Source organism: Nocardiopsis sp. LDBS0036, assembly GCF_041228755.1.
GTDB classification, from domain to species: domain Bacteria; phylum Actinomycetota; class Actinomycetes; order Streptosporangiales; family Streptosporangiaceae; genus Nocardiopsis; species Nocardiopsis dassonvillei.
The window spans coordinates 863221-916703 of record NZ_CP141103.1; the positions used below are offsets into that span (position 1 = coordinate 863221).

The 53483-nt window shown below is 73.3% G+C and carries 57 protein-coding genes (2 of these 57 only partly in view); 28 read left to right on the top strand and 29 right to left on the bottom strand.

The annotated features are described in order from the left end of the window. A protein-coding gene (locus UIS43_RS03450) for a MoxR family ATPase (RefSeq protein ID WP_013152988.1) crosses the window boundary here: on the bottom strand, positions 1–1050 show its 5' portion. It extends 12 nt beyond the left edge of the window; the window shows 1050 of its 1062 coding nt (coding positions 1–1050); the start codon lies at positions 1048–1050; its stop codon lies beyond the left edge, outside the window. 150 nt (positions 1051–1200) lie between these two features. Here UIS43_RS03450 and UIS43_RS03455 point away from each other — a divergent pair, with 150 nt between their 5' ends. The 5 genes from UIS43_RS03455 (at position 1201) to UIS43_RS03475 (ending at position 7294) form a co-directional block, all read left to right on the top strand. Next, entirely contained in the window at positions 1201–1920 is a 720-nt protein-coding gene (locus UIS43_RS03455; RefSeq protein WP_013152989.1) for a hypothetical protein, read from the top strand. 361 nt (positions 1921–2281) lie between these two features. Next, on the top strand, positions 2282–3049 hold the full coding sequence (locus UIS43_RS03460) for a HipA family kinase (protein ID WP_013152990.1): 768 nt from the start codon (positions 2282–2284) through the stop codon (positions 3047–3049). Next, positions 3046–3483, top strand: coding sequence for a DUF3037 domain-containing protein (locus UIS43_RS03465; RefSeq protein WP_013152991.1), 438 nt, complete (start codon positions 3046–3048; stop codon positions 3481–3483). The genes UIS43_RS03460 and UIS43_RS03465 overlap by 4 nt, the downstream gene beginning before the upstream one ends. 144 nt (positions 3484–3627) lie before the next feature. Further along, entirely contained in the window at positions 3628–4941 is a 1314-nt protein-coding gene (locus UIS43_RS03470) for a multidrug effflux MFS transporter (RefSeq protein ID WP_013152992.1), read from the top strand. 247 nt (positions 4942–5188) lie between these two features. Beyond that, positions 5189–7294, top strand: a complete 2106-nt coding sequence (locus tag UIS43_RS03475) for an AMP-binding protein (RefSeq protein ID WP_370013223.1) — start codon at positions 5189–5191, stop codon at positions 7292–7294. Positions 7295–7532: 238 nt separating this feature from the next. Here UIS43_RS03475 and UIS43_RS03480 read toward each other — a convergent pair whose 3' ends face one another. The 3 genes from UIS43_RS03480 to UIS43_RS03490 all read right to left on the bottom strand — a co-directional run bounded on the left by UIS43_RS03480 (position 7533) and on the right by UIS43_RS03490 (position 10580). Then, entirely contained in the window at positions 7533–8180 is a 648-nt protein-coding gene (locus UIS43_RS03480) for a response regulator transcription factor (protein WP_013152994.1), read from the bottom strand. Continuing rightward, positions 8132–9466 (bottom strand): sensor histidine kinase, encoded by a 1335-nt coding sequence (locus UIS43_RS03485; RefSeq protein WP_013152995.1) that lies wholly within the window; start codon positions 9464–9466, stop codon positions 8132–8134. Before UIS43_RS03485 ends, UIS43_RS03480 begins: the two co-directional genes overlap by 49 nt. A 175-nt stretch (positions 9467–9641) precedes the next feature. Then, positions 9642–10580: a hypothetical protein gene (locus UIS43_RS03490; RefSeq protein WP_013152996.1), complete on the bottom strand. Its 939-nt coding sequence runs from the start codon at positions 10578–10580 to the stop codon at positions 9642–9644. A 165-nt stretch (positions 10581–10745) separates the two neighbouring features. On the opposite strand from UIS43_RS03490, the gene UIS43_RS03495 reads away from it, so the two are divergent. From UIS43_RS03495 to rnhA, 3 genes are all read left to right on the top strand, one after another. Continuing rightward, positions 10746–11189 (top strand): SMI1/KNR4 family protein, encoded by a 444-nt coding sequence (locus UIS43_RS03495; protein ID WP_013152997.1) that lies wholly within the window; start codon positions 10746–10748, stop codon positions 11187–11189. A gap of 20 nt (positions 11190–11209) precedes the next feature. Continuing rightward, positions 11210–11869, top strand: a complete 660-nt coding sequence (def, locus tag UIS43_RS03500; protein WP_013152998.1) for a peptide deformylase — start codon at positions 11210–11212, stop codon at positions 11867–11869. 217 nt (positions 11870–12086) lie between these two features. After that, positions 12087–12560 (top strand): ribonuclease HI, encoded by a 474-nt coding sequence (gene rnhA, locus UIS43_RS03505; protein WP_019607377.1) that lies wholly within the window; start codon positions 12087–12089, stop codon positions 12558–12560. Positions 12561–12613: 53 nt separating this feature from the next. Here the strand turns inward: rnhA and soxR are convergent, their stop codons facing one another. After that, on the bottom strand, positions 12614–13081 hold the full coding sequence (soxR, locus tag UIS43_RS03510; protein WP_013153000.1) for a redox-sensitive transcriptional activator SoxR: 468 nt from the start codon (positions 13079–13081) through the stop codon (positions 12614–12616). Positions 13082–13085: 4 nt separating this feature from the next. Continuing rightward, positions 13086–13796 carry an ABC transporter ATP-binding protein/permease gene (locus tag UIS43_RS03515; protein WP_013153001.1) on the bottom strand — a complete coding sequence of 237 codons (711 nt, stop codon included), beginning with the start codon at positions 13794–13796 and terminating at the stop codon, positions 13086–13088. A gap of 255 nt (positions 13797–14051) precedes the next feature. Here UIS43_RS03515 and UIS43_RS03520 point away from each other — a divergent pair, with 255 nt between their 5' ends. Continuing rightward, positions 14052–15038, top strand: a complete 987-nt coding sequence (locus UIS43_RS03520) for a DUF2332 domain-containing protein (RefSeq protein ID WP_370012441.1) — start codon at positions 14052–14054, stop codon at positions 15036–15038. Positions 15039–15157: 119 nt separating this feature from the next. Here UIS43_RS03520 and UIS43_RS03525 read toward each other — a convergent pair whose 3' ends face one another. Next, the gene (locus tag UIS43_RS03525) at positions 15158–16147 is read right to left on the bottom strand and encodes an adenosine deaminase (protein ID WP_013153003.1); all 990 of its coding nucleotides are present in this window, start codon (positions 16145–16147) and stop codon (positions 15158–15160) included. A gap of 150 nt (positions 16148–16297) precedes the next feature. Then, positions 16298–16612, bottom strand: a complete 315-nt coding sequence (locus tag UIS43_RS03530) for an SHOCT domain-containing protein (protein ID WP_232051662.1) — start codon at positions 16610–16612, stop codon at positions 16298–16300. Positions 16613–16744: 132 nt separating this feature from the next. On the opposite strand from UIS43_RS03530, the gene UIS43_RS03535 reads away from it, so the two are divergent. From UIS43_RS03535 to UIS43_RS03555, 5 genes are all read left to right on the top strand, one after another. Next, positions 16745–17953, top strand: a complete 1209-nt coding sequence (locus UIS43_RS03535) for a sensor histidine kinase (RefSeq protein WP_370012442.1) — start codon at positions 16745–16747, stop codon at positions 17951–17953. Next, a complete protein-coding gene (locus UIS43_RS03540; protein WP_013153006.1) occupies positions 17950–18603 on the top strand; it encodes a response regulator transcription factor in 654 nt (217 codons plus the stop codon). The genes UIS43_RS03535 and UIS43_RS03540 overlap by 4 nt, the downstream gene beginning before the upstream one ends. A gap of 60 nt (positions 18604–18663) precedes the next feature. Further along, positions 18664–19830, top strand: a complete 1167-nt coding sequence (locus UIS43_RS03545; protein ID WP_370012443.1) for an aminotransferase class V-fold PLP-dependent enzyme — start codon at positions 18664–18666, stop codon at positions 19828–19830. 140 nt (positions 19831–19970) lie between these two features. Then, complete coding sequence (locus UIS43_RS03550) at positions 19971–20822, top strand: MerR family transcriptional regulator (RefSeq protein WP_013153008.1); 852 nt, start codon at positions 19971–19973, stop codon at positions 20820–20822. Beyond that, a complete protein-coding gene (locus tag UIS43_RS03555) occupies positions 20819–21712 on the top strand; it encodes a transglutaminase domain-containing protein (protein WP_013153009.1) in 894 nt (297 codons plus the stop codon). Before UIS43_RS03550 ends, UIS43_RS03555 begins: the two co-directional genes overlap by 4 nt. A 35-nt stretch (positions 21713–21747) precedes the next feature. Here the strand turns inward: UIS43_RS03555 and UIS43_RS03560 are convergent, their stop codons facing one another. The 6 genes from UIS43_RS03560 to UIS43_RS03585 all read right to left on the bottom strand — a co-directional run bounded on the left by UIS43_RS03560 (position 21748) and on the right by UIS43_RS03585 (position 26593). Continuing rightward, positions 21748–21987: a hypothetical protein gene (locus UIS43_RS03560; RefSeq protein ID WP_013153010.1), complete on the bottom strand. Its 240-nt coding sequence runs from the start codon at positions 21985–21987 to the stop codon at positions 21748–21750. A 297-nt stretch (positions 21988–22284) separates the two neighbouring features. After that, a complete protein-coding gene (locus UIS43_RS03565; RefSeq protein WP_071622044.1) occupies positions 22285–23466 on the bottom strand; it encodes an FAD-dependent oxidoreductase in 1182 nt (393 codons plus the stop codon). Beyond that, positions 23463–24035 carry a TetR/AcrR family transcriptional regulator gene (locus UIS43_RS03570; protein WP_013153012.1) on the bottom strand — a complete coding sequence of 191 codons (573 nt, stop codon included), beginning with the start codon at positions 24033–24035 and terminating at the stop codon, positions 23463–23465. The genes UIS43_RS03565 and UIS43_RS03570 overlap by 4 nt, the downstream gene beginning before the upstream one ends. Before the next feature lie 172 nt (positions 24036–24207). Continuing rightward, positions 24208–24597 carry an Hsp20/alpha crystallin family protein gene (locus UIS43_RS03575; protein ID WP_013153013.1) on the bottom strand — a complete coding sequence of 130 codons (390 nt, stop codon included), beginning with the start codon at positions 24595–24597 and terminating at the stop codon, positions 24208–24210. A gap of 145 nt (positions 24598–24742) precedes the next feature. Further along, positions 24743–25480, bottom strand: coding sequence for a trans-aconitate 2-methyltransferase (locus tag UIS43_RS03580; protein WP_071622045.1), 738 nt, complete (start codon positions 25478–25480; stop codon positions 24743–24745). Positions 25481–25720: 240 nt separating this feature from the next. Further along, complete coding sequence (locus tag UIS43_RS03585) at positions 25721–26593, bottom strand: ketopantoate reductase family protein (RefSeq protein WP_370012447.1); 873 nt, start codon at positions 26591–26593, stop codon at positions 25721–25723. 70 nt (positions 26594–26663) lie between these two features. Between UIS43_RS03585 and UIS43_RS03590 the strand changes: the two genes are divergently transcribed. Together UIS43_RS03590 and UIS43_RS03595 are read left to right on the top strand one after the other, a co-directional pair. Beyond that, positions 26664–27293 carry a TetR/AcrR family transcriptional regulator gene (locus tag UIS43_RS03590; protein WP_013153015.1) on the top strand — a complete coding sequence of 210 codons (630 nt, stop codon included), beginning with the start codon at positions 26664–26666 and terminating at the stop codon, positions 27291–27293. A 217-nt stretch (positions 27294–27510) separates the two neighbouring features. Then, positions 27511–27663, top strand: coding sequence for a hypothetical protein (locus UIS43_RS03595; protein ID WP_156910836.1), 153 nt, complete (start codon positions 27511–27513; stop codon positions 27661–27663). 93 nt (positions 27664–27756) lie between these two features. Here the strand turns inward: UIS43_RS03595 and UIS43_RS03600 are convergent, their stop codons facing one another. From UIS43_RS03600 to UIS43_RS03610, 3 genes are all read right to left on the bottom strand, one after another. Continuing rightward, complete coding sequence (locus UIS43_RS03600; RefSeq protein ID WP_370012450.1) at positions 27757–28794, bottom strand: aminotransferase class V-fold PLP-dependent enzyme; 1038 nt, start codon at positions 28792–28794, stop codon at positions 27757–27759. A gap of 14 nt (positions 28795–28808) precedes the next feature. After that, positions 28809–29783 (bottom strand): phosphotransferase family protein, encoded by a 975-nt coding sequence (locus tag UIS43_RS03605; protein ID WP_013153018.1) that lies wholly within the window; start codon positions 29781–29783, stop codon positions 28809–28811. Between the two features lie 183 nt (positions 29784–29966). Continuing rightward, a complete protein-coding gene (locus UIS43_RS03610) occupies positions 29967–30452 on the bottom strand; it encodes a MarR family winged helix-turn-helix transcriptional regulator (protein ID WP_013153019.1) in 486 nt (161 codons plus the stop codon). Positions 30453–30592: 140 nt separating this feature from the next. Here UIS43_RS03610 and UIS43_RS03615 point away from each other — a divergent pair, with 140 nt between their 5' ends. Then, on the top strand, positions 30593–32251 hold the full coding sequence (locus tag UIS43_RS03615) for an FUSC family protein (RefSeq protein ID WP_370012454.1): 1659 nt from the start codon (positions 30593–30595) through the stop codon (positions 32249–32251). Positions 32252–32369: 118 nt separating this feature from the next. On the opposite strand, the gene UIS43_RS03620 is transcribed toward UIS43_RS03615, so the two are convergent. After that, complete coding sequence (locus UIS43_RS03620; RefSeq protein ID WP_013153021.1) at positions 32370–33077, bottom strand: helix-turn-helix transcriptional regulator; 708 nt, start codon at positions 33075–33077, stop codon at positions 32370–32372. 250 nt (positions 33078–33327) lie between these two features. On the opposite strand from UIS43_RS03620, the gene UIS43_RS03625 reads away from it, so the two are divergent. After that, positions 33328–33576 carry a hypothetical protein gene (locus tag UIS43_RS03625; RefSeq protein ID WP_013153022.1) on the top strand — a complete coding sequence of 83 codons (249 nt, stop codon included), beginning with the start codon at positions 33328–33330 and terminating at the stop codon, positions 33574–33576. A 66-nt stretch (positions 33577–33642) separates the two neighbouring features. Here the strand turns inward: UIS43_RS03625 and UIS43_RS03630 are convergent, their stop codons facing one another. The 4 genes from UIS43_RS03630 to UIS43_RS03645 all read right to left on the bottom strand — a co-directional run bounded on the left by UIS43_RS03630 (position 33643) and on the right by UIS43_RS03645 (position 37588). Then, on the bottom strand, positions 33643–34419 hold the full coding sequence (locus UIS43_RS03630) for a putative protein N(5)-glutamine methyltransferase (RefSeq protein WP_013153023.1): 777 nt from the start codon (positions 34417–34419) through the stop codon (positions 33643–33645). A 151-nt stretch (positions 34420–34570) separates the two neighbouring features. Beyond that, positions 34571–35500 carry a ribonuclease Z gene (locus tag UIS43_RS03635; protein ID WP_013153024.1) on the bottom strand — a complete coding sequence of 310 codons (930 nt, stop codon included), beginning with the start codon at positions 35498–35500 and terminating at the stop codon, positions 34571–34573. Between the two features lie 809 nt (positions 35501–36309). Then, positions 36310–36519 carry a 4-oxalocrotonate tautomerase family protein gene (locus UIS43_RS03640; RefSeq protein ID WP_013153026.1) on the bottom strand — a complete coding sequence of 70 codons (210 nt, stop codon included), beginning with the start codon at positions 36517–36519 and terminating at the stop codon, positions 36310–36312. Positions 36520–36823: 304 nt separating this feature from the next. Then, positions 36824–37588, bottom strand: coding sequence for an SDR family oxidoreductase (locus UIS43_RS03645; RefSeq protein ID WP_013153027.1), 765 nt, complete (start codon positions 37586–37588; stop codon positions 36824–36826). 87 nt (positions 37589–37675) lie between these two features. Here UIS43_RS03645 and UIS43_RS03650 point away from each other — a divergent pair, with 87 nt between their 5' ends. Next, a complete protein-coding gene (locus UIS43_RS03650) occupies positions 37676–38536 on the top strand; it encodes a helix-turn-helix transcriptional regulator (RefSeq protein ID WP_210745396.1) in 861 nt (286 codons plus the stop codon). Between the two features lie 258 nt (positions 38537–38794). Then, a complete protein-coding gene (locus tag UIS43_RS03655; protein ID WP_013153029.1) occupies positions 38795–39700 on the top strand; it encodes an aminoglycoside phosphotransferase family protein in 906 nt (301 codons plus the stop codon). Positions 39701–39773: 73 nt separating this feature from the next. Here UIS43_RS03655 and UIS43_RS03660 read toward each other — a convergent pair whose 3' ends face one another. Then, a complete protein-coding gene (locus UIS43_RS03660) occupies positions 39774–40196 on the bottom strand; it encodes a VOC family protein (protein ID WP_013153030.1) in 423 nt (140 codons plus the stop codon). Positions 40197–40415: 219 nt separating this feature from the next. Between UIS43_RS03660 and UIS43_RS03665 the strand changes: the two genes are divergently transcribed. The 4 genes from UIS43_RS03665 to UIS43_RS03680 all read left to right on the top strand — a co-directional run bounded on the left by UIS43_RS03665 (position 40416) and on the right by UIS43_RS03680 (position 44552). Next, the gene (locus tag UIS43_RS03665) at positions 40416–41420 is read left to right on the top strand and encodes a YafY family protein (RefSeq protein WP_071622051.1); all 1005 of its coding nucleotides are present in this window, start codon (positions 40416–40418) and stop codon (positions 41418–41420) included. A 153-nt stretch (positions 41421–41573) separates the two neighbouring features. Next, entirely contained in the window at positions 41574–42548 is a 975-nt protein-coding gene (gene corA / locus UIS43_RS03670) for a magnesium/cobalt transporter CorA (protein ID WP_013153032.1), read from the top strand. A gap of 161 nt (positions 42549–42709) precedes the next feature. Beyond that, positions 42710–43279, top strand: coding sequence for a TetR/AcrR family transcriptional regulator (locus UIS43_RS03675; RefSeq protein WP_013153033.1), 570 nt, complete (start codon positions 42710–42712; stop codon positions 43277–43279). Between the two features lie 88 nt (positions 43280–43367). Continuing rightward, positions 43368–44552, top strand: a complete 1185-nt coding sequence (locus UIS43_RS03680; RefSeq protein ID WP_370012461.1) for a GDSL-type esterase/lipase family protein — start codon at positions 43368–43370, stop codon at positions 44550–44552. Between the two features lie 31 nt (positions 44553–44583). Here the strand turns inward: UIS43_RS03680 and UIS43_RS03685 are convergent, their stop codons facing one another. From UIS43_RS03685 to UIS43_RS03695, 3 genes are all read right to left on the bottom strand, one after another. Further along, a complete protein-coding gene (locus UIS43_RS03685) occupies positions 44584–45309 on the bottom strand; it encodes a Mut7-C RNAse domain-containing protein (protein WP_370012463.1) in 726 nt (241 codons plus the stop codon). A gap of 104 nt (positions 45310–45413) precedes the next feature. Beyond that, positions 45414–46280: an LLM class flavin-dependent oxidoreductase gene (locus UIS43_RS03690; protein WP_013153036.1), complete on the bottom strand. Its 867-nt coding sequence runs from the start codon at positions 46278–46280 to the stop codon at positions 45414–45416. A 109-nt stretch (positions 46281–46389) separates the two neighbouring features. Beyond that, positions 46390–46857 carry a hypothetical protein gene (locus UIS43_RS03695; protein WP_013153037.1) on the bottom strand — a complete coding sequence of 156 codons (468 nt, stop codon included), beginning with the start codon at positions 46855–46857 and terminating at the stop codon, positions 46390–46392. A gap of 235 nt (positions 46858–47092) precedes the next feature. Between UIS43_RS03695 and UIS43_RS03700 the strand changes: the two genes are divergently transcribed. Beyond that, a complete protein-coding gene (locus tag UIS43_RS03700) occupies positions 47093–47635 on the top strand; it encodes an MOSC domain-containing protein (RefSeq protein ID WP_071622055.1) in 543 nt (180 codons plus the stop codon). A 205-nt stretch (positions 47636–47840) separates the two neighbouring features. On the opposite strand, the gene UIS43_RS03705 is transcribed toward UIS43_RS03700, so the two are convergent. Both UIS43_RS03705 and UIS43_RS03710 read right to left on the bottom strand, forming a co-directional pair. Next, the gene (locus UIS43_RS03705) at positions 47841–48266 is read right to left on the bottom strand and encodes a hypothetical protein (protein ID WP_013153039.1); all 426 of its coding nucleotides are present in this window, start codon (positions 48264–48266) and stop codon (positions 47841–47843) included. 58 nt (positions 48267–48324) lie between these two features. Next, positions 48325–49077 (bottom strand): SDR family oxidoreductase, encoded by a 753-nt coding sequence (locus tag UIS43_RS03710; protein WP_013153040.1) that lies wholly within the window; start codon positions 49075–49077, stop codon positions 48325–48327. A gap of 214 nt (positions 49078–49291) precedes the next feature. Here UIS43_RS03710 and UIS43_RS03715 point away from each other — a divergent pair, with 214 nt between their 5' ends. Beyond that, entirely contained in the window at positions 49292–50674 is a 1383-nt protein-coding gene (locus tag UIS43_RS03715) for an FAD-binding oxidoreductase (protein WP_013153041.1), read from the top strand. Between the two features lie 140 nt (positions 50675–50814). Next, positions 50815–51519: a hypothetical protein gene (locus tag UIS43_RS03720; protein WP_370012468.1), complete on the top strand. Its 705-nt coding sequence runs from the start codon at positions 50815–50817 to the stop codon at positions 51517–51519. Between the two features lie 7 nt (positions 51520–51526). On the opposite strand, the gene UIS43_RS03725 is transcribed toward UIS43_RS03720, so the two are convergent. After that, positions 51527–52978, bottom strand: coding sequence for a PLP-dependent aminotransferase family protein (locus UIS43_RS03725; protein WP_370012470.1), 1452 nt, complete (start codon positions 52976–52978; stop codon positions 51527–51529). Between the two features lie 40 nt (positions 52979–53018). Here UIS43_RS03725 and UIS43_RS03730 point away from each other — a divergent pair, with 40 nt between their 5' ends. Next, positions 53019–53483, top strand: partial view of a DMT family transporter gene (locus tag UIS43_RS03730; protein ID WP_013153044.1) — the 5' portion only. It continues 390 nt past the right edge of the window; 465 of the gene's 855 nt are visible here — the first part of the coding sequence; it begins with the start codon at positions 53019–53021; the stop codon falls past the right edge of the window.

The following is a 53483-nucleotide window of genomic DNA, read 5'->3' on the forward strand; positions in this document are numbered from 1 at the left end:
GGCGAAGGAGGCGGTCTCCCCGCTGGGCGGCTCGTCCCAGATCACCCGCGGCGCCAGCACGGTCGACAGGATGCGGTCCACCACCTGTTCGGCGGTGATCCCGTCGGCCAGGGCGTCGAAGGTCAGCACCAGGCGGTGGGCGATGACGTCGTGGGCGAGCACCCGCACGTCGTCGGGGAGCACGTAGTCGCGCCCGCGCAGCAGGGCCAGGGCCCGGGCGGCCGAGACCAGCCCCAGGGTGGCACGGGGGCTGGCCCCCATCTCCAGCACCTGGCGCAGGTCCGGCATCTGGTGGTTCTCCGGCTCGCGCGTGGCCATGACCAGCCGCACCACGTAGTCGGCGATGAGCTGGTGGACGTGGACGCGCTGGGCGTCGGACTGCAGCTCGCTCAGGGTGACGGGGTCGAGCACCTGGTGCGCGGTGGGCGGGGTGGTCGACATCCGGCGCAGGATCTCCATCTCCTCGTGCGCGCGCGGATGGCGGACGTTGACCTTCATCAGGAACCGGTCGCGCTGGGCCTCCGGCAGCGGGTACACGCCCTCGGACTCCACCGGGTTCTGTGTGGCGATGACGATGAACGGGGAGGGGAGCGGGTGGGTGGTCCCGCCGAGGGACACCTGCCGCTCGGCCATGACCTCCAGCAGGGCCGACTGCACCTTGGCCGGGGCCCGGTTGATCTCGTCGGCGAGCACGAAGTTGGCGAAGACCGGCCCCAGCTCCACGTCGAACTGCTCGGTGGAGGGATGGTAGATGCGCGTGCCGACGATGTCGGAGGGCACCAGGTCCGGGGTGAACTGCACACGGGCGAACGAACCCCCGGTGACCTTGGCCAGGGTGGACACCGCCAGGGTCTTGGCGATTCCGGGTACGCCCTCGATCAGGCAGTGCCCTCCCGCGACCAGGGCGATCAGGGAGCGCTCCACCATGCGCTCCTGGCCCACGATCACCCTGGACACCTCGTGCAGCGCGGCGCGCAGCAGCCGGGTCGGTTCACCCGGAGCGCTGTCCGGGCCCGCGGAGGGCGCTGAGCCGTTTCCGCTCTCTGCCATGTGCCGCCTTCCTAGCAGGGAGCCCCGACGCGGGGGCACCGGATAGGTTGTGGATCACTCACCTGTGGTGACACTACCCGTTTCGCGGGCACCAGTCCGGTACACAACGCGGCGAAGCGGACGGCCGGAGTGGAGGGCAAGGGGGATGACATGGCGGTTCCCACGATGGGGCTGAACGAGGGTGATCCACGTCAACTGGGCGGTTACCGCCTGCTGGGGCGGGTGCGCGACTCCTCCCTCGGCGTGGTCTACCTGGGCAGGGACGGGTCCGGGAACCAGGTGAGCGTCGCCGTGCTCGACTCCGGCGCCGCGGGTGACGGCGGCGCGCGGGAGCGGTTCGCCGAGGCGGTGCGCCGCAGCCCCGACGTGGTCGCGGCCCGCACGGACGGGCGCTCGGCGCTGTGGGTGGCCCTCGCCCACGACGGGACGGGCGCGGCGGCGGAGGACTTCCTCAAGGTGGCGGCGCGCTCGGGCAGGGCGGCCGCGCGCGGCCCGGTCGTGATGCCGCACTGGGCGGGTTCACGCGGCCCCGTCTCGGTGCGGTGGGCGCCCTGGGCCGGGCGCAGGGACAGCGCCGTGGCGGCGGGGGAGAGCAACTGGTGGCTGATCGGCGGACTGGGCCTGGTGCTGGTGCTCATCCTGCTGCTGGTGTCGCTGCTGTACTGGTGGATGCTCCAGTTCCCGCCGCCGGAGATGCCCAGCCCGGCGCAGCCCCCCGAGGCGCAGGAGAGCCCGGAGAGCCCGCAGGGGCCGGGGACGCTCCCGGGGGAGGGGGACGGTGAGGACGGGGGAGCGGAGCCGACGCCGGTCATGCCCACGCCGGGGGAGGGCGGAGGCGAGTGGGGCGACGACCCCGAGGACAACCTCTAGCGGGGGAAGCGTGCGGCTCGGAAAACGCGTGAGGGGTCCGGTTTCGGCGCCGGGCCCCTTCCTTGTTCCTGTTAAAAATCTACGTCGTAAAGGTGGTGGTTCTTTTCTTGAAAAAGAAAAAAGAAGAGAAAGACGAGATCGCGCGGCTACGCCGCACCCTCCTCACAGGTCTCCCTTTTGAAAGCCGCTCGGCGTGTCGCGGCGGACGGGGACGTTGCCTAGAACGTGTTCAGCGTCCTTTAGCGGCGATGGCGGGAGGCGGTTCCGGTGCGGTGGAGGGGCGGCGGGCCGCGGCCCCGTGCGTCCGGCTCAGCGACGGACCCGTCGAGGCGGCGGTGCGCGAGCGCTCCGTGCGCTGCCTATGCTGGTCCGCGTGCTGAGAAAGGTGGTCGCGACGCGGTACGTGCTGCCGCTGCGCGAAGGAGGTTCGCTCCCGGGGTTGGTCGAGGCCGACGACCTGGGGATGTACGTGGTCAAGTTCCTCGGGGCGGGGCAGGGGCGCAAGACGCTCGTGGCCGAGGTCGTCGCGGGGGAGCTGGGCCGCGCCCTGGGGCTGCCCGTTCCGGAGCTGGTCACGGCGGAGTTCGACGCGGTGATCGGCCGCAGCGAGCCCGATCCCGAGGTGCAGGAGCTGCTCAAGGCCAGCGGCGGGCTCAACCTGGGGATGGACTTCCTCCCCGGTTCGCTGGGCTTCGATCCGCTGACCTTCGAGGTGGACCGGGGGTTCGCCGGGCGGGTGCTGTGGTTCGACGCGCTGACCGGCAACGTGGACCGGTCCTGGCGCAACCCGAACATGCTGCTGTGGCACGGGCGCCCCTACCTGATCGACCACGGTGCGACGCTGATCTTCCACCACAACTGGGCCAACGCCGACCGGTTCGTGCACCGCCCCTACGACGCCTCCGACCACGTGCTGTCGGGTGCGTCGCCGGACCTGGCCGCCGCGGACGCGGACCTGGCGCCCTTGGTGGACGAGGGTCTGCTGCGCCGTGTGGTGGAGTTGGTGCCGGACGAGTGGCTGGTGGACGAGCCCGGGTTCGACGGTCCCGGGGATGTGCGTGCGGCGTATGTGCGGTACCTGCTGGCCCGGGTGGCCGAGCGTTCCTGGCTGCCGGAGGTGACGGGATGAGCGCCCCGAGGCGTTACAGCGACGCGGTGACGACCGGTCGTGTGGGTGAGCGGCGTGAGCGTGCGGTGTTCGAGTACGCGCTGTTGCGGGTGGTGCCGCGGTTGGAGCGCGGTGAGTGTGTGAACGCCGGGGTGATCGTGTACTGCCAGGAGCGGGGGTTCCTGGGCGCTCGTTCGGCGTTGGACGAGCGGCGGTTGCTGGCGGTGGACGCTGAGGCGGACGTGGCGGGTGTGCGGCGTGCGCTGGAGGCGGTGGAGGTGATGTGCCGTGGTGGCGCGGGGGCGGGTGCGGCCGGTCGTGAGCGCCCCGGTCAGCGGTTCCGGTGGTTGACGGCTCCGCGGAGCACGATCGTGCAGCCGGGGCCGATCCACGGTGGTCTGACGGAGGATCCGGAGGGCGAGGTCGTGCGGTTGCTGGACCGGCTCGTAAGGTAACCGTTCGGGTCGTAACGGACATCACAGGCGTTCTGGGGGATAAAGAGGAGGCGATCCGCGGGGTCGGGATGTTGGGATGGAAGTGTCCGTCGTCGGCGGGGTTCTTCCTTCCGGCGCTTTTCCCGTTCCTGAACTGGAGTGCCTGTGCAGTCCCCGAACTCCCCCTCCGCGGTCCCTGACCGGGAGGCGGTCGAGAGGTCCTCTTCCCCTGTCCCGGTTTCTTCCCCCGCCCCCGAGCCGGAGGCGGGTGAGCGCTGGACGCCCTCGCGCAAGTCGGTGGCGCTGCTGGTGCTGGTGCTGGGTGTGCTGACGGCGACCGGGCCGTTGGCGACCGACATGTACCTTCCGGCCTTCCCCCAGATCACGCGGGATCTGGGGACGAGTGAGGCGCAGATCCAGCTGACGCTGACGGCGATGATGCTGGGCCTGGCCGTGGGTCAGCTGGTGATCGGGCCGTTGAGCGACGCCGTGGGGCGTCGTGGTCCGCTGTTGGTGGGCGTGGCCCTGTTCACGGTGACGTCGGTGCTGTGCGTGTTCGTGCCGGACGTGACGTTGTTCATCGTGCTGCGGTTCGTGCAGGGTGTGGCCGGTGCCGCGGGTGCGGTGATCGGTCGTGCGGTGGTGCGTGACCTGTTCGCGGGTGATGACGCGGTGCGGTTCTTCTCGCGTCTGGCGCTGGTGATGATGCTGGCTCCGCTGTTGGCTCCGTTGGCGGGTGCGCAGTTGCTGCTGGTGGGTCCGTGGCAGTTGAGTTTTTGGGTGCTGGCGGTGATGTCGGCGCTGAGCTTTGTGCTGGTGTTGGTGTGGCTGCCGGAGAGTCTGCCGGTGCAGGACCGTCGTCGGCAGGGTCCGCGTCAGTTGGTGGTGACGGTGGGTGGTCTGCTGCGTCAGCCGCGTTTTGTGGGTCCGGTGCTGACGATGGGGCTCAGTTTCGGGATGTTGTTCACGTACGTGTCGGCGTTCTCGTTCGTGTCGCAGACGGAGTTCGGTGTCTCGCCGCAGTTGTACGCGGGGCTGTTCGCGGTGAACGCGCTGGGGATGATGGCGGGTACGCAGCTGAACGGTTTCCTGGTGGGTCGTGTGGAGACGCTGCGGCGGCTGGGGATGGGTCTGGTGCTGGCTCTTGCCTCGGTGGGTGTGTTGGCGGCGCTGGCGGTGCTGGGTGTGGCCCAGTTGTGGATGGTCGTGGCGCTGCTCGCGCTGATGATGCTCAGTGTCGGTTTCATCATGCCGAACGCGACGGTGACGGCTCTGGACGGGCAGCCGGCCGCGGTGGCGGGTACGGCTTCGGCGTTGATGGGTGCGTTGCAGTTCGCGCTGGGCGGTGGTGTGGCGTCGCTGGCGGGGCTGACGGAGACGGGTGAGCCGTCGTTGGTGAGTATGGCGGTGGTGATGGTGTCGGTGGCGGTGCTGTCGCTGCTGGCGTATGTGTGGTCGGTGCGCACGAAGGTGCGGTGAGTGTTTTTCGGTGGTGTGGGCCCGGGCGCTGTGGGTGGGGTGTGCCGGGGCCCTGGGGGTGCCGGGCCGGGTGGGTCGTGGCCGTGGTGTGTGCTGGGGCGTTGCGGGTCTGCGTTCCGGGTTGCCGTGTGGTGGGGAAATGGGCACAGTAGGTCGCAATCCCCCGATTGAGGTGGGCCTGTTCGGCCTGTCTTCCGATGCGGCAAGAGGATGAGTGGGTATGGGCGGTCCGAGTGTCACTCCTGGTATGTGGGCCCGGGGTCTTTCCGGGCTGAGCGACCTGGTGTACGGGGTGGCCACGGAGGAGGCCCATGCGGAGGTGTTCTCCGTGCGCGGTGAGCGCGGCCGGTGGGAGCGGGTGAAGGCCGGCGGGTTCGCCACGGAGGTGACGGCGGTCGCCAAGGGTCTGGTGGCGGCCGGTGTGGGTGAGGGCGACCGGATCGTGGTGGTGTCGGGGTCGCATCAGGACTGGGTGCGGTTGGCGTTCGCCGTGTGGTCGGTGCGTGCGGTGTTGGTGCCGTTGCCGGAGTCGGTGTCGGCGGAGCGTTTGACGCATGTGGTGCGGCAGACGCGTCCGGCGGCTGCGGTGGTGCAGGGTGAGCGGTTGTTGCGCACGGTGTCGGGTTTGCAGCGTGAGTTGCCGGACCTGGGTCGGGTGTGGCGGATGGACGCGGGTCTGGCGGGTGTGGTGTCGCTGGGTGCGTATATGGACGCGTCGTCGGTGCGGTTTCGTCGGGACGGGGCGGTGGCCGAGGATGTGGCGGTGGTGCTGTATCCGGTGAGTACGGTGTCGCGGTTGACGCGGGGTGTGGTGTTGTCGCACGGGGCGTTGTTGTCGGCTGCGGCGGATGTGGTGGACCGGATGTGGCCGCGGTTGTCGGAGTTGCCTGAGGGCCGGGCGAGCACGTTGTTGGATCTGCCGTTGTCGCAGATCTCGGGGTTGGCTTCGTTGGTGGCGTGCATGGTGGGGCGTGTGCGTGTGGGGTTGGCGGGCCCGACGGGTTTGGTGCGGCAGATGGAGGCGTTCAAGCCGACGGTGCTGGTGTGTTCGGCCCAGGTGTTGCAGGGTGTCTTCGATGCGGAGCGGGGGAGTGCGCGTTCGACGGGGTGGGACTCGTTGGGCACGTTCAACGCGGCGGTGGAGTCGGCGGTGCAGTTCGACCGGTCGCCGCGCAGGAGTGCGTGGCAGCGGTTGTCGCGGACGATGTATGACTGGCAGTTCTCCCGGGTGCGGGAGTTGTTCGGTGGCCGGGTGCATCTGGCGGTGTGCTGGGGCGGTGGGCTGTCGGACCGGTTGGACTCCTTCTTCGGCGGTGTGGGGATTCCGGTGGTGCAGGCGTTCGGTACGGCCGAGGCGGGGGGTGTGTTCGCGGCCGGTGCTGTGGGGGACCGGGTTCCGGGGACGGTGGGGCGTGCCCTGGAGGGTCGTGAGGTGTGGGTGTCGCGTGAGGGCGAGATCCATGTGCGCGGCGGTGCGGTGTTCTCGGGGTACTGGGGTGAGGGTGAGGCCTCGCGGAGTGCGTTTCGTGAGGGGTGGTTGGCGACGGGGTACGCGGGTGAGGTGGACGCGGACGGGGTCGTGAGTGTGGCGGGCCGGTTGCGGGTGCAGGCGGCGACGGAGGAGTTGGTGGGGCGGTTCGTGGCGCGCGGGGCGGATGAGGCGCCTGCGTTGGAGGGCCGTGTGCTGCCGGAGTCTGAGGGGCGTGTGCTGGAGGGTCGTCCGGTGCAGGAGCAGCGGCGTGACTCCGAGGAGGGTGTGCGTCGGCGGGATGCGCGTGCGTTGGAGGGCCGCGCGTTGGAGGCTTCGGTGGAGCAGGAGCCCGGTGCGGCCTCGGATGGGGGTTCGGGGGAGATGCTGGCGGTGACGGCGGCGTTCGCCGCGGTGGATCCGGCTGGGGGCGGGGAGCCCGCCGTGGTGGAGCCGCAGGACCAGCGTGTGGAGCGGGGGGACGCGGAGCTGGTGGCGGAGTTCGAGGCGCGGTTGCGTGCCCATCCGTTGATCAGTCAGGTGTTGGTGATCGTGGAGGGGCGGCCGTTCGCGAGTGCGTTGGTGACGTTGGTGCGTGACCAGTTGGAGTACTGGCGGTTGGTGAACGGTCGGCCGTTGGCGATGGCTCCGGAGGAGATCGCGGGGGACCGTGAGCTGCTGCGTGAGGTGCAGGGGTTGGTGTACGAGGCCAATCGGAGTGTGCCTCGTCATCTGGCGGTGCGGTCGTTTCATGTGTTGGCGGAGGAGTTCACGGTGCAGTCGGGGTTGGTGCACGCGTCGGGGGAGTTGCGGCGTGAGGCGGTGTTGCGGGCGTTCGCGGAGGAGATCGACGGGTTGTACCGGGTGCGGCGTGAGCAGCAGTAGGGGGTAGTAGGCGGCGGTGTCGGTGGCCGCGGTCCGGGCCGGGTGGTCTGGGCCGCGGCCTTTGGTGTGTGTATGGCGGTCGGTGCGGCCGTGCCGGTGTGTCCGTGGAGTGCCTGGGCCGGGGGTCGGGTGCGGTGACCGCCGTGCTGGTGGCGCGGTAGCCGGTGTTGGACGCTGTGGGTGCACACGTGTGGTCCGGCCGGGGGTGTTGGGCGCCGAACCGGTGTGAGGGGGATGGTTACTGGCCGTTGAGGAAGGCCAGGACGGCCAGGACGCGGCGGCTGTCGTCGGAGGAGGGCGGCAGGTCGAGTTTGGTGAAGATGTTGTTGATGTGCTTGCTGACGGCTTTTTCGGTGATGTAGAGGCGTGCGGCGATGGCGGAGTTGGAGCGTCCTTCGGCCATTTCGGACAGGACCTCGCGTTCGCGGGGGGTGAGTTGGGCGAGGGGGCCGCTCTGGTCCTGGCGGGCGAGGAGTTGGGAGATGACGGCGGGGTCCATGGCGGTGCCGCCGTCGGCGACGCGGCGGACGGCTTCGATGAACTGGCCGATGTCGAAGACGCGGTCCTTGAGGAGGTAGCCGACGCCGCCGGTGTCGTCGGAGAGCAGTTCGCGGGCGTAGAGCTGTTCGACGTGCTGGGAGAGCACGAGGATGGGCAGGCCGGGGATCTGGGTGCGGGCGGCGATGGCGGCTTGGAGGCCTTCGTCGGTGAAGGTGGGGGGTAGGCGGACGTCGACGACGGCGACGTCGGGCTTGTGTTCGGTGAGGGCGGTGTGCAGGTCGGGGCCGTTGTCGACGGCGGCGACGACGGTGAAGTCGTGTGCCTGGAGGAGTCGGATCAGGCCGTCTCTGAGGAGGGCAAGGTCTTCGGCGATGACAACACGCACGGGATCTCCAGGGTCACGATGGTGGGGCCGCCCGGTGGGCTGGTGATGTTCATCGTGCCATCAAAGGCGTCCAGGCGTCTGCGGATGCCGGCCAGGCCGCTGCCGGGGGCGGGGTCCGCGCCGCCGGTGCCGTTGTCGGTGACGGTGATGACCAGGCGGTTGCGGCCGTGGTTGATGTGGATCCAGGCGTGGGTGGCGTGGGCGTGTTTGGCGGTGTTGGTGAGGAGTTCGGCGATGGCGAAGTAGGCGGCGGACTCCACGGGGTCGGCGGGGCGGCCGCGGAGGTCGATGGTGACGGTGATGGGCAGGTGGTGGGTGAGGGCGAGGGCGTGGACGGCGCCGTCGAGGCCGCGTTCGACGAGGACGGGTGGGTGGATGCCGCGGACGAGGTCGCGGAGTTCGGTGAGGGCGTGGCGGGTGGTTTCGCGGGCTTCGGTGAGCATGGCGCGGGCGGTTTCGGGGTCTTTGTCGACGATTTGTTCGGCCATGCCCAGGTTCATGCCCAGGGCGACGAGGCGGGCTTGGGCGCCGTCGTGGAGGTCGCGTTCGATGCGGCGGATCTCGGATGCCTGGGTGTCGATGGTGTGGGCGCGGCTGGTGGCCAGGTGGGCGACGCGGGCGGTGAGTCGGGCTTTTTCGGAGGGGGAGAGCAGGAGGCGGTTGAAGCGTAGGTAGGTGTCGGCGGCCAGGGGGATGAGGAGCCAGCCCAGGGTGATGAGGGCCAGGGCGGGGATGAGGATGATGAGTTGGTTGAGGGTGGTGGTGGGGGTGTAGGTGTCGTAGAGGGTGGGGCCGGTGAGGTTGAGGGCGAAGAGGAGTTGTTCGATGCCGTGGGCGATGAGGGTGAGGGGGGTGGCGACGAGGAGGAAGCTGGCGGCTCCGGAGATGAGCCAGAGCAGGTCTCTCCAGGTGGCGGGGTCGGTGATGATGGCGGTGCCGCGGCGGGTGATGCCGGTGGGGGGGATGGGGCGGTAGGCGGAGACGATGGGGCGGTGTAGGGGGCGGGTGGTGGGGGTGGGTAGGCCTGGGGTGGCGGTGCGGCTTCGGGGGGGTTTGCTGTTTTTGATGAGTAGGTGGCTGAGGGTGCGGCGTTGGCTGTCAGCGAGGGTGCGCAGGAGGAGGGCGGTGAGGATGACGAAGGGGAGGCCGACCCAGGTGAGGGTGAGTACGGCCGAGAGCAGGACGAGGGGGAGCAGGAGGAGGGCGGCGATGTTCTGGGAGAGCAGGAGGAAGAGGTAGGCCAGGGTGGTGAGGCGGCCTGCGCGGTGGTGGGGTGCGGTGGCCATGGGTGGTCTCTTCCGTTCCTGCGTGTGCGTGTGCTGGTGTCTATTGTGTCCTGTTCGTGGGTGTGGGTGCGGTGGTGAGGGCTCCCCTGTCGGGTGTGGTGGCGCGGGGTGGGGGCACGTGTGAGGGAGGGCCTCCGCGGTGCGCGGGGGCCCTCCTGGCGGGTGTGGGGGTCTGTCAGGGCCAGCGCATGTCGGTGGCGGGGCCCAGGTCGCTGACGCGGGTGCTGCTGTGGGCGTCCAGGGCCTTCTTGAGTTGGTCCCAGGACTGCTGGGGGGTGTTGTCGGTGTTGTTGCAGGTGCGCTGTTGGCAGGCGGTGTACTGGGACATGGCTCCGGCGAAGCGCAGGGGGTCGTTGGCGTTGGTGTGGCCCCAGCGGCTGATGTTGGCCCACTGGTCGGCCTGGATGCCGTCGGTGCGGTAGATCTGGGGGATGACGTGGACGCGGGGGTTGCCTCCGCCGGCCATGTGGTGGACGTCGGCCAGGCGCCAGCCGTTGGCGCAGTCGCCCGAGCCGGTGGTGGGGCAGGAGTCGGCGGAGTTGGCGGCGTAGAGCGGTGTGGTGGTGGCCTGGGTGTAGGCGGCGAGCCAGTCGCGGGCCCAGGCGGGGGTGGACCAGGAGGGTTCGGCGTCCAGGGCTGCGGTGATGGTGACGGCCTCGGTGGTGGAGGCGTCCTTGACGGTGGTGACCAGGTCGGCCCAGCGCTGTCCGGCGTGGGTGCCGGTGATGCCGCCGTCGTCCTTGTTGTTGACGCCCAGGGCCAGGTGGGCGGTGGCCTGGTCGGTGCGGCACTCGGTGAAGCCCTGGGCCCAGTGGTGGGCGTAGGCGGCGGCCTTGCTGTAGGCGGAGCGGGGTGTGGTGGAGTTTCCCGCCCTGCCGGGTTCTCGGAGGGTGTCGTCCTTTTCCTGGGTGCCGAAGAAGAGGATGCGCGGGCCGGTGGCGCCGGTGCGTCCTTCGGTGCATCCGGCCTCGTGGGCTTGGGTGGAGGTGGCGTCGGTGAGGGGGACGTAGCGGCTGGTGGTGTGGCCGGGGTAGGCGGTGGTGGTCGCGGTGGTGGCGTGGGCCGGTGCGCCCAGGGCGGTCAGGGCGGCGGCGAGCGCGGTGGTGGCGAGCATGCGTGCGGTGGAAGCCATGGGGTCATTGTGTGGGATAGTGATCGGTTGTGCACGCATCGTGATATGGGTGGCGTGTTCGGTGTTTGGGGTGGTGCGGCGGGTGCGGGTTCGGGTTTTTGGCGCAACTCGCCGCCGACGATTTCCCGTGGGTTGCCACGACCTGTGATGATCAGGAGTGTGTGGCGTGAACTGATCCTGGAGATGTATCCCGAGGCCGATCTGAGCGATCCGGCCGATGAGGTGACCCTGGCCGAGGTGGAGAAGCACCTGATGCTGCCCCTGCCCTTCGAGCTGGCCTCGTTGCTGCGTGAGACCGATGGGGTGACCAACGAGTACGGGGACGCGGTGGTGTGGAGTGCGCGGCGTTTGGTGGAGGACAACCTGGCGATGCGCCGGGAGCCGGACTATCTGGAGCTGTACGCGCCCTTCGACGAGATGATCTTCTTCGGTGATTCCGACATGGGGCCGCAGTTCGCCTACGTGCACACCGACTACGGTCCGGGGATTGTGGTGTGGGACCATGAGAGTGACCGGCGACGCCTGGTGGTGGTGTCGTTGCGCGACTACCTGGCGCGGTGTCTGATCCAGGGCAACTCCTGGTTTCGTTGAAGTGTGGTGAGAGTAGGACCATGTCGGAGCATGGCGGGGTTGGCGTCGTCGTTCAGGGCCGGGAGGTCGCGGATTTCCCCGAGTGGGCTCCGGAGGCGGCGCGCGGCCGGGTGCGGCGGATCACCGTGACGGGTGAGGAGGTGCTGCACCGGCGTGGTGTGGATGTGGCGCCGCAGATGTGGGGTTCGGCGGAGTTGGCCGGGCTCATCGACGACATGTTCGTGACGATGTACGCGGCCGAGGGTGTGGGGTTGGCGGGCAGCCAGGTGGGTGTGGACCTGCGGGTGTTCGTCTATGACTGCCCTGATGATGATGGTGTGCGTCATGTGGGGCATGTGGTCAACCCGGTGTTGGACGAGCGCGATCCCGATGACGCGGTGGTGGTGGAGTCGGAGGGGTGTTTGTCGGTTCCGGGGCCGCACGCGGATCTGGGGCGGGCCGAGCACGCCACGGTGCGGGGAGTGGACCGGGACGGCAATCCCGTGGTCGTCAGCGGTAGCGGGTACTTCGCCCGGTGTTTGCAGCACGAGACCGATCACACGTTGGGGCGGTTGTACGTGGACCGGTTGAGTGCGCGTGAGCGCAAGCGGGTGCTGAAGAAGATGAACGAGATGGCCAACGACGTGTTCGCGCGCCGTGAGGAGCGGGCCGAGGAGCTGGCGCGGGAGCTGGCTGGCTGAGCGGGGCTGTGTGCGGGGGTGTTCCGGGTGCGGAACGCCCCCTTTTTTTGTGGGGCGGGGTGGTTGGTTGGTGTGGCTGTGGGGGGTCCTTTGGCTGGGTTGACGGGCCGAAGTGGCGGGTGTGGGGGCTCCATTGGGGGTGATTGGCTCCTTTTGTGGCCCCGTTGGCGGGAGTTGTGGCCTTTTCGTGACCGTAGGGGGCGGTAGATTGCCCGGCATGCGTAACGGGGACGAGGTCGGCCAGGAGCCGACGCAGCGGGTGGTCATCTACACCGACGGGGCGTGCAGCGGCAACCCCGGTCCGGGCGGGTGGGGGGTGTGGCTGCGCTACGGCGGCCACGAGAAGGAGCTGTACGGGGGCGAGGCGCAGACCACCAACAACCGGATGGAGCTGATGGCGGCGATCCGGGCGCTGGAGAGCCTGCGCCAGCCGCTGCCGGTGCTGGTGCACACCGACTCCTCCTACGTGCGCAACGGGATCACCTCGTGGCTGCACGGGTGGAAGCGGCGGGGCTGGCGCACGGCCGACAAGAAACCGGTCAAGAACGTGGACCTGTGGCAGCGCCTGGACGAGGTCGCCTCGCGCTATGAGGTGGAGTGGCGCTGGGTGCGCGGGCACAGCGGGGACGAGGGCAACGAGCGCGCTGACGCGTTGGCGCGGCGCGGACGCGACGAGGCCGCCGGGGTGTAAGGGGCGGTACGGCAGGCGGCGGGCACCGGGTGTTCGCCGCCTGTGTCGTGTGTTCAGCCTGTTTCGCGTGCCAGGGCGTTGACCATCAGGCGGCGCGGGCCGGGGCCGGCGGAGGCCAGGGCGTCGTCGGGGTTGGACAGGGTGCAGGTGTCCAGGGACAGGCAGCCGCAGCCGATGCAGTTGGTCAGGTCGTCGCGCAGGCGGATGAGTTGGCTTATGCGGGCGTCGAGTTCGGTGCGCCACTGCTGGGACAGGCGGGCCCAGTCGTCACGGGTGGGGGTGCGGTTGTCGGGCAGGGTGTCCAGGGCCTGGCGGATGCGTGCCAGGGGCATGCCCACGCGTTGGGAGATGCGGATGAAGGAGACCCGGCGCAGGGTGTCGCGGCGGTAGCGGCGCTGGTTGCCGGCGGTGCGGCGGCTGTGGATCAGGCCCTGGCGTTCGTAGAAGTGCAGGGCGGAGACGGCGACTCCGGCGCGTTCGGCGACCTGGCCGACGGTGAGTTCCTTGACGATGGGTGCCACGTGCTCATCCTAGGGCGTGGCCGGTGGTGCGGTGGGTGCCGGTGAGGGCGTACAGGCGTGCGTAGGCGCCGCCGCGGACCAGGAGTTGGTGGTGGGTGCCGGTTTCGGTGACGCGTCCCTTGTACAGGAGCAGGATGCGGTCGGCGGTGCGGGCCAGGGTGGGTTGGCGGGTGAGGGTGAGCAGGCCGGTGTCGGGGGTGGCGGGCGGGTGGGCATGGTCGTGGGCGGGCGGGTCGGTGAGTACGAGCAGGCGGGTGTTGGTGCGTTGGGCGTAGAGGGCGCGGGCCTGGTGGACGCGGGGGAGCAGGGCGGGGGGTAGGGCGTCCAGGGGTGTGTGCAGGCGGTGTGCTTCCAGGCGGGTGTGGGTCAGGGCGTGGGCCAGGTGGGGGTCGTCGGCTTCGGGGGCGCTCTGGCCGGTGATGGTGTGGGCCAGGGTGGGGTGGGGGGTGAGGATGTGGGCGCGGGTGTGGGTGGCCAGGCGTCCGTGGGTGGGGGTGGTCTGGCCGGTGAGCAGGCGGGTCAGTGCGGTGGTGGCCTCGTGGGTCAGGCCCACCAGGGCCACGTGTTCGCCGGGGTGCAGGGTCAGGTCGAGGTGGTCCAGGTGGCGGGTGCGGTTGTGGGTGAGGGACACGTCGTGGAACTCCACCAGGGGTGGCAGGGGGGTGGTGCTGGGGTGGGTGGTGCGGCTGAGCTTGCCTCGGTGGGAGATCCTCACGGGTGTCCGTTCGTGTGGTGTGGTCGTCACCAGCCTGGGATTGGCCTGCGCGGGTGAGAGTTCTCGTGATCTGTTCGTGTCCTTGGTCTCGCTGGGTGGAACGGCTGGTGGGGCTGGTTGGTTCCCGGTGGCGGCAGGAAGGGCGGGGGTGTGAGGGCTGTCTTCGGCGGGTGGGTGAGCGCGGTCACGGGGCGGCGGGTGCGGGGGCGGGGTAGGAACACCGCACCTGTTCCCCCCAAGTGAAGGAGTGCGGCCGTGGAGCATGTCGCCGCCGTGGACGCGTCTGTGGACAGCATCGTGAGGCAGTACCGGGGTTTCGCGGACGGCTACGCCCAGGGCGCGGCTCCGGCGTACGCGCGTATCGCCCGGGCCCTGGTCGGGGACGAACACGTGCTGGGGTTGATCGCCTCCCTGCCCGCGGGCAACAAGCGCCAGCCCAACCTGTTGCTGGGTGCGGTGCGGTTCCTGGGCGGGCCGGTGGGGGAGTGGGCGGATTTTCGGGCCTGGCTCCTGGAGCACTGGGAGCAGGTGCGGGCGGTGGTGCTGGAGCGCTACACCCAGACCAACGAGGTGCGCCGGTGCGCCACCCTGCTTCCTGTACTGGCCGGTCTGGAGGGGCCGTTGGCGCTGGTGGAGGTGGGGGCGTCGGCGGGGTTGTGCCTGTACCCGGACCGGTACCGCTACTCCTTCGACGGTGGGGCGCCGATCGGTCCGGCCCGCAGCCCGGTGCTGCTTGAGTGTGCGACCTCGGGTCCGGTTCCGGTGCCCGGGCGGGTGCCGCGGGTGGTGTGGCGGGCGGGGATCGATCTGAACCCGTTGGACGTGCGCCGCGAGGAGGACGTGCGGTGGTTGGAGGCGCTGGTCTGGCCGGGGCCGTATGAGGCCGAGCGGCGGGAGCAGTTGCGGGCGGCGGCGCGGGTGGTGGCGGCCGAGCCTCCCCTGTTGGTGGCCGGTGACCTGGTGCGGGAGTTGGAGGCGGTGGCGGCGCGGGTGCCCGCGGGGGCGCGGTTGGTGGTGATGCACAGCGCGGTGCTGGCCTACCTGGACGAGGCGTCGCGGGATGCGTTCGTGGAGGCCGTGCGGGGGTTGGAGGGGCACTGGGTGTCGAACGAGGGTGCGTCGGTGCTGCCCGCGTTGGAGGGTCCGCGTCCGCCGGTGGGCACCGATTTCGCGTTGGCGTTGGACGGGCGTGTGGTGGCCTTCGCCGGTGAGCACGGTCAGCGGTTGACCTGGGCGGGTTGAGGCGGCGGCGCGGGTGGCCGCCTCCGCTGGGCCGGAGGCGGCCGTCCGCGGGTGCGGCGCCGGTGGAGGAGTGCTGGTGGGCGGCCCCGCCCCGGGGGCGCGGGGCGGGGCCGCGGTCGTTACCAGGGGTGGGGGTGGGCGTCGACCTCGGCGATGAGCTGGGCCTTGCGCTGGGGGGTGAGGAAGGAGGCGGTGAAGGAGTTGCGGGCCAGTTGGCGCAGCTGCTCGGCGCCCAGGCCCAGGTGGGTGTGCAGGGCCTGGTAGTTGTCGTGGACGTAGCCGCCGAAGTAGGAGGGGTCGTCGGAGTTGACGGTCACCAGCAGTCCGGCCTCCATCAGGGCGGGCAGGGGGTGCTGGGCCAGGTCGGGCACGGCGCGCAGGCGCACGTTGGACAGCGGGCACACGGTCAGCGGGGTCTGGGTGGCGGCCAGGTGGGTGACCAGGTCGGGGTCCTCCAGGCAGCGGATGCCGTGGTCGATGCGTTCGGCGCCCAGGAGGTTGAGGGCCTGCCAGATGTAGGAGGCGGGGCCCTCCTCTCCGGCGTGGGCGACGCGGCGCAGGCCCAGGTCGCGGGCGGCGGCGAAGACCTCGGTGAACTTCTCGGGCGGGTGGCCGACCTCGGCCGAGTCCAGGCCGACGGCGCTGATGTGTTCCAGGTGGGGTCGGGCCTGGTGGAGGGTGTCCAGGGCTTCGGCGGCGGGGCGGTCGCGCAGGAAGCACAGGATGAGTGTGGTGCTGATGTTGTGGGTGTGTTCGCTGGTGTTCAGGGCGGCCGTGAGGCCGTTGACGACCGTGTCCAGGCTGATGCCGCGGCCGGTGTGGGCCTGGGGGTCGAAGAAGATCTCGGCGTGGCGTACGCCCTGGGCGGCGGCGCGGTCGAGGTAGGCGGTGGCCAGGTCGGTGAAGTCGGCCTCGGTGCGCAGGACGTCCATGAGGGCGTAGTACAGGTCCAGGAAGGACTGCAGGTCGGTGAAGGAGTAGGCGCGGCGCAGGGAGTCGACGTCGGGGTGGGGCGGGGTCAGGCCGTTGCGTCGGGCCAGGGCGAAGGCCAGTTCGGGTTCCAGGGTGCCTTCGATGTGGACGTGGAGTTCGGCCTTGGGGATGGGCATGGTGGTGCTCGTGCCTTCGCGGTCGGGGTTGTGTGTTGGCCATTGTGGCTGATGGGTGGGGGTGCCCCGGCCGGATCGGTGTGGGTTGTGGGGCACATGCGGGGGCCCGGCCGTGCGGGGTGCGCGGCCGGGCCTGGTGGGCGTGCGGGATTACCTGCGGCCGGGGCGGTCGTTGTGGCCGGGGGTCCAGTTCAGGGCGCTGGCGCGTTCCATGAACTCCTCCACGGTCAGGTCGCCGCGGGCGAAGCGGTCGGCCAGGGTGCGGCGGGCCTCCTCCTCGGGTGAGGCGGGGCGCGGCGCCCAGGGCGGGCGGTGGCCGCGTCGGGCCAGGGTGAAGGCCAGTGCGCCGAGCAGGACGAGGGTGAGCAGAAGGAACATCAGGGCTCCGGGGAAGACGAAGGCGGGCGGTCCCTGCCCCCAGTGGGGGTGGGCGGCCAGGGCGGTCGCTGCGGTGATGGTGTTCATGGGTTCACTGTCCGCGGGGCGGGGGGTCGCGGTCATCCCCCCGCGGGCGGCACCTGTGCTGCGTCCGGGTGCGTAGGGCGCCTACGCCTGTGGTGCCACGACAGGCGGGGGCGGGCGGCCTAGGGTCGTGGTGTGAGTGGTGACAGGCGGGTGCGCCGGGTGGTCGTGGACCTGGTGCTGGGTGTGGTGCTGGGCGCGGTGGCGGTGGGGTTCGTGCGCGGCCAGGTGGTGTGGCAGCGGCGCGGCGGGGACGGGCACGGCCCCTGGCGGGGCGGGCCTCCCCCGGGGTGGGACGTGGACTGGGGTGCGGTGGTGGTGCCTTGGTCGGTGTGGGTGGGTGTGGGGGTGTTGGTGTGCGCGGTGGCGGTGCGTCGTGTGTGGCCGGTGGCGGCGTTGGTGGTGGCCGCGGTGGGTGCGGCGGTGTTCGTGGGGGCGGGTCACCCGGTGGGTCCGGTGTTGGTGTTGCCCGCGCTGGTGGTGTTCTCGGCCGCGATCCGGCTGGGCGCGGGGGTGTTCTTGGCGTGGACGGCGCCGTTGGTGGTGGGGGTGGGGTTGCTCTCGCGGGTGCGTGAGCCCTGGTGGGGGTTGGTTGACGGGGGTGCGCTGGTGGGGGTGGTGTTCGCGGTGGGGGTGATGGCCTTTCCCGCGGGCGGTGGGGTGTTCGTGCGTGCGCGGCGTGAGGCGCGTCGGCGCGCGCGTCAGGAGGAGGTGGACCGGCACCGCTACGAGGAGCGGTTGCGTATCGCCCGGGAGGTGCACGATCTGGTGGGGCACAGTCTGTCGGTGATCAGTATGCAGGCGTCGGTGGCCCTGCACGTGGTGGATCGTCGGCCCGAGCAGGCGTCGGTGGCGTTGGCCGCGATCCGGGACAGCAGCCGGTCGGCCCTGGAGGAGTTGCGGGGCACGCTGGCGGTGTTTCGGGGCGGGGCCGAGGTGGCGGGTCGGGGTCCGTTGCCGGGGTTGGGGCGTGTGGAGGCGTTGGTGGGGGAGTTGCGCGGGGCGGGACGTCGGGTGGAGGTGGTGTGGGAGGGGGAGGCGGTGCGGGTGCCCGCGGCGGTGGACCACGCGGCGTTTCGGATCGTGCAGGAGGCGTTGACGAACGTGGTGCGCCATGGCGGTGAGGGCGCGTCGGCGCGGGTGCGGGTGGTGTACGGGGAGCAGGAGGTGCGGGTGTGGGTGGTTGATGAGGGAGTGGGTGTGGTGGGGCCGGTGCGTGAGGGGTCGGGGATCGCGGGGATGCGTGAGCGCGCGCGGGCGGTGGGCGGGTCGGTGAGGGTGGGGCCTGGTGAGGGCGGCGGGTTCGTGGTGGGGGCGTCTTTGCCGTTGGGGGGTGAGCGGTGAGCGTGCGGGTGGTGGTGGCCGATGACCAGGCGCTGGTGCGGATGGGGTTGCGGGTGCTGTTGGAGGGGGAGGCGGACCTGGAGTTGGTGGGTGAGGCCGGTGATGGTGGGCAGGCGGTGGAGCTGGTGCGTCGGCTGCGTCCGGATGTGGTGTTGATGGACGTGCGGATGCCGGTGGTGGACGGGTTGGAGGCGCTGCGGCGGATCGCGGGTGAGGAGGCGCTGGCGCACACCCGGGTGGTGGTGTTGACGACGTTCGAACTGGACGAGTACGTGTTCGAGGCGTTGCGTGCGGGGGCGTCGGGGTTCTTGATCAAGGACAGCGACCCGCAGGAGATGTTGGCCGCGGTGCGGGCGGCGGCGCGGGGTGAGGCGTTGCTGTCGCCGTCGGTGACGCGGCGGGTGGTGGCGGCGTTCGTCTCGCGTGAGCCGGGCGGGGGCCGGGTGCCGCGATTGGAGGTGTTGACCGAGCGGGAGCGTGAGGTGGTGGGGCTGGTGGGTGAGGGTTTGAGCAACGAGGAGATCGCGGCCCGGTTGGTGGTCTCCCCGGCGACGGCGCGCACGCACGTGAGCCGGGCGATGGTCAAGCTCGGGGCGCGGGACCGGGCGCAGCTGGTGGTGTTCGCTTTTCGGGCCGGGCTGGTGCGCTGAGGGGGTTGGCCGGGTAGGTTCGGCGGCGACGGTGCGGGGTGTGTGGGAGGGGCGGGCTGGATGGGCGTGGATGTGGCTGCGGTGCGGGCGGACACCTCTGGGGTTGGGCAGGCGGCGCATCTGGACAACGCGGGGTCGTCGTTGCCGCCGGACGTGGTGGTGGAGGCGGTGGTGGATCACCTGCGCCTGGAGGCGCGGGTGGGGGGTTACGCGGCGGCCGAGCTGGCGCAGGCGCGGGTGGAGGGGTTCTACACCGCCGTGGCGCGGTTGGTGGGTGCGCGCCCGCAGGAGATCGCGTTCACCGAGAGTGCGACGCGGGCGTGGGAGTTGGCGTTCGGGTCGGTGGTCTTCGCCGAGGGGGACCGGGTGCTGACCACGGCCAGTGAGTACCCCAGTAACGCGTTGGGGATGGTCAAGGCGGCCCGTGAGCGGGGTGTGCGGGTGCAGGTGGTGCCCGACGACGCCGACGGGGTGATGGACGTGGGGGCGCTGGAGCGGGAGTTGGCGCGGGGCGGGGTGCGGGTGGTGGCGATCAACCACATGCCCACGCACAACGGGCTGGTCAACCCGGCCGAGCGGATCGGGGCGCTGTGCCGCAGGTTCGGGGTGTTGTTCGTGTTGGACGCGTGCCAGTCGGCGGGCCAGTGGGATCTGGACGTGGAGCGGCTGGGGTGTGACGTGTTGGCGGTGACGGGGCGCAAGTTCCTGCGCGGGCCGCGGGGGACGGGGTTCGTGTACGTGCGGTCGGGGGCGGACCTGGGGGAGCCGCCGGTGGTGGACGTGACGTCGGCGCACTGGGAGGGGCGCGGGTACCGGGTGCGTGAGGACGCGCGCCGGTTGGAGAGCTTCGAGCGCAACGTGGCCGGTCAGATCGGGTTGGGTGTGGCCGTGGACTACGCGTTGGCGGTGGGGATGGAGCCCATCCGGGAGCGGGTGGGGGCGCTGGCCGAGCAGGCCCGGGACCGGTTGGGGCGTCTGGCGGGGGTGCGGGTGCTGGACCGGGGGAGGGTGCGGTCGGGGATCGTGACGTTCGCGGTGGAGGGTGTGGCGGCAGAGGGGGTGCGTGCGGCGCTGGGGGAGGCCGGGGTGCGGGTGAGCGTGTCGCGGTTGTGGAACCAGGTGTGGGAGCCCGGTGTGGGGGTGGACGAGGCGGTGCGTGCCTCGGTGCACTACTTCAACACCGAGGCCGAGGTGGAGGCGTTGGCGGACGCGGTCAGGGGGGTGTAGGCGCGCCGGGGCCGCGGTCTTCGCCGCGCGAGGGTCGGCGTGGCGGGCCGGGTGGCGGATGGTCCGGTCGTGGGCGCCGGGCGCTCGGGACGCGAGCGGGTGTTGACGGTGCCCTTGGGGCAGGGGCCACACTCGCATCCATGAGCACCCCACCGCCCCGCGAGGGGCTTTCCCGGGGGGAGTTCGCCCGTGCGAGCGGGCTCTCCCCCAAGGCGTTGCGGTTGTACGAGCGCTCGCGTCTGCTGGTCCCCCACCGGGTGGGGGCGGGCGGGCACCGCGTCTACCTCGCCGCCCAGGTGGAGCGGGCCCGGAGCATCCGCCTGCTGCGTCAGATGGACATGCCCCTGGCGGTGGTGGCCGAGGTGATGGCCCAGGAGGGCGGGCAGGCCCTGGAGCGGGCCGAGGCGTGGTGGCGGGCCCAGGAGGAGGCGCTGCGTTCGCGGCGCGCGGCCCTGGCCGAGCTGCGCCTGTCCTGGGGCGGGGCGGCCGAGCGGGCCCCGGAGCCGGTGTGGCGGGTGCGCGGTGAACACGTGGCGGCGGCCAAGGTGGCGGCGGTCCGGGTCCGCACCGACCAGCAGAACCTGGTGGCGACCCTGCACGGGCGGGCGCGGGCGCTGCGCCGCCTGCTGGTGGGGCAGGGCGCGCGCCCCGGCCCCGGGTTCTGGGTCGTCTACCACGGTGCGGTGACCCCGGACGGGCCCGCGCCGATCGAGGTGGCGGTGCCCTTCACCGGACAGGCCGAACCCGAGGGGGAGACGGTGATCCGGGTGGAGGCCGCCCACGTGCGCGCGGTATGCGAGGTCAGGCGCGGCGACTGCTTCTATCCGCGGATCATGGGCGCCTACCGGGCGGTGGAGCGGTGGATGCTCCAGCGCGGCGCGCACGCGGCGGGGCCGCTGCGTGAGGTGTACGAGGCCTCCTGGGACGAGGTGGACCGGGACGCGGTGTTCGCGCTGGTGGCGCGGCCGATGAGACAGGCGGGACGCGGATGAGCGCGGTGGACGTGGACCGGTGGGCGGCGCACACCCCCTACAGCGATCCGGGTCGGCACGCCGGCGTGCTGGCGGGCCTGCCGGGGGACGTGGCGGGGCTGGGTCGGGTGCTGCGCGGGGTGGTGACCCACTACCGCGGCGGCGGGCAGGTGTTCACCGGGGCGCGGTTGGCCGAGATCGACCACCGGTGGGTGGAGGCGATGCTGGCCACCGACCAGGCCCGCTGCCCGGGGCCGTGGACGCGGCCCCGGGCGCGGCCGCTGGTGGGGTGCTGTCGTGATTTCGCGCTGGTGACGGTGGCGGCGCTGCGGGAGCGGGGGGTGGCGGCGCGTACCCGGGTGGGGTTCGCCTCCTACTTGCACGAGGGGTTTGGGACCGACCACGTGGTGAGCGAGTACTGGGACGGCGGTCGGTGGGTGTGGGCGGACACCCAGCTGGACCCGGCGGGTTCGTGGCCGGTGGATGTCCTGGACCTCCCGCGTGCGCCCGCCGCGCGGGGCGCGGTCTTCGCCAGCGCGGCGCAGGTGTGGCTGGCCCACCGGGCGGGGGAGGTGGACGCCGACCGCTACGGGGTGCACCCGGACCTGCCGTGGCGGGGTGCGGGGTTCGTGCGCGCCTACGTGTTGTTGGAGTTGGCGCACCGTCAGGGCGAGGAGGTGTTGTTGTGGGACACCTGGGAGGCCATGCAGGCCGAGGACGACGGGGTGTTCGACGAGGTGGCGCGGTTGCTGGTGGCCGCGGACGGCGGGGACGGGGCCGCCGAGCGGGAGTTGGCGTGCCGGTACGCCCGTGGGGGGCGGTTGAACCCGGGAGGGCGGGTGCTGTGCGCGTCGCCGTCGGGGTTCGTGGGGTGGGTGGACCTGGAGCGGCGGGTGGTCGAGCCCGGGTGAGCGGGTGCGGGCCGCCGGGGCGGGGGCGGCGCGGTTCACACCGGCAGGAGGATCAGCAGGGTCGGCAGTGCCAGGAGGAGCATGAGGCATCCTCCGGCCGCGGGGGTGGTGGCTCGGGGCGCGGTGGCCTCCATGTCCGCGATCATGTGCTGTTGGGCCGGGCAGCCCGGGGTCACGACGTCCTCACGGCTGAACACGCGACAGGGCAGCCCCGTCATGAACTCGGCGTCGTACTGGCGCCCGCACAGGGAGCAGCGGGGGTCGTTCGGCTTCACGGTCGTGGTCCCTCTCGTCGGAGTTCGGCCCGTGCCGCGCAGCCCTGGCGTCGGCCCCTGGGCCTGGTGGTGGGGGCGTGGCCGACCGGTGCGGGCGCACGGCACGGCTTCACGTTCCTCTCGGACAGGACGGTGCCGGGGCGGCCCCGGCGGTTCGTGTGAGCGCGGCCCTCGTCGTCGGTGCGGCGGGTTCTGCCGGTCGCTCCGGGCAGGCCGCGGTTCTCCCCGGCCGGGGGTGGGCCCGTCGCCGCGTCAGGGGCCGCGGTGGACACGGTCGAACGCGTGCCACGGGGGGTTTCAGTCGCGGACGGTCAAGGGGGTGTGCTCGTGTACGGCGGGGGTGGGCTTGCCGGTGAGCGCCCCCGCCAGCAGGCGGCTCGCCCCGGGCAGGCGGGTCAGGCGCAGGGCCAGGCGGCGCAGGAGCAGTTGGGCGCGGGTGGGGGGCAGGAACCAGCGGGCGGTGCGGCGGGCGGCGCGCTGGCGCTGTTCGACCTCGGGGCGCCACTGGTGCTCGTAGCGGCTCAGTCCCTCCTCGACGGTGGGGGCCGAGGCCAGGTGTTCGGCCAGGACGAACGCGCCGCCCACCGCCAGGGAGGCGCCCTGGCCCGCGAGCAGGGAGACCGCGCCGCAGGCGTCGCCGAGCAGGACGGTGCGTCCCCGGCTCCAGCGGGGCACCACGCTCTGGGAGACCTGGTCGTAGTAGACGTGTTCGGGGTCGGGGCAGTGCTGGAGGGCGCGGGGCACCAGCCAGCCCAGGTCGGCGTGGGTGCGGCGCAGTTCGGCGCGCGGGTCGGCGGGCCGGTCGGGGGTGGGGCTGCGGTGCACGGTGAAGGCGGCTACGCGGCCGTCGCGCAGCCCGTACAGGCCCATCTGGGCGCCGGTGGTGTCGGTGAGGTAGAAGCCGCCGTCGATCCGGGCGTGGATGTCGGGGTCGGTGAAGACGAAGGCTGCGGTGTGGAAGCCCAGGTAGCGCAGGTGGTCGGTCGCGGAGCCGAAGACCTGGGCGCGCACGGTGGAGTGGATGCCGTCGGCGCCCACGAGCAGGTCGCCGGTCAGGGTGCGGCCGTCCGCGAGGGTGACCTCGACGGTGTCGCCGTGGTCCTGGACGCGGTGCAGGGCCGCGTCGTAGCGCACCGGCACGTCGGGGGGCAGGGTTTCGCGCAGGGCGCGTTCGAGGTCGGGGCGCATGAGGGAGACCACGCCCAGGTGGGAGAACTGTTGGATGCCCAGCGTGGCGCGGGGGGCGCCGTCGCGGTCGACGAAGGTGGCGTGGTCGATGTCGTAGCCGAGTTCGCGCAGGCGGGGCAGTAGGCCCATGAGTTCGGCGGCCCGGTAGCCGGGGCCGAAGAAGTCGATCATGTAGCCCTGGGTGCGGGGGCCGGGTGCCTGTTCGAGGACGGTGACCTGCCAGCCGTGGGTGTGCAGGCGGTGGGCCGCGGCCAGTCCGGCGATTCCGGCTCCGCAGACGATCGCTCTCATGGGTGTGCTCCTGGGGTGTGGTGGGTGAGCAGGCGGCGCAGGACGGGTTCGATCTCGGTGGAGGTCAGGTCCGGGGTGAGGGCGCGGTGCAGCAGGACGCCGTCCAGGGTCGCGGCCAGGACGGTGGCGGTCTGTCGGGGTTGGGGGACGCCGGCGTGGGCGAGCCAGTCGGTGAGGTGGCGGCGCATCAGGTCCAGGACGCCGGTGACGGCCCGGCGCAGGTGGGGGTCGCGGGTGGCGGCCAGGTAGGTCTCGGTGACCAGGTGGGAGGCGGGGTCGTCGCCGGGGTAGCGGTCCAGCTCGCGCAGGATCAGCGCGAGTCCCTGGTGGGGTGTGGTGGTGGGGCCCAGCAGGTGGACGGCCTCCTCGACGATGGCGGTGATGGCCTGGGTGGCGGCCTGGGTGAGCAGGGCCTGGAGGGAGGGGAAGTGGTAGTGGACCAGGCCGGGGCCCACGCCCGCGCGGTCGGCGAGTGTGCGGGTGCTGACCGCTGACCAGCCGCGTTCGCTGATGAGTTCGGCCGCTGCCCGGAGCAGGCGGCCTTTGACGTCCTCGCCGCGTGGTGCCATGTGCGTCCCGCTTCTTGGTCGATCGCCTTGGGCGAATGTATTGGTCACTCGCCCAATTCCGAGAATGGCACAGCGCCCGCCCCCGGGGCAAGCCGCGGAGGCGGGCGCGCACGAAGAAGAAGGGGGTGTGAGGTCCCCCGTGGTCCTCACACCCCCTGTCGGTTCTGCCGGGTCAGGCGGTGGCGCCGCCCTGGCCCAGGAGGATCTTGCGCGGCTGGGCCTTGGTGGCGACCGGGACGCGCAGGGTCAGGACGCCGTCGGTGTGGTCGGCCTCGATGTGCTCGGTGTCCAGGTCCTGCCCCAGGCGCAGGCGGCGGGTGACGGTGCCGGTGGGGCGCTCGCCGACCAGGACGCGGCCCTCCTCGGTCCGCTCGGGGCGCTGGGCGCGGACGGTGAGCACCGAGCCCTCCACCTCCAGGTCGATGCCGTCGGCGGGCACGCCGGGCAGGTCGATCCGGACCACGAGGGCGTCCTGGGTGCGCACCGCGTCCATGGCGGCGTTGCGCGCGGCGGAAGCGGTGGAGGTGGTGACGTCGAAGGGGATGGTGCGGGTGAGAAGCATGGAAGAACCCCCGAAAAACCTCGGCTTGATGCTGATGGACTCAAGTTTATTGACGACTTTGGGCGCGTCAAGGCGGTGTGGGCCACCCCACACGACGACGCCCCAGGCCCCGTGTGCGTCGGGGTCTGGGGCGTGGAACGCGTGGTCAGCGGGTTCGGGCCAGGGTGATGATCTCGGGGCTGGACGCGGTCAGGGGCGAGCGGTCCCAGTTCCCGAACCGCTCGACGGCCCGCAGCCCGGACCGCTCCAGCAGCAGGTCCAGGTGGTCGGCCTCCACGAAGCGCAGGGTGCTCACGGTGCGCAAGGGGAGGGAGGAGTCGGAGCGGGTGGTGGTGCTGGTGAAGGTCACCAGTCCTTCGGGTGTGGGAGCGGCGGCGTCGTGGACGTCGCTCACGCGCACACCGTCGGCGGTGGTGACCTGGTGCGGGTGGGCGGGGGTCCACCTCTGCCAGGCGCGCGCGGCCGGGTTGCGGGTCTCGAAGGCCACCAGGCCGCCCGGGGCCAGGGCCCGGCGCATCGCCCGCAGCGCGGCGCCGACCTCCTCGTCGGCACGCAGTTCCTGGAAGGCGTGGCCGGTCATGGTGACCAGGTCGAACTCCTCGTTCCAGGTGTGGGCGGCCAGGTCGCCGCGCACCCAGGAGACGGCGTCGGTGCGCCCGCGGGCCACCTCCAGCATGGCCCGAGCCGGGTCCAGACCCACCAGGTGTCCGGTGTGGCCGCGGGTGCGGGCGCGGTGGAGCAGACGGCCGGTGCCGCACCCCGCGTCCAGCACGCGCGGGGCGGCCATGACCAGGTCCAGGTAGAAGTCGTCGCCGGGTCCCCACGGGCTGAGGACGTCGTAGAGGGAGGCGACGTCGGGGGAGTCGTAGGGGTTGTGGCTCATCGCGCCAGTGTGGCAGCGGGGCCGGGGGGCGACCACCGGGTTTTCGCCCGTCCCGACCGGCGCGGGGTGCGGCCACAGCAGGCGGGGCAGCCCGCCCCGGGGGCGGACCAAGTACGCCGGAAAGCGGCCTCCGGGAAGGCCGCGTCGACTTCGTCGGGGAAGCCTCCCGCGGCCGTCCCCGGCAGCGTTGCCCGGGGCGCACACGGCCCGGCGCGCGGCGGGGGCGCGGCCCTCTGCCGCCTACCGGGCCCGCGTACGGGCGCCGAGCTGCTCGGCCAGCCGCGCGAGTTCGGCCGCCTCTGCGGGTGAGGTGTTGCTGAGTCCGCTGTGCACGGCCGTCGGGCTCCGCAGGAAGCGCCGCAGCGCGGCCACGAGCAGGCCTTCCGGCAGGGTGTGCAGCGCGGCCAGCCCGCGGGGCACCGGCGGCCCGGGCAGGGCGGTCAGGCTCCGCCGCATGAGGCGCAGCATGGCGCGGACCGCGCCCGGGTCCTGGGACAGCGCCACCGGGCCGCCCGCCGTGTGCACCGCCTGCCCGAGCGGTACCCCGAACGCGGCGTGCGTCGTGAGCCAGGCGTCCATCCTCGGCTCGATCCTGGTGTTGATCCCGGCGGTGCGGAACGTCCGCACGATGCGTTCGAGTCGCGGGGTGGTACGGCCGTCGGGCTCGCCGATCGGTGTCGCGACCCGGCAGGTGAGGAAACCGGGCGCGCGGTAGCGGACCACGTCGCCGTCCATCGTGCCGCCGGCCGTGCCGAAGCCGAGCAGCACCCGCTCGTGCCCGATCACCGCGCCCAGCGGCTCCGGGCCGCCAGCCCAGTTGTGCAGGAACAGCACGTCACCGTCGAGGCCGGCGAGCGACTCCAGCACCGCGTCCGCCTGGTGGGCCCGGACCAGGACTGCGGTCAGGTCGTACCCGCCGTCCGGCTGCTCGACCACCGGAACCGGCACCCGCCGGACGGCCCGGCCGTCCTCCTCGACGAGCTGCACGCCGTGTCGGCGCAGGGCGGCCAGGCGCCCGCCCCGGGCGAGGAGGGCGACGTCGTGCCCGGCCTCATGCAGGCGGGCTGCGAACACGCTGCCGAGGACCCCGGCACCGTACACGAGTATTCTCATGGCCACCTTTTCCGTACGTTCGTTTAAATCATACGTTCGTTTGAATCAGATGTCTGTAGTGTACGCAGGCATGGCACCACCTGACACCCGCACCCAGATCCTCGACGCGGCCGAGCGCCTCTTCGCCGAGCGCGGCTACCGCGGCACCTCGGTCCGCGCGATCACCGACCTCGCCGGAGCGAACCTGGCCGCCGTCGGGTACCACTTCGGGTCGAAGGCGGAACTCATGTCCGCGGTCGCCCGCCGGGTGGTCGAGCCCATCAACGCCGCGCAGTGCGCCGGGCTCGACCGGCTACTCGCCGAGACCGCGGACCCCGGGGTCACCGAGCTGGTGGAGGCGTTCGCGGGGCCGCTGTTCGACGGGATGCCGGCCGGCGACGAGGGCGGCGCCCGCCGGTCCCGGCTGATCGTGATGATCCTCAGCGACCCGGCCGAGGAGGTGCGCAGCTGGGCCGGTGCGGGTCAGGACACGGTCCGTGAGCGCTACCTGGCCGCCTTCGCGCGCGCACTGCCCGGCCTCTCCCCGGAGGAGCTGTGGTTCCGGATGCGGGGTGTCCTCGCCGTGACGGCCGTGGACCGTGTCGAGGTCCACCAGCGGCCCACCCCGGACTGCCCGTCCCCGGAAGCGGGCGAGGCGGCCCGGCGCTGGGCGGTCACGTTCCTGGCCGCGGCGATGGGCGCACCGCCGACGGGGCCCTGACGGGCCGGGACGGCCGCGGTCGGACGGGCGGTGGCGCAGGTCGTGGTCCGCATGGTGCGCCCCCTCCCTGCTGGTCAGGGAGTGTCGGCGACTGCCATGAGCCGCGGGATGTCCCCGACGATCACGCCCGCGGCCATCGCGGTGATCTCGCTGGGGTCCAGGCGCGGTGCGACCTCGGCCATGTCACCGCCCACTGCGCGAACGGGCCTGCGCCGCTTTGGGGGCCGACCGGCCGGGGCTGGCGCGCGAACTCCACGCGCTCGTCGACGGCCTGGCCCTGCACGTGGTGCCCCTCCCCGGCGACGACGGCCGGTGGGCACCGGAGGTGCTGCGGCTGCGCGTCCAGCAACTCCAGGCAGGCCGGGGCTGAGTCCCGCTCCGCCGCCCTCCCGTGTCGGGGAAGGCGGCCGACCGCGACGGTGGGGCGGCGGGATGCGCGCCCGGCGGGGCGCGCCCCCCCGTGTTAGGGCTGGAGCAGGGCCTTGGCGGCGCGCTCGGCGTCGTCGAGGGTGTTGTACAGGTGGAAGGACAGGCGGGTGCGGCCCCCGCGCTCGGTGGTCACCACCCCGGCCCGGGCCAGGCGCTCGGAGGCGCCGGGCAGGTCGACGCTGGTGATGGCCGAGTGCGCGGGCTCCTGCCCCAGCGCCGCGCGGAAGTGGTTGGTCAGGGCGGTGTTGTGGGCGCGCACCCTCTCCAGGCCCGCCTCCAGCAGGACCCGGCTGGAGGCTGCGGCCGCCACGGCCGCGAACCAGTTGGGCGAGGTGTCGAAGGCGCGGGCGGTCGGCGCCGGGTCCATCCGGGCGGCGTACATCGCCGAGGCGGTGTCGCGGGCGGCGGCCGGGCCGGCGTTGTTGGGGCGCAGCCGCGCGCGCAGGCCGGGGGACAGGTAGGCCAGGGCCAGGCCGCGCGGCGCCATGAGCCACTTGTAGGCCGAGGCGATCAGGGCGTCGAAGACGGTGGCGTCCAGGGGGGTCCATCCGGCGGCCTGGGTGGCGTCGGCCACGACCAGGGCGCCGTGGGCGCGGGCGGCCGCGACGATGTCGCCGGTGGGGGCCAGGAGTCCGTTCGCCGAGTGCACCGTGCTGAAGGCGACCAGGTGCGTGCGCGCGTCCACGGCCTGGGCCAGGCGGTCCAGGGGGACGGCCTCCACGGTGACGCCGCGGTCGGCCTGGGCCTGCCAGGGGAAGACGATCGAGGCGAAGTCCCCCTCGGGAACCAGGACGCGGGCGCCGTCGGGCAGGCTGGCGGCGATGGTCCCGGCGATCTGGGCGGTGCTGGCGCCCAGGGTGAGGTCGTCGGCGGGCGCGCCCACCAGGGCGGCGAGGTTGACGCGGGCCTGTTCGAGTTCGCGCCCCCAGGCCGCGGGGTTCCCGGTGGCGGTGTGCCAGGAGCGCACGGCGTCGGCCAGGGCCTGGTGGGCGGGCCGGGGCGGGATGCCGTACTGGGCGGTGTTGAGCCAGACGGTGTCGGTGCTCCACAGGTCGGTGATGGTGTCGTCCATGGGTACCGAGTGTGTCAGGCGGTGGTGGCCAGCGCGATGTGGAGGCTGTGCTCGACGATGCCGAGCATGAGGGCCCGGTCGGGGTAGCCGCCGTCGAGCAGGCGCAGGGGACCGGCGACCAGGGACAGGTGCAGGGCCAGTTCGTACAGGGCGGTGCGGGCCGGGTCCAGGGGGCGGGTGGCCAGGCGCGGGTGGTGCCCGCCGAAGCGCAGGCGCAGGAAGGCGTGCTCCCACTCCACGTCGAAGAACATCAGCCCCTCGATGTCGATCAGGACGGGGGCGCCCTGGGCGTCGACCAGGACGTGGTCGGGTCCGAGTTCGCCGTGGATGAGCGCGTGTTCGCGGCGGGGTTCCACGCGCGCGGCCAGGGTGTGCAGGGTGGCGGTGAGGCGTTCGCGGCTCCGGCGCATGCGCGGGTCGCGGTGGGCGGCCTCGTCCAGGTCGGTCAGGGCCCGGTCCAGGACCAGCTGGTGGCAGGAGGGGGCGTCGGCGGCGCCGCCCGCGTCCAGGTGGGCGACCTTGCCGAAGGCGGTGTCGGTGCTCGCGTGCATGGTGCGCAGGTCGCGGCCCAGGCGGTCCAGGACCGGACGCGCGGCGCGGGGGTCGCGGTGCAGGAGTTCTTCGAGGGTGGGACCGGGGACGTCCTCGAGGACGGCCAGGCAGCCGGGGCGGTGGGCGCCGCTGGTGTCCAGGGCGTACAGGCGGGGGACGCGCACGCCCAGGTCGGTCAGGGCGCGGTGGGCGGCGGTGAACAGGTCGGCGCCCGAGGCGTGGGAGAAGGGGTCGGCCGGGTCGGCGCCGTGCGCGGTGGCGGGCCAGTAGTCCTCGCTGTCGTGCCACAGGTAGGCGATGACGGTGGTCTGGTCCAGAGCCAGGCGGTAGACGCCCTTCTTGGAGCCGCCGCGCAGGCGCTGGACGGCGCGGGCGGGGCCGGGGCGCCCGAGCAGGTCGGGGACGGCGCGGGCGAGGTCGACGGCGGGCGCGCTCATGGCACTCCTGAGGGGTGTGGTGGGGTGGGCGGCCATCCTCGCACGGCCCCGGCGGGGTGTGCCCGTGGTTTTGGCGCCGACCACTCGCCGCGGGCCGGAGCCGCGAGCCCGGCTCAGTCGACGCGGCCGTCCCGGCCGGCGGCGGGTGGGGCCGCGCGCCGCCGGCGCTCGTCGGCGCGGGGTTCAGGCGCGGTCGATGGGGGACAGGACGCGGGAGAGCAGGTCGGCCAGCTGGGCGCGTTCGTCGCCGGTCAGGGGTCGCAGGAGGTCGGCCTCGCGGTCGAGCTGTCCGGCGAAGAGGGTGTCGGCCAGGGCCTGTCCGCGTTCGGTGAGGCGGACCTGGACCTCGCGGCGGTCGCGTTCGAGGGGGGTGCGGGTGATGAGCCCGGCGGCCTCCAGGCGGGTGAGGCGTTTGGTGGTGGCGGCGCCCGAGGAGATGGTCTCGCGGGTGAGCTGGCGGGGGCGCAGTCCGTGGGGGGAGCGGCGCAGGGCGGCCAGGACCTCGAACTCGGGGCGTGTGACCTCGGCGTCGGCGAGTCCGTCCTCGGTGGCGTTGTTCATCAGGGCGGCCAGGCGAAGGACGCGGCCCATGGCGGCCATGCTGGTCAGGTCCAGGTCGGGGCGCAGGCGCGACCAGCTGTCGAGGAAGCGGGAAACGGCGTCGCTCATGGTGTCCTTCGCGTGTGCGGCGGGGCCGGTCGCCGGGTGCGGGCGGGCGTGCCCGTGGGCGGGGTGCCGGGCGGAAGTGGGCGGTCTCTCCCCCCGCGGGGGTTCGTCCGGCCCGCAGAACATCCTAAGATAATTTACTTGTGAATTACTTTTATCGCCTGTGGGGTGCGCTACGCCGCACCCTCACCACCCGCGGGGCCTTCGCGCCCAGGCCCGTGCGCGGCAACGTCGCCGTCACCGCGCTGCGCGCCGGAGTGTGCGTGGCCCTGCCCCTGCTGGCGCTGCACGCCGCGGGGCGCATCGACCTGGCCCCCTACGCCGCCATGGGCTGCTTCACCGCCCTGTACGCGCGCGACGACACCTACGCCCGCCGCGCCCGGCTCCTGGCCGTGGTCGGCGCGACCCTGACCCTGGCCGTGGCCCTGGGCGCGCTGGTCTCGGCCGCGCTCCCCCACCCCCTGGCCGCCATCACGGTCGTGGCCCTGGTCGCCGGAGGGGCCAAGTACCTCTCCGACGCCCTGGAGTTCGGCGCCCCGGCCGGGCTGATGTTCGTCTTCGCCGCCGGGGTGGCCGCCTACAACCCCCAGCCCCTGACCGCGCTGCCGGTGGTGGCGGCCACCACCGCGGCCGCGGCCGCCCTGTGCTGGGCCCTGGCCCTGGTCGGCGCCCTGGTCCATCCCACCGCCCCCGAACGCCTGGCGGTCGCCCGCGCCCTGCACGCCCTCGCCCGCCACCTGCGCCGCCCCGCACCCCCCGCCCGCACCGGTGCCGAGACCGCCCTCCACCAGGCCTGGCACGTCCTGCTGTCCTCCCCCGGGCACACCCCGACCCGCCAGGCCCTGGAGGTCCTCACCGCCCGCGCCGAAACCCTGCTCACCGGAACCGGAGACCGCGTCACCGACGCCCGCGCCGCCGCCGAGATGAGCGAACTGGCCCGCCGCCTGCGCACCGAACGCGCCGTCGAACCCCTGGTCGGCGCCGACGAGCACGCCGCCCTGTCCCAGGCCGCCGCACACCTGCGCCGCCACCACGCACCCCCGCCCGGGGCGGTCGAGCGCCTGCGCGCCGCACTGCGCGCGCCCTCGCCCACCCCGGTGTCGGTGGTGCGCATCGTCCTGGCCTGCCTGCTGGCCGGTGCCCTGGCCTGGGCGCTGGGCATGGGACACGGCTACTGGGCCGCCGTCTCGGCCGGATCGGTCCTGCAGGCCGTCAACGTCACCACCACCTGGCACCGCACCCTGCAACGCGGCGCGGGCACGGTCGTGGGCGTGGCGCTGGCCGCCGTGCTCTTCAGCCTGGACTACTCCCCGCTGGGCGTCATCGCGCTGGTGGTGGCGTGCCAGATGGCGGCCGAACTGGTGGTGACCACCAACTACTCCTACGCCATCGTGTTCGTCACCCCCCTCACCCTGGCCCTGTCGGGCCTGGCCGACGCCGACCCGGGCGCGGACGGGCTGGCGGCCGAGCGGCTGTGGGCCACCGTGCTGGGAGCCGCGGTCGGGCTCCTGGTGTGCGCGGCGGTCGCCAACCGCCGCGCCGGGGACCACCTGAGCCAGGCCCTGGCCGCGTGCGAGCGCGAACTCGCCCGGGCGCGGGAGTGCGCGGGCGCCGACGCGGCCGCGCGCCGACGCCTGGCGCGCAGCCTGGTGGCGCTGCGCGCCTCCCACGCCCTGGCCGAGGGGGAGCCGTGGCTGGCCGGGGCGTGCGCGCGGGAGGTCCAGGACGTGGAACGCCGCGCCCGCGCCCTGCTGGACGGGGCCGCCCTGCCCGGCCGAGCGGTCGGCGCCCTTCCGGAGTGAGGCGCAGGACGGAACCCACGGCAGGGCGAGGCCGCCGGCGGCTGCCAGCGCGGGCCGGGAACGCCGTCGACCACCGCGGTCCATGCCGCGAAGCGGGGACCACACGAGGCCGCGGTGCTCAGCCGAGCGCGGCGGCCCGCACCCCCAGGAGTTCATACCAGGCCCGCTCACCCCGCTCGGTGATCCGCAACGCCCTCCCCGAACCCACGCGCGCGCACCACCCCGCGTCCAGCGCGTGGCGGCACAGCGCCGCCCCGGCCGTTCCGGCCAGGTGCGGCAGGCGTTCGGTCCAGTCCAGGCACGAGCGCACCAGCGGGCGCTTTCCCCCGCGCGCCAGCGGTATCCGCTGCTCGGCGAACCAGGCCACCCCGGCCTCGGTGAGCGCGAACCCCGTGTCCTGGGTCAGCAGGCCCCGCCCCGTCATGGCCCGGGTGACGGCGCAGCCCAGCCCTCCGGCCAGGTGGTCGTAGCAGGTGCGCGCCCGCGCCAGGGCCCGGTCGGCGTGCACGGTGCGCAGGGTGCGCGGGCGCTGGTGGGCCGGGCCCGGGTCGGCGTGCGCGGCCAGGGCCTCCACCAGATGCGCCACCGCCTCGTCGGCCAGGCGCACGTAGCGGTGGCGGCCCTGGCGTTCCTGGGCGAGCAGACCGCCCTCGACCAGCCGGGTCAGGTGCTCGCTGACGGTGGAGGCACCCACACCGGTGTGGCGGGCCAGCTCCCCGGCGGTCCAGGCGCGCCCGTCCAGCAGCGCCAGGCACACCCCGGCGCGGGTGGGGTCGGCCAGCAGGGCGGCCAGGGCGGCCAGGCGGGTGGCGTCGGGAGCGTGCATACCTCCAGGATGCGTCGTACACGGTGCGGCGGCGACCGAAACGTGGCGCGCGGCCGGTCCGCACGAACCGGCAGGCCGGAAAAGGGGCGGCGCCCCCACCCGCGGGTAGGTAAGGGGGGAGAGGTCACGCCCATGGACACCGGGCCCACAAGAGTGGCGCCTCCGACCCGGCCCCGCGACGAAGCCTCACGAGCGGCAGCGCACCGCCGTACCCGAACGCAGCGACCCCGTCGCCTCCAGGAGGAACTCCGTGAGCACCACCTCGATCACCACCACCGTCAAGCTCTCCATAAGCCAACCCAACGCCGAGGACGTCAAGGTGTTCTGGCGCCGGGACCACCCCGACCTCCTGGCCCTGGCCCTGGTCGACGTGGCGCCCGGAGTGACCCTGCACCTGCATGACGACAGCGGGGACCGCCCCTACCTGGACAAGCTGATCCAGACCCTGACCCAGGTACGCGACCGGATGTCCGAGAGGTCCGACGACCAGGACACCTGACCGCCGTGCCCGGGCGGGGCGCGGCGACGGTCCACCCGGGCACGGCGTACACGGGGGTCCGGACGGTCAGCGGGTGCCCGTCACCACGGTGGCCTCCCACTCCGGGCAGGAGACCACCTCACAGGCCAGACCGCCTCGGACGAAGGCCTCCCGCGCGGCCAGAACCTGCTCCTGACCCACCTCCACCAGCACCCGGCCGCCCGGAGCCAGCCACCGGCCGGCGTCGGCTGCCACACGGCGCAGCAGGTCCAGCCCGTCCTGTCCCCCGTCCAGGGCCCGCCGGTCCTCGTGCACGCGCGCCTCGGCGGGCAGCAGCGCGATCCGGTCGGTGGGGACGTAGGGCACGTTGGCGACCAGCACCTGGACGCGGCCGCGCAGATCCGGGGGCAGGGCGTCGTACAGGTCGCCCCGGTGCACCCGGTGCCCGGGCAGGTTGCGCCGGGCGCAGGCCACGCTGGCGGCGTCGATGTCGGCGGCGTGCAGGGTGATGTCGGCGCGGGTGTGCGCCAGGACCGCGCCCAGGGCCCCCGAACCGCAGCACAGGTCCACGGCCACGGCGCCGGGGGTGAGCAGGGCGCGGGCCTGGCGGGCCAGGAACTCGGTGCGCGGGCGGGGCACGAACACGCCCTCGTCCACGCGCACGCGCAGCCCGCAGAACAGGGCCCAGCCCAGGACGTGTTCGAGGGGCAGGCCGGCGCAGCGGCGCCGGACCATCCGATCCTGTTCGTCGGGGGTGCGCGCGGCGGAGGCGATCAGGTCCGCCTCCTGCTCGGCGAAGACGCAGCCCGCTTCGCGCAGACGGGCGACGAGGGCAGGGGAGACCGGGGAAGGTGGGGATGCCACGAGAGCCTTTCGACGAACTGTCGGGCGCTCCGGCTACGACGCGGGTGCGTGACCTCGCGGTGGGAACGCCCCTCCTGCGACAGCGGAGATCGTCCTCACCCCCTCGGTTGTGCGGTTCGGTGCCCCGGAACTCTACCCGACCGGGCCCGTCTCAGGAGTCGCGGGGCGGCACCGGCAGGCGTTGCAGGTCCTGGGCCAGCGTGAGGGGCCCGTCGAACTCGGCGGCGGCCTCGGCGAGGAAGCGGGCGTCGTCGCGGTCCTCGTAGCGTTCGGAGATGTGGGTGAGCACCAGGGTGCGCGCCCCGGCGCGCGCGGCCACGCGCCCGGCCTGGCGGGCGGTCAGGTGGCCGTAGGCGCGGGCCAGGTGCTCCTCGGTGTCCAGGTAGGTCGACTCGATCACCAGCATGTCGGCTCCGCGCGCGAGTTCGACCGCCTCCTCGCACTCGGCGGTGTCCATCACGAACGCCATGACCTGGCCCCGGCGCGGCCGCGCGCAGTCGGCCAGCTCCACGCGGCGCCCCTGGGCGGTGGTGACCGACCCCCGCCGCTGGAGTTCGCCGACCATGGGGCCGCGCACGCCGTGGGCGGCCAGCCGTTCGGGCAGCATCCGCCAGCCGTCCGGTTCGGCCAGCCGGTAGCCGTAGGCGGTGGTCGAGTGGCGCAGCGGCAGCGCGGTGACGCGCAGGTCCGACTCGCCCAGCAGACAGGAACCGGTGCCGCCGACCGGCTGGGGGAGTACGACGTCGGTGTCGTGGAAGGCGGTGGCGTGGCGCAGCCGCCGCCAGTAGCTCTGGCCGTCGGCGGGGTAGGCCACGCGCACGGTGTGGGGCACCCGGTCGCGGGCGATGCGCTGGATGGTGCCGGGCAGGCCCAGGCAGTGGTCGCCGTGGAAGTGGGTGACGCAGATGCGGGTGATGTCGGTGGCGGCCAGGCCCGCCAGGCGCATCTGGCGCTGGGTCCCCTCGCCGGGGTCGAACAGGACGCCGTGGGTGTCCCAGCGCAGGAAGTAGCCGTTGTGGTTGCGGCGGCGGGTGGGCACCGCGCTGGAGGTGCCCAGGACCACGAGTTCGCGTACGGACATGGGAGGGATCCTGCCACAGTGCGGGTCGGGGCCCCTGCCAGGAAACGTGCGGGTCCGCGCGTACCCGCGAGCGGGTGCCGACCCTGCTCCCCGTCGCCCGGGAGAGGGGCCAGGACGTCGCCCCGGCCCGTCGGCGCCGACAGGGCCCGCGTGCCGCACGCGCTCACCGCCGACCGGCGGGCCGGGGGAGGGCCCCGCTTACCGGGGGCGGCCTTCGTCGCCGCCGGGACGGAGGGCCCTGGGGGCCACGCGACGTTAGTACAGCCCTCGCTGTATCCATCGCGTTTTCGGGCCCCGGCCAGCAGTCCCCGAGGGCGCCGCCAACGAAACTCCGGGCTCCCCCGCCCTCTTTGTAGCAACACATGTAGTAACACCTTATAAGGTTCACTTATCGGAGGTGAGAACGCGGGGGCGTCTGGACCTTCATTGCGTGTGCGGATTGGCTTTACGTTAACTAATAACGTAACCAACGAAACGTTATTAGTTCCACCGGAGAGCCGACCTGCCAGGGCTCTGCGGTCAGGTGCCCCTGGCGGCCGTCAGTGACGGTCGCGACCTGGGGGAACGGCCCTGGTCGGGATCCAGGACCAGCGCCGTGACGCCGCTGACGGTCTCGGGGCGTGAGCAGGATCGTGCGCTAAGCGCCCTGCACACAGGTCGGCCAGGCGTGGCCTCCTCGCCGTGACGGCGCCGCGGAAAAGCTCTCGCCCAACGACCACAGGCCCTGGCCAGACAAGGGCCGCGCACTGGGGTCAGGCACCCGCGGAGTCGAGCACCAGGCCCAGCGCGCTGAGCCCCGCACGGGAGGGTCAGGCGTCTCCGTTGAGCATGGCGGCGGTCAGGACGCCGCCGGCGACGCCCCAGCCGCCGTCGGCGACCTCCTCGACCAGCACGACGGTGGTGGGTCGGGCCCGCTCACCGTAGATCTCCACGTACAGGTCGGTGGTGCGCTCGACGAGTTTCTTCTTGTCCTCGGGGGTGATGGTGCCCGCGGGGACCTTGAAGTTGGCGAAAGGCATGGGTGTTCCTCCTTGGTTGGGTTCTCCCGTGATGCGGAAGCATGTGTCCGAGAACGTGTGGCCACGGTGCCGTTCTCGGTTGGTGTGGGCGTTGGCAGGTGCCGACGCGGGGGTCAGCGGTTCGTCGGTGCCGAGCCGTTGGCGGGACCGCGCCCGGATCCGGGCGCACATGAGCGGCTCCACCTCGCAGCCGTCGCGGCTGGGGGCGCTGCGTGCGTCAACGGCTTGCGTCGGCGAGGGAGAAGCGGTCGGTGCCGCCCGGCCGGACGCCGGGGGCGACGGGGTGCGGCGTCCGACCGTGGCGTCACACCAGGCCCCCGTTGGCCCGGATGACCTGGCCGTTCACCCAGTGCCCTGCCGGGCTGGCGAGGAAGGCGACCACCTGGGCGATGTCCTGGGGGGTGCCCAGCCGCTCCAGGGGCGCCGCCTTGGCGAGCTGGTCGATCTGCTCGGGGGTCTTGCCTTCGAGGAACAGGTCCGTGGCCGTGGGGCCCGGGGCGACGGTGTTCACGGTGATGTCCCGCCCGCGCAGCTCGCGAGCGAGGATCAGCGTGACCGACTCGACGGCCGCCTTGCTCGCCGCATACGCACCGTAGGCAGGGAAGCTGGTGCCGACCACGGAGGTCGAGAAGCCCACGAACGAGCCTCCCGCGCGCAGTCGTCGGGCGGCCTGCTGGGCGACGACGAAAGCGCCACGGATGTTGGTGCGGTGTACGGCGTCGAGCACCGCCAGGTCGAGGTCGGCGATGGGCGACAGAGCGAGTCGGCCGGCGCAGTTCACCACGGCGTCCACCTCGCCGAACACCTGCTCGGCCCGGTCGAACAGCTCGGCGACCGCGTGCTCGTCCGCCACGTCCGCCCGCACCGAGACCGCCCGCCCGCCGGCGGCGGTGATCGCCGCCACCACCTCCTCGGCGGCGGCCGCGTCGCGGGCGTAGTTCACCACGACGGCGAGGCCGTCCTGGGCGAGTCTGAGGGAGACCGCTCGGCCGATGCCGCGTGATCCGCCGGTAACGACGGCGACACGCGCGTCCGGCGAAGGGGTGCTTGTGGTGTGGTCCGTAGTCATGTCCTCCACGGTGCACGCCGCCGACCGGGGGAACCAGGGGATCTCATCCCCTGTGTCGGCGTCCCGGCCGGACGCAGAATGGATGACATGGGTTCTGTGAGATACACCGAGCTGGGAGCTTTCCTGCGCTCGCGGCGTGAACGCATCCGTCCGGCCGATGTGGGACTTCCCCACGGGCTCCGCCGCCGGGTGCCCGGGCTGCGCCGCGAGGAGGTCGCCCAGCTCGCAGGCGCATCGGTGGACTACTACAACGAACTCGAACGCGGTGCCGGATCCCAGCCCTCCGAGCAGATGGTCGCCGCTCTGGCGAGGGCCCTGCGCCTGACCGCCGACGAGCGCGACTACCTCTACCACCTGGCCGACCGCCCGGTGCCCGCGCACGGCGGACCGGCCTCGCACGTCCACCCCGGCATGCTCGACCTGCTCATCCGTCTGACGTCGACACCCGCGCAGGTCATCACCGACCTGCACGTCACCCTCGTGCAGAACCCGCTGGCGATAGCGCTGCTCGGGGACCACTCCGGCCTCCGCGGCGCCCGGGCCAGCTTCGTCCACCGGTGGTTCACCGAGCCCGGCGCCCGGCAGATGTATCCCGAAGCCGACCACGAGGGCCAGTCCCGGGCCTTCGTCGCCGACCTGCGGGCAGCCGCCGCCAGACGAGGCGCCAAGGACACCGAAGCCCGTTCGATGATCAGCTCGCTGACCGACGCCTCCCCCGAATTCGCCGCCCTGTGGGCCGAACACGACGTGGCGTTCCGGCGCGACGACCGCAAACGCCTCAACCACCCCACGCTCGGCCTGATCGAGGTCAACTGCCTCCACCTGTTCAGCGAGGACGGCCGACAGCGGCTGCTCTGGTTCACCCCCGCGGTCGGCACCGACAGCGCCGACCTCCTTGACCTGCTCGCCGTTCTCGGTACCCAGGAAGTCACCGGACCGGCGCTCTGAGGACCCCCGACCGCGATCCCGGGGCCGTGCAGCGCCCCTCACCGTCCGGGTTGGAAACGGGCGGTGCGCAGCGACCGCGTCACCCACCAGCCCACCACGCGGCGGGAGGACACACCGATCACGAACGCGGCGTAGACCCACCCGGCGGCCGTTGCCCCTTTCGGGCCTGCTGGGTCCCCTCCGGAGGCGACGGGGCCCTCGGGGCGTGCGCATGCCGGCAGCGAACGCGGCCGGACCGGTGAACTACTGTTGCTTGCCATGGCGCACCCCCCGATCGGCCTCACCGCGGAGTTGGTCCGAGGTCTGCTGCTCGAACAGCACCCCGACCTCGCCGACCGCCCCCTGCACTCGGGATCGCGGGGCTGGGGAAACCAGATGTGGCGGCTGGGTGACGACCTCGCCGTCCGGCTGCCCTGGTCATGGCGGTCCACCAACGCGCTGATGCAGGGAGAGCTCCCCTGGCTGCCCGCGCTCGCCCCGCGCCTTCCCCTGCCGGTCCCGGTCCCGCTGCGGCTGGGCGTGCCCAGCCCCCGGTTCGAACGGCCCTGGATCGTCACCACCTGGGTACCGGGCACACCCGCCGACCTGGCCCCCGCCACGGACGCCGAACGGGCGGCCGAGGACCTGGCCGCCTTCCTGACCGCTCTGCACCAGCCCGCCCCCGACAACGCCCCCGCCAGCGGCAAGGGCGGCCCCCTCACCGACTGCGCTGAGCAGTTCCGCGAACAGTTCGCCTCGGCCACCGCGATGGGGCTGGTCGAGGATCCGGACGCCGTCCGCGCGATCTGGAGGAACGCCGTCGCCGCACCCGCGTGGCGGGGCCCCGCGCTGTGGCTGCACGGCGACCTGCACCCGGCCAACGTCCTGACCGCGGACGGCACCTTCTGCGGCGTGGTCGACTTCGGCGACCTGTCCACGGGCGACCCGGCCTGCGATCTGGCCGCCGCCTGGATCCTGCTGCCGGACGGCGCCGTCAGGCGCTTCTACCGCGCCTACCGGCCGACCCCGGACCCCGCGACCCTGCGCCGGGCCCGCGGGTGGGCCGTGCTGTGCGCCCTGGGCGGCCTCCTCGTCGGCGAGGCCGGGGTCCGCGGACGCGCGGGCGGCCACGCCAGCTGGGGGGCGCCCGCCCGCGCCGCGCTACGGCGCCTCACCAAGGGCTGAACAGGGCCCCGGCGGGGAGAAAGGCGTGCGCCGGGCGGGTGCTCGGCCCGGCGCACACCCCCTCCGCGCGGGGTCAGCCGTTGTAGGGGGCCGCGACGTCCAGGACCCAGACGACGCCGAAGCGGTCCTTGAGCATCCCGTAGAGCGGCGCCCACTGGGAGGGCTCCAGCGGCTGCACGATGGTCGAGCCCACGGACAGCTTCTCCCAGAAGCCGGTGATCTCGTCGGCGCTGTCACCGCGCACGGAGACGAAGACGGCGTTCTCGCCCTGGTCCCACGGCATCGCCGAGGGCACGTCGTAGGCCATGACGCGGAACCCGTTGTCCGCGACCACCTGGCCCCAGACCACCCAGTCCGCCTCGTCGGGGTTGGTCACGTTGCCCGCGTCCTTGTAGGTGACGGCGACGACGTCCCCGCCGAAGACGGAGTGGTAGAAGTCGAGCGCCGCGCGGGCGTCGCCGCGCAGGTTCAGGTGGGTCGTGGTCGTGACGGACATGCCGGCTCCCTGGTCGTGTGGGTGTGGACATGCGCCGAGCGGGTGCGTGTCACGGGCGGACGCCACCGCTCCCCTTGGCGGCGGGCACCTGGTGCCCGCCGCCGATGGGCCGTGACCCGCGATGACCGCGCCTGTGTCGGTCCCCGTCGGCGTCTGCGGTCTCACATTGGCAGGGGTAGGGGCCAGGGTGTGTCCTCTATTTCCAGCAGGATGGATCCCATGGTGATGAAGACTTCCGCCCGCCTGCTGGCGCTGCTCTCCGTGCTCCAGACCCGCCGGGACTGGTCGGGGCAGGACCTGGCCGACCGGCTGGACGTCAGTGCGCGCACGGTCCGACGTGACGTGGACCGTCTGCGCGAACTCGGCTACCCGATCACGACCTTCAAGGGGCCCGACGGCGGGTACCGGCTCGACGCGGGGTCGCGGATGCCCCCGCTGCTGTTCGACGACGAGCAGGCCGTCGCGCTGGCCGTCGCGCTCCAGGCGGCCACGGCCACCGGCGCCGGGATCGGGGAGGCCGCGGCGCGCGCCCTCAACACCGTTCGACAGGTCATGCCCGCCCGCCTGCGCCAACGGATCAACGCGGTCCGGGTCGCCGTGGTCGCCCCGCCCTCCGCCCCGCGGGCGCGGGCCGACGGCGGGCTGCTCACGGCGATCAGCGCCGCCGTGCACGCCCGCGAGGAACTGCGCCTGGACTACGCCCCCGCCTTCCGGTCCGCCTCCCGGGACGAGGCCGCCGTGGGCCCGCGCCGGGTCCAGCCCCACCACCTGGTCACCTGGGCGGGGCACTGGTACCTCCTGGCCTGGGACGTCGAGCGCGAGGACTGGCGGACCCTGCGGGTGGACCGCATCGCGCTGCGCAGTCCCAACGGCCCCCGGTTCACCCCTCGGGAGGTGCCCGGGGGTGATGTGGCGGCCTTCCTCATCGGCAGGTTCCGGGGCTCGGACGGAACGGTCGACTGGCCCTGCCGCGGTGAGGTGATCCTCGACCTGCCCGCCCGCGCCGTCGCTCCCTTCGCGCACGACGGGCTGGTCGAGGAGGTGGGTCCCGAGCGCTGCCGCCTGGTCCTCGGCTCCTGGTCGTGGGTCGGCCTGGCCTCGGCCGTCGGCCGCTTCGACGCCGACTTCGAGGTCGTCGGACCGCCCGAGCTGGAGGACGCCTTCGCGCGGCTGGCCCGCCGTTACGCGGGCGGCGGCCGTCAGGCCCGCGCCCCCGAGCGCTGACCGCGCCGGAGGGCGGATCGCCGCACTCCGGGGCGCGGGCGGCCCCGGCCCCGGACGGGTGAGACCGGTGGGGGTTCGAAGCCCCGGCCGGGAGGCCTTTGGTGCGCGGAATCGGGCGTACAGAAGGGGATGCAGCGCCCATAATGATGGTTCGTGATCATAGACAAGGCGATTTACCACGACGGCAGGCGCCAGGAGATCGAGGGCGACATCAGCGACGCCTTCGACGAGGCCCGCCGCGAACAGGGCGACTGCTTCGTGTGGATCGGGCTCCACGAACCCACCGCGGAGGAGTTCGGCCTCATCGAGGAGGAGCTCACCCTCCACCCCCTGGCCGTGGAGGACGCGCTCACCGCCCACCAGCGCCCCAAACTGGAACACTACGACGACACCCTGTTCGCCGTGGTCAAGACGCTCGCCTACCACGAGGAGACCTCCGACGTCGAGGTCGGCGAGGCGACGCTGTTCATCGGCGAGGACTTCGTGGTCAGTGTCCGCCACGGCGCCGCCAATCCGCTCGACCGCGTCCGCAGGCGTCTGGAGGCCGATCCCACCCTGCTGGCCATGGGCCCCGCCGCCGTGCTCTACGGGGTGTGCGACGAGATCGTCGACCACTACGGCACGGTGGTGCACGAGATCGAGTCCGACATCATCGAGCTGGAGCGCGCGGTCTTCCGTCCCCGCGGCTCGGACGTGACCGAGGACATCTACCACCTCAAACGCGAGGTGCTGGAGTTCCGCAGCGCGGAGAGCCCGCTCATCCCGGTGCTGGAGGAGATCGCCAAGGGGCGCATCCAGCGGTTCGAGGAGACCAGGGAGTACTTCCGCGACGTCCTGGACCACCTGCTGCGGGTGGACGACCAGGTCGACGACCACAACGAGCTGCTCACCAGCGCGCTCACCGCCCACCTGGCCCTGCTGGGCAAGCAGCAGAACGAGGACGTCCGCAAGATCTCCTCCTGGGCGGCCGTCATCGCGATTCCCACCATGATCGCCGGGTTCTACGGCATGAACTTCGACCACATGCCCGAACTGCACTGGCTGTTCGGATACCCCCTCATCATGGGCGTGATGGTCGGCGCCTCCGGCCTGGCCTACCACCGGCTGCGCAAGAACGGCTGGTTGTAGACGCCCCGGGCCGGGGGCGCGGCTTCCTCGCCGGTCCGGGCACGGTCCACGAACGCGGATCCCCTCTCCGCACCGCACAGGCTCCTCCCTGATACGCACAACCCCTTGCCTAACACCCTTAGGAAAAAGTACAGTGGTTTCCGGCAGAGAGGGGAGAGGTTATGGCACGCGCGGGACTGACCACCGAACGCCTCACCGAGGCGGGAGCAGAGCTGGCAGACGAGGTCGGCTTCGAGCGGGTGACCGTCTCGGAGTTGGCCCGGCGCTTCGACGTCAAGGTCGCCAGCCTGTACTCACACCTGCGCAACTCCCAGGACCTGAGAACACAGATCGCCCTGCTCGCCCTGGAGGAACTCGCCGACCGGGCCGCCGACGCCCTGGCCGGACGGGCGGGCAAGGACGCCCTGACCGCCCTGGCCAACGTCTACCGCGACTACGCCCGCGAGCATCCGGGCCGCTACGCCGCGGCCCAGCTCAGACTCGACCCGCAGACGGCCGCCGCCAGCGCCGGTGTCCGGCACGCACAGATGACGCGGGCGATCCTGCGCGGCTACGACCTGACCGAGCCGGACCAGACCCACGCGGTCCGCCTGCTGGGCAGCGTCTTCCACGGCTACGTGACCCTGGAACTGGGCGGAGGGTTCAGCCACAGCGCCCCCGACACCCAGGAGACCTGGACACGGACCCTGGACGCCCTCGACGCCCTGCTGCGCAACTGGCCCGAGCCCTGACCGCGGCCCCCGCACCCTCCCGCCGGCGCCGAGCCGCGCCCGCCGACCCACCAGACTTCACGACGACCCCGACCACCAGGTTGACACCATGAACACCCAGCAGCACTGGACCACCACACCCCTCACCGCGGACCTCCTGCGCGGCGCCCTCGACCTGGAGCGCACCGAGCGCGGCGTGCTGCCGCACCGGCTGCCCGCGCGGGCCCGCGCCCAGTGCGGGGACCCGCAGCTGCTCATGGCCGAGTCCCAGCCCTCCGGGGTACGGCTGGCCCTGCGGACCCGGGCCACCGCCCTCGAACTCGACACGCTGCCCACCAAGCGCGCCTACACGGGGGCCCCGCCCCGCCCGGACGGCGTGTACGACCTGCTCGTGGACGGACGCCTCGTCGACCAGGCCACTGCGACCGGCGGCGACACCCTGACCGTCGACATGGCCACCGGCTCGGTCGAGCACCGGCCCGGACCCGTGGCCACCGTGCGCTTCACCGGCCTGCCCGACCGCGTCAAGGACGTCGAGATCTGGCTGCCGCACAACGAGACCACCGAACTCGTCGCCCTGCGCACCGACGCGGCCGTCGAACCCGCACCCGACCGGGGACGCAGGGTGTGGCTGCACCACGGCAGCTCCATCAGCCACGGCTCCAACGCCGCCAGCCCCACCACCGTCTGGCCCGCGCTGGCCGCCTCCCTCGGCGGTGTGGAACTGGTCAACCTCGGCCTGGGCGGCAGCGCCCTGCTCGACCCGTTCACGGCCCGCGCCATGCGCGACGCCCCCGCCGACCTGATCAGCCTCAAGATCGGCATCAACCTGGTCAACGCCGACCTGATGCGCCTGCGCGCCTTCGGTCCCGCGGTGCACGGCTTCCTGGACACCCTCCGGGAGGGGCACCCCAGCACACCGCTGCTGGTCGTCTCGCCGATCCTGTGCCCCATCCACGAGGACACACCCGGCCCGTGCGCCTTCGACCCGGACTCCCTGCGCGCCGGGGAACTGCGGTTCCGGGCCACCGGCGACCCCGGCGAGCGGGCCGCCGGAAAGCTGACGCTCACCGTCATCCGCGAGGAGCTGTCGCGTGTCGTGCGCCAACGCGCGGCCGAGGACCCGAACCTGCACTACCTCGACGGCCGCGAACTCTACGGTGAGGCGGACAACACCGAACTGCCGCTGCCCGACGACCTGCACCCGGACGCCGCCACACACCGGCGCATCGGTGAGCGCTTCGCCGAACGCGCCTTCGGCGCGGGCGGCCCGTTCCACGGCCACAGACCCTGAAGGCCCGACCGGCCCGCCCTTCCCTCGCGGGTCAGGCCGGTCCGGAGCGCGCGGACACCAACTTCTGGGCCTCGCGCACGATCTGGGCCAGCCGGGAGTGGTGGGCGCCGGGCCAGTACACCCGCTCGCACCCGGAGCAGCGCGCGAACACGTCGTAGGTGGCGCGGGTGCCCGCCTCCAGGTCCTCGCGTACCTCCTCCTTGGCGGCGTGCACCAGTGCGCCGTTGCACGCCGGGCAGCGGGTCCAGGGCCGCAGAGGCGGAGCGAAGCGCTCCAGCACCTCGCGCAGCTGCTCGGCGGGCCGCTGCTCGCGCACGTAGCCGCCCGCCCGCAGGCCGCTGCGGCTCAACAGTCCGCGGTCGCGGGTGAGCAGCACCCTGTCCTCGGCGTTGGCCTGGCGGAACAGGGAGGGGTCGTCGCGGTCGTTGTCGTAGGCGGTGTCCAGACCCAGCAGGCGCAGGCGCCGGGCCAGGGTGCCCAGGTGCACGTCGAGCAGGAACCGCGGCTCGGCGAAGGGCAGTCGCTGCGGGTACTGCACGGGCAGGACCTCCACGGCCTCGCCCGGGGCGGGGATGTGGGAGGCGGGGGTGGTGCGGCCGTCGACGCGCAGCGCGCCGACCTCGGTCAGGGGTACGCCCAACGACTGGACGACGTGTCCGAGGGTGGAGGTGGAGTCGCCCTCCAGGCGCACGGTTCCGCTCCGGTGCCGTGAGGGCAGGAAGAACCGCAGTTCGGGCGCGAAGCTCAGGTCCAGCATCGGTTCTCTTCCTTCCAGCGGGCCGTTCCCGCCCGCGGACCATGGGGCCGATCGGTCGCGGCGGGCCGCGGTGCGGCAGGTACCCGGCGCGGCCGGTGCGCGGTTCAGGACAGGAGCGGGCGGACCCGTTCGGCGGTGAAGCGCACGAAGCCCTCGGGGTCGGGCTCGTCGGCCGTGGGCTGCAACACCACGGTGTCGGCTCCGGCCTCGGCCATGTGCCGCACCGCCTCGGCGACGCGGTCGGCGTCTCCGGCCACGCCGGTCTGCGGCGTCAGGCCCTCGGCGCGCAGTTCGGCGGCCATGCGCCGGTCGGCGCCGGGGCCGGTGGCGGCGAGCAGGTAGACGGTCACGGGGTGGTGGCCGGGACGCCCTGCGGCCTCGCGCCCCTGGTCGACCAGCCTCCGTGCCCGTCGCACGCCGTCCACTCCCGCCGCGGCGTCCAGGATGGTGCCGTCGGCGGCCTGTCCGCTCAGGTGCAGGGTCCGCGGTCCGCGGGCACCGGCCAGTACGGGGACGGGGGCGGTGGGAGGGTAGTCCAGGGCGACGTCGTCCAAGGTGACGTAACGGCCCCGGGAGGTGACCCGCTCCCCGGCCAGCAGGGCGCGCAGCGCGTCCAGGTGTTCGCGCAGGAGGGCGAGAGGGGAGTCGGGGCGCGCGCCGACCTGGGCCATCCAGTCCTGCACGCCGTGGCCCACGCCGATGCGCACGCGGCCGGGGAAGAGCCGGTGCAGGGTGGCGGTCTCCATCGCGGTCAGGGCGACGTTGCGCAGGGGGACGGGGAGCAGGCCCACGCCCACGGTGAGGTTCTCGGTCCAGGCCAGGGCGGCGGAGGCGGCGGCCACGCCGCTCTCCAGGAAGCAGTCCTCCCACAGCCAGAGCTGGTCGAGTCCGGCCTCGTCGGCCGCGCGGGCCACGGAGCGCAGGCGCTCGGGGGGCAGTTGGGGGCGGAAGACGGCTCCGAGTTCGGTCATGGTGCCGTTCTACCGGGCGGGGGTGGGCGGGGACAACGACTTTTGCCCTCTCCGCCGCCGGTGACGCGGGCCGGGGCCTCCATCGGCGGGGAAGGGCCCGGTCGGTCGCTCAGGGCGCGAGGCGCACCACGCCGCCGGAGTCCGTCACCGCGACCAGGGTGATCTCGAAGCCGTTCATGACGAACACGCCCCCGGGCCCCTCCCCGTCCGGGGGCGGGAGGCGACCCGACAGGGTGGTGCCGGGGCCGTAGCCGCTGACGTCCAGCCCGTCCTCGCCCACGGCGTCGACCACGAACCGGTCCACGCCGTGGGAGCCGTCCATGGCGAACTCGTCGCCGCTCTCCACCAGCACCTCGCAGTCGGCGTCGGCGCAGGCCTGCAGGTCGGTGCCGTCTGCGGCCTCGGGCGGCGCCGGGGCGGCGGGAGAGGAGGGGGCGTCCCCGGGAGGGGAGGCGTCGGCGGCCGAGGGACCGGAGTCCGCCGCGTCCTGCTCCTGCGCTCCGGCGCAGCCGCCGAGCAGGGCGGTTGCGGCCCCGGCGGCTGCCAGGACGCGGATCCGGTGGAGGGTGGTGGTCATGGTGCCCCGTCCATGGGTCGGGCCGCGCACACCCGGGGGCGGGGGGAGGCCGCGCGGCGGTGGCCTCGTCGCCGACGGTTGTGCCCCGGCCGTGCGGTGTCCATACCCCCGCCGATGTGGTGCGCGTCACTCCAGGGCGGGTCGCGCCGACGGCACTTCCGGTCACGAGCCCAGCCCCCGGGGGTTGGGCTCGTTAGGCTGGGGTCCAGTGCACCCGAGCGAAGAGGCGGCGCCCATGGGCCCGGTGGTGGAGTCGGTCAGCTGCGGTTCCGGACACACCTTCAGCAAGGAGGTCCTGCCACGGATCCGCCTTCTGGCCGGGCTGGGCGTGGAGGGTGACGCCCACCTGGGCGCCACCGTTCAGCACCTGTCCCGGATCGCGGTGAATCCCGACCAGCCCAATCTGCGCCAGGTCCACCTGGTGGCCGCCGAACTCCTGGAGGAGGTCGGCGAGGCGGGATTCGCGGTCTCCCCGGGCCAACTGGGCGAGAACATCACCACCCGCGGTCTGGACCTGCTGTCCCTGTCCGCGGGCACCGTCCTGTCCTTCGGTGACGGGGCCAGCGTGCGGGTCACCGGCCTGCGCAATCCCTGCGCGCAGATCGACGGTTTCTCCCGGGGGCTGCTCAAACAGGTTCTGCGTCGCGGGGAGGACGGCACCGTGGTGCGCAGGGCCGGAGTCATGGGCGTCGTGCTGACCAGCGGCACCGTCGAACCCGGTATGCCGGTGCGCGTGCGGGTGCCCCGGGGCGCCCACACACCTCTCGAACGGGTGTGAGGGGAAGTCCTCAAGGTCTTCGACGCCCGTGAGGCCGACAGCTCGGTTCGGCGTGCCGGGCGGCGCGTTCGCCGACGTACTTCTCCGCGCAGGCGCTGCGGCGGATCAGGGCCGGGCGCGACCCGCAGGGCGCGGTCCAACCACCCCGTGCCGGGCTGAGGCGGTCACGGTCCGGGCGGCCACTGCCCGGACCGTGGCCGGTGCCTCAGCTCTCGCCGCGCCGCAGGAGGCGGTCGTGGCGCTGGCGGGCGGCCTGGGCCGAGCCCAGCCCGAGGCCGAAGGCGATCTCCTGCCAGGTCATGCCGCGCCCCTTGGACATCTGCAGCAGTCCGGCCTCCAGCTGGTCGAACTCGGCGCGCGCCCAGGGCACCAGGGTCAGGGCGGCGGTGAGGTCGTCCTGGTCCACGGCCGGAGCGTCGGGGTCGGGCTGGGCGCCGCCCGCGGCCAGGTCGGCGACGCGCCGCAGGGCGTCCAGGGGCGCCATGGGCATGCGCGCCTCGTCCCAGCGCGTGCGGTGCTCGCCGGTGGCGTGGCGTTCGGTGATGCGCAGCAGCGCCTCGTGGGTGCGCATGCGGCGGGCGCTTCGCGGGTCGGGTCGGGTGAAGGCGCTCTCGTGCTGTTCCTCGCTCATGCCTCCAGGATGAGGGCGCAAACACCCTGTTGTCAACTAATGGTTTTCAACGACTTGTTCACTCCGGGTTCCGGTCGGCCAGGAACTCCGCGAAGGTCACCTTGCCCACCGCCCGGTCCGGGGCCAGGTGGCCTCCGGCGCGGTAGGCGGCGAAGACGGCGCCCGGCAGGCGTACGGGCACCGTCCGCAGGTCCGTCCCCGCCCAGCGCTGGTAGGCCGCGGCCAGGTCGCGGAAGGACTCCACGCGCGGGCCGCCCATGTCCGCCACGCGCCCGGCCGGAGGACGGTCGGCCAGGTGGGCCAGGCGGGAGGCGACCTCCTCGACCGCCACGGGCTGCACGTCCACGTCGGGGACGGGCATGAGGGGCAGGCGGGCCGCGCCCGCGCACAGCCTGCGCACCAGGTCGTGGAACTGGGTGGCGCGCAGCACCGTCCACCCCAGACCGGAGGCCGCCAGCGCGCTCTCCACGGTGTGCTTGGTCCCGTAGTAGCCCAGCGGAACCCGGTCCACGCCGACGATGGAGACGTAGACCAGGTGCGCCACACCCGCCTCGCGGACCGCGCGGATCAGGTGGGTGGCCGCCTCGATGTCGCCGCCCGAGGGCGTGCTGGCGCAGTGCACGACGGTGTCCACGCCCTGGACCGCGTCGGACAGCCCGGTGCCCCGGCGCAGGTCCACGGCGAAGGACGCGGGGTCCTCCGGATCGGGGTGGCGGCTCAGGCTGCGCACCTGGTGCCCGGCCCGGCGCAGGCGTTCCACGACGGGCCGTCCCAGGGTGCCGGTGCCGCCGGTGACGAGGACTGTCTTCATGGGCGCTCCTTCGCTTCCCGGAGGAACCATGCTAGGTCTCGGGGGACCGGGCGCGTCGGTCCCCGCTGGGACGCCCCCGGGCGTGTCCGCGGCGGGGCGCGCCGCCGACCGCCCTGACCAGGGGGCGGTGGTGTCTTCGGCGCCCGGTGTCCGGTTAGAGTGCTGGCGGCGTCGGCGCAGCGGAGCGGCCGAGCGAGCGGTGAGGGAGTGTGCCATGTCCGGGATCGCCGGGAGACTGACGGCAGCGGTCGGCGCGGAGCAGGTGGTCACCGACCCCGCCGTCCTTGAGGGCTACTCCCACGACGAGGCCGAGTGGGCTCCCCACGGCAGCCCGGCCGCGCTCGTGCGCCCCCGCCACACCCAGGACGTGGCGGCCGCGGTGGCCGTGTGCGCGGAACTGGGCGTCCCCGTGGTCGGGCGCGGAGCCGGGACGGGGCTGTCGGGTGCGGCCAACGCCGTGGACGGCTGGGTCGTGGTCTCCTTCGAGCGGATGAACCGTGTCCTGGAGGTCGACCCCGTACAGCAGACCGCCACCGTGCAGCCGGGCGTGGTCAACAACGACCTGCGCGAACGGGTGGCCCGGGACGGCCTGTGGTACCCGCCGGACCCGGCCTCCGCGCCCTGGTCGACCATCGGCGGCAACGTGGCCACCAACGCGGGCGGCCTGTGCTGCGTCAAGTACGGGGTCACCCGCGACTACGTGCTGGGCATGGAGGCGGTCGTGGGCTCGGGCGAGGTGGTGCGGCTGGGCCGGACCACCGCCAAGGGCGTGACCGGCTACGACCTGTGCGGGCTCATGGTGGGCTCGGAGGGGACGCTGGGCCTGGTCACCGAGGTGACGCTGCGGATGCGGCCGCTGCGTACCGGCACCGAGCACACCGTGGTGGGCTACTTCGACTCCCTGGTGGAGGCCGGCAGGGCCGTCGCGGCGGTCTCGGCGGCCGGGGTGGTGCCCTCGGCGATGGAGCTGATCGACCGGTTCTGCCTCCAGGCGGTGGACGAGTGGAAGAACATGGGCCTGTCCGCCGAGGGCGAGGTGCTGCTGCTGGCGCGCAGCGACCAGCCCGGGGCGGCGGGCGAGGAGGAGGCCGACCGCATCCTGGCGTGCTTCGAGGCGGAGGGCGCGGTCTACGCGGTGCGCTCCACCGACGAGGAGGAGGCCGAGGCCCTGTTCGAGGCCCGCCGCCTGGCCTACCCGGCGCTGGAGCGGCTCGGCCCGCTGCTGACCGAGGACATGTGCCTGCCCAAGGCGAAGGTGCCCCTGATGCTGGAGCGCATCGAGGCGATCGGCAGGCGCTTCGACACCCGCATCGGCAACATCGCGCACGCCGGTGACGGCAACCTGCACCCGCTGTTCATCGTCCCGGCCGGTGACGAGGACGCCAAGAAGCGCGCACAGGAGGCCTTCGAGGTGATCGTGGACGAGGCGATCGCCCTGGGCGGCACGGTCACCGGCGAGCACGGCGTGGGCCTGCTGAAGATGCGCGGCGCCGCCCGGGAGATGGGCCCGCACGTGCTCGCCATGCACCGGGCCGTCAAGGACGCCCTGGACCCGCGGGGCATCTTCAACCCGGGCAAGGTCTTCGCCGCGTCGTAGCCGACGGGGGCCGACCGCGCGGGGCCGGGCGCGGGCGGGCCGCGGACGGCGGGGTGCGGGGTCGTGAGAAGGGTGGAACCGGTCGGGGAGCGGGCGGCGTCTCAGTGGGCAGGAACCGCACCGCGCACGAGGAGACCCCCATGGAGACCACCACCGTCCTGGTTCTGGTGATCGCGGCCCTGGTGGTCGTCGGCGTGGTCGGAGCGGCGGTCGCGGGCTCGGCCGCCGAACGCCGCCGCTCCCGCGGCCTAACCCTGTGGGCCTCGCGTGAGGGGTGGCGCTACGACCGCGAGCGGCCCGAGCTGGTCGACCGGTTCGAGGGCGTCCCCTTCCTGGAACGGCGGTCCAACGCCCGGGCCAGGCACGTGCTGTGCACCGAACTGCGCGGTCGCCGGGTCCTGGCCTACGAGTACGGCTACACCGCGCCCCATCCCCAGCAGCGCCACCGCACCGTCGCGCACGTGTACACCGTGGTGGCGGTGGCCCTGCCCGCGGGCGTGCCGCTGCTCCAGGTGGAGGAGGCGGGCACCGGAGCCGGTGCGCCCCAGCCCCGTAACGGCGGCGCCCGCGCCTGGAGCGCGGGCGAGGCCGCCTTCGACGAGCGGTTCGCCGTGGTGGCCGCTGACGGGGCCTTCGCGGCGACCGTCCTGGGGGAGCCGGTGCGGGAGTGGCTGCTGTCGCGGGAGGGCGTGTGCCCGTTCCGCTTCGGCGGCCGGTACCTGGTGGCCTGGGAGCGCGGAGCACTGGAGACCGGCCGTGTACGGGAGCGCGCCGACGCGGCGATCAGCCTGCTGGAGCGGGTTCCGGCCGGTGTCTGGGAGAGCGCGCAGGACACCCTGGGGTAGGCGTCCCTCACTCCCCGGGTGCGGTACCGGCGAACGCGGTGCGCAGGCGGCGCACCCCCTCGGTGATCTCGGCGGTCCCGGCCGCGCCGCCGTAACTGAGCCGCAGGTGCGGGGCGGTCGGCTCCGCCGGGAAGTAGGCCTGGCCTGCGGCCACCGCCACCCCGGCGCGCAGCGCCGCGGACACGAGCGCGGCCTCGTCGGTCTCACCGGGCAGCCGCAGCCACAGGTGGTGTCCGCCCGCGGGCAGGTGCGGCGCCGCCAGTTCCGGCAGTTCACGCGCCAGGGCCGCGGCCATGGCCGTGCGGCGCTCGCGCAGGCCCGCCGCCACCGCGCGTAGGTGGCGGCCCCACGCGGGCGAGCCGACCAGCTCCAGCACGGCCTCCTGCAGGGGGCGCGCCACGAAGAAGCTGTCCACCAGCTGGATCGCGCGCAGGCGCCGCGTCACCGGTCCCCGCGCGGCGATCGCGCCCACGCGCAGGCTGGGCGAGGTCGCCTTGGTCAGCGACCGCACGTGCACCACGGTGCCGTCGGGGTCCTCGGCCGCCAGCGGGGGCGGCGGAGCCGCGGCGTCAGCGTGCGCCAGGTAGCGGGCGAAGTCGTCCTCCACCACGAAAGCGCCCGCGGCGCGCGCGATCCGCACCACCTCGCCCCGCCGGGCGGGGGCCAGGACCGTCCCGGTGGGGTTGTGGAAGAGCGGCTGGCACACCAGCACCCGGGCGCCGGTGGCCGCGAACGCCTGCTCCAGCAGGTCGGTGCGGATCCCCTCGGCGTCCACCGGGACGGGGACGGGCCGCAGGCCCGCGGCACGCGCGACGGCCAGCAGACCGGGGTAGGTGGGCGACTCCACCAGAACGGGCGCCCCCGGGTGGGCCAGGGCGCGCAGCGCGGTGGTCAGCGCGCTCTGCCCGCCCGCGGTGACCAGCACGTCGGCCGCGCCGACGGAGCCGCCGATCTGCCGGGCGAACCAGCCGCGCAGCTCCTCCACTCCTTCCGCCGGCGGGCGCGCCCAGGCTCCCGGCCGCCGTCCCGCCCGGGCCAGTGCGGCGCCCATGGCCTGCTCGGGCTGGAGGGCGGGGTGCAGGTAGCCGCCGTTGAACACGACGACCCCCAGGTCGGGCGGGGTCAGGGTGGCCAGCACCCCGGAGGCGTCCACGGTGCGCGGGACCGGTTCGCCGGAGGCCGCCGCCGTCTCGGCGCTCAGCGCGACCTCCTGCCAGGAGGTGTCGCCGACCGCGCGCCCGGGGACGCTCCCGCCCGCCCGGAACGCCCCGGCGCCGGGCCGGGTGACCACCACACCCTCGGCGACCAGCGCCGCGACGGCCCGCGACACGGTCACCGGGCTCACGCCGTAGCGCTCCACCAGTGCCCGACTCGACGGCAGCTTTTCTCCGGGGGAGTAGCGGTCGACCTCCCTGCGCAGGAAAACGGTCAGTTCCCGCACACTGCTACGCTGTTTCATGAAGGCTAAAGATAGCGCTATCGCACCGCCCGGAGTAGCGGTGCTCGGCGCGACACTGTGCGCCGCGCTCGGCGTCCTCGGGTTCTCGTTCACCCTTCCGGCCACCGCGTGGGCCCTGGAGGGCTTCGGTCCCTGGAGCGTGGCGGTGGTCCGGTGCGCGCTGGCCGCCGCGCTGGCGGGCTGCTGTCTCGCGGCGGTCCGCGCCCCGTTGCCCGACCGCGCCCACCGGCCGGGCATCGCCGTGGTCGCCCTGGGCTGCGTGGCGGCGTTCCCGCTGTTCAGCACGCTCGCCCTCCAGGTGTCCTCCACCTCCCACGCCGCGGTCGTGATCGGGCTGCTGCCGATCACCACCGCCGTGTTCGCCCTGCGCCGCGGCCCGGCGCGCCCCTCGCGCCGGTTCTGGGCGGCCGCGGTGTGCGGCGCCGCGGCCGTCGTCGCGTTCGCGCTGGTGCGCGGCGGCGGAACACCCGGCCCGGCCGACCTGTACCTCCTGGCGGCCCTGGTG

Coding starts and splice junctions, on each gene's coding strand:
- UIS43_RS03455 (WP_013152989.1), top strand. CDS start 1,201: ATGGCGGTTCCCACGATGGGGCTGAACGAGGGTGATCCACGTCAACTG.
- UIS43_RS03460 (WP_013152990.1), top strand. CDS start 2,282: ATGCTGGTCCGCGTGCTGAGAAAGGTGGTCGCGACGCGGTACGTGCTG.
- UIS43_RS03465 (WP_013152991.1), top strand. CDS start 3,046: ATGAGCGCCCCGAGGCGTTACAGCGACGCGGTGACGACCGGTCGTGTG.
- UIS43_RS03475 (WP_370013223.1), top strand. CDS start 5,189: ATGTGGGCCCGGGGTCTTTCCGGGCTGAGCGACCTGGTGTACGGGGTG.
- UIS43_RS03485 (WP_013152995.1), bottom strand. CDS start 9,466: ATGGCCACCGCACCCCACCACCGCGCAGGCCGCCTCACCACCCTGGCC.
- UIS43_RS03490 (WP_013152996.1), bottom strand. CDS start 10,580: ATGCTCGCCACCACCGCGCTCGCCGCCGCCCTGACCGCCCTGGGCGCA.
- UIS43_RS03495 (WP_013152997.1), top strand. CDS start 10,746: ATGATCAGGAGTGTGTGGCGTGAACTGATCCTGGAGATGTATCCCGAG.
- def (WP_013152998.1), top strand. CDS start 11,210: ATGTCGGAGCATGGCGGGGTTGGCGTCGTCGTTCAGGGCCGGGAGGTC.
- rnhA (WP_019607377.1), top strand. CDS start 12,087: ATGCGTAACGGGGACGAGGTCGGCCAGGAGCCGACGCAGCGGGTGGTC.
- UIS43_RS03525 (WP_013153003.1), bottom strand. CDS start 16,147: ATGCCCATCCCCAAGGCCGAACTCCACGTCCACATCGAAGGCACCCTG.
- UIS43_RS03530 (WP_232051662.1), bottom strand. CDS start 16,612: ATGAACACCATCACCGCAGCGACCGCCCTGGCCGCCCACCCCCACTGG.
- UIS43_RS03545 (WP_370012443.1), top strand. CDS start 18,664: ATGGGCGTGGATGTGGCTGCGGTGCGGGCGGACACCTCTGGGGTTGGG.
- UIS43_RS03550 (WP_013153008.1), top strand. CDS start 19,971: ATGAGCACCCCACCGCCCCGCGAGGGGCTTTCCCGGGGGGAGTTCGCC.
- UIS43_RS03555 (WP_013153009.1), top strand. CDS start 20,819: ATGAGCGCGGTGGACGTGGACCGGTGGGCGGCGCACACCCCCTACAGC.
- UIS43_RS03565 (WP_071622044.1), bottom strand. CDS start 23,466: ATGAGAGCGATCGTCTGCGGAGCCGGAATCGCCGGACTGGCCGCGGCC.
- UIS43_RS03570 (WP_013153012.1), bottom strand. CDS start 24,035: ATGGCACCACGCGGCGAGGACGTCAAAGGCCGCCTGCTCCGGGCAGCG.
- UIS43_RS03575 (WP_013153013.1), bottom strand. CDS start 24,597: ATGCTTCTCACCCGCACCATCCCCTTCGACGTCACCACCTCCACCGCT.
- UIS43_RS03580 (WP_071622045.1), bottom strand. CDS start 25,480: ATGAGCCACAACCCCTACGACTCCCCCGACGTCGCCTCCCTCTACGAC.
- UIS43_RS03585 (WP_370012447.1), bottom strand. CDS start 26,593: ATGAGAATACTCGTGTACGGTGCCGGGGTCCTCGGCAGCGTGTTCGCA.
- UIS43_RS03590 (WP_013153015.1), top strand. CDS start 26,664: ATGGCACCACCTGACACCCGCACCCAGATCCTCGACGCGGCCGAGCGC.
- UIS43_RS03600 (WP_370012450.1), bottom strand. CDS start 28,794: ATGGACGACACCATCACCGACCTGTGGAGCACCGACACCGTCTGGCTC.
- UIS43_RS03605 (WP_013153018.1), bottom strand. CDS start 29,783: ATGAGCGCGCCCGCCGTCGACCTCGCCCGCGCCGTCCCCGACCTGCTC.
- UIS43_RS03610 (WP_013153019.1), bottom strand. CDS start 30,452: ATGAGCGACGCCGTTTCCCGCTTCCTCGACAGCTGGTCGCGCCTGCGC.
- UIS43_RS03620 (WP_013153021.1), bottom strand. CDS start 33,077: ATGCACGCTCCCGACGCCACCCGCCTGGCCGCCCTGGCCGCCCTGCTG.
- UIS43_RS03635 (WP_013153024.1), bottom strand. CDS start 35,500: ATGTCCGTACGCGAACTCGTGGTCCTGGGCACCTCCAGCGCGGTGCCC.
- UIS43_RS03640 (WP_013153026.1), bottom strand. CDS start 36,519: ATGCCTTTCGCCAACTTCAAGGTCCCCGCGGGCACCATCACCCCCGAG.
- UIS43_RS03645 (WP_013153027.1), bottom strand. CDS start 37,588: ATGACTACGGACCACACCACAAGCACCCCTTCGCCGGACGCGCGTGTC.
- UIS43_RS03650 (WP_210745396.1), top strand. CDS start 37,676: ATGGGTTCTGTGAGATACACCGAGCTGGGAGCTTTCCTGCGCTCGCGG.
- UIS43_RS03655 (WP_013153029.1), top strand. CDS start 38,795: ATGGCGCACCCCCCGATCGGCCTCACCGCGGAGTTGGTCCGAGGTCTG.
- UIS43_RS03660 (WP_013153030.1), bottom strand. CDS start 40,196: ATGTCCGTCACGACCACGACCCACCTGAACCTGCGCGGCGACGCCCGC.
- UIS43_RS03665 (WP_071622051.1), top strand. CDS start 40,416: ATGGTGATGAAGACTTCCGCCCGCCTGCTGGCGCTGCTCTCCGTGCTC.
- UIS43_RS03675 (WP_013153033.1), top strand. CDS start 42,710: ATGGCACGCGCGGGACTGACCACCGAACGCCTCACCGAGGCGGGAGCA.
- UIS43_RS03680 (WP_370012461.1), top strand. CDS start 43,368: ATGAACACCCAGCAGCACTGGACCACCACACCCCTCACCGCGGACCTC.
- UIS43_RS03685 (WP_370012463.1), bottom strand. CDS start 45,309: ATGCTGGACCTGAGCTTCGCGCCCGAACTGCGGTTCTTCCTGCCCTCA.
- UIS43_RS03690 (WP_013153036.1), bottom strand. CDS start 46,280: ATGACCGAACTCGGAGCCGTCTTCCGCCCCCAACTGCCCCCCGAGCGC.
- UIS43_RS03695 (WP_013153037.1), bottom strand. CDS start 46,857: ATGACCACCACCCTCCACCGGATCCGCGTCCTGGCAGCCGCCGGGGCC.
- UIS43_RS03700 (WP_071622055.1), top strand. CDS start 47,093: ATGGGCCCGGTGGTGGAGTCGGTCAGCTGCGGTTCCGGACACACCTTC.
- UIS43_RS03705 (WP_013153039.1), bottom strand. CDS start 48,266: ATGAGCGAGGAACAGCACGAGAGCGCCTTCACCCGACCCGACCCGCGA.
- UIS43_RS03710 (WP_013153040.1), bottom strand. CDS start 49,077: ATGAAGACAGTCCTCGTCACCGGCGGCACCGGCACCCTGGGACGGCCC.
- UIS43_RS03715 (WP_013153041.1), top strand. CDS start 49,292: ATGTCCGGGATCGCCGGGAGACTGACGGCAGCGGTCGGCGCGGAGCAG.
- UIS43_RS03720 (WP_370012468.1), top strand. CDS start 50,815: ATGGAGACCACCACCGTCCTGGTTCTGGTGATCGCGGCCCTGGTGGTC.
- UIS43_RS03725 (WP_370012470.1), bottom strand. CDS start 52,978: ATGAAACAGCGTAGCAGTGTGCGGGAACTGACCGTTTTCCTGCGCAGG.